This is a genomic window from Mycobacterium riyadhense (assembly GCF_963853645.1).
Lineage (GTDB): Bacteria > Actinomycetota > Actinomycetes > Mycobacteriales > Mycobacteriaceae > Mycobacterium > Mycobacterium riyadhense.
The window spans coordinates 2,014,545-2,069,623 of sequence record NZ_OY970456.1; the positions used below are offsets into that span (position 1 = coordinate 2,014,545).

The window sequence follows — 55,079 nt, forward strand, 5'->3', positions numbered from 1 at the left end:
TTCCTGCCGCAGGGGGCGACCACCAAGGCCGAGGGTGTTGCCATCGCCAAGGAACGCGGCGTCATCGCCACCGATGAATACCTGCTGTCACCCGAGCCGTACCCCACCCGCGATGCCTGGTGCCGCGAGCGGGTCGCGGCCACCCGCGCCCGACTCGAGGCGCTCGACTGGATGCAACCCACCGTACTGGTGAACCACTTTCCACTCGTGCGAGAACCCTGCGACGCCCTGTACTACCCGGAATTTTCGCTGTGGTGCGGCACCACCAAGACCGCCGACTGGCACACCCGCTACAACGCCGTCTGCTCGGTATACGGCCACCTCCACATTCCGCGGACCACCTGGTATGACGGCGTGCGCTTCGAGGAGGTGTCGGTCGGGTACCCCCGCGAGTGGCGGCGCCGCAAGCCCTACACCTGGCTGCGCCAGGTGTTGCCGGACCCGCAATACGCGCCCGGCTATCTCAATGACTTCGGCGGTCATTTCGTGATCACTCCCGAGATGCGCGCGCAGCACGCCAAGTTTCGGGAACGATTGCAGCAGCGGCAGTCCCGATGACAGCAGGCATGCTAGTGCCATCGGTGTTGCCCGGCACGGTGGTCGACGATCTGGCCTATGCCGAGTTGTATTCCGATCCGCCAGGTCTGGCGCCGCTGCCGGAAGAGGAGCCGTTGATCGCCAAGTCGGTCGCCAAGCGGCGCAACGAGTTCATCACCGTCCGGCACTGCGCCCGAATCGCGCTGCGAGAGCTGGGAGTGCCGCCGGTGCCGATCCTCAAGGGCGACAAGGGAGAACCGTGCTGGCCCGACGGTGTGGTGGGCAGTCTCACGCACTGCACCGGGTACCGCGGCGCGGTGGTCGGGCGCAATGCCGCGGTGCGTTCCGTGGGGATCGACGCCGAACCGCACGATGTGTTGCCGGACGGCGTGCTGGACGCGATCAGCCTGCCGGTGGAGCGCACTGAAATGCCTCGCACGATGCCGGCGGGGCTGCATTGGGACCGAATCTTGTTCTGCGCCAAGGAGGCAACGTACAAGGCGTGGTTCCCGCTGACCAACAGGTGGCTTGGGTTCGAAGACGCGCACATCATGTTCGAAGCCGACAGCTCGACGAGCGGCCGTTTTGTGTCCCGCATCCTGATCGACCCGTCCGCGGTGTCGGGTCCGCCGCTACGCGCGTTGGCAGGGCGATGGTCGGTCGAGCGCGGACTGGTGCTAACCGCCATCGTGCTATGAGCGCTCCTGGCCCCGGCATCGTCGTTGTCGACAAGCCTTCCGGGATGACCAGTCACGACGTGGTGGGGCGGTGTCGCCGAATCTTTGCCACCCGCAGGGTAGGCCACGCAGGCACGCTGGACCCGATGGCCACCGGCGTGCTCGTGATCGGCATCGACCGCGCCACGAAGATCCTCGGCCTGTTGACGGCGGCCTCCAAGTCGTATGTCGCCACCATCCGCCTGGGCCAGTCGACCTCCACCGAGGACGCCGAAGGTGAACTGCTGCAATCGGTCTCGGCTGAGCATGTCACAAATGAGGCGATCGCCGCTGCGGTCGACGGATTGCGTGGCGACATCCGACAGGTGCCGTCGGCGGTGAGCGCGATCAAGGTCGGCGGTCGCCGCGCCTACCAGCTGGCCCGCCAGGGCCACGCCGTCGAACTCGAATCCCGGCCGGTACATGTCGACCGGTTCGACGTGCTGGCCGCGCGCCGTGGAGCTGGCGTCATAGATCTCGATGTCGAAGTCGACTGCTCGTCGGGAACCTATATCCGCGCGCTGGCTCGCGATCTCGGCGACGCGCTTGGGGTGGGCGGTCACTTGACGTCGCTGCGGCGCACTCGCGTCGGCCGCTTCGATCTGGACCAGGCGGTGTCCCTCGGCCAGCTGGCCGAGCTGCCGCGGCTGAGCCTGAGCCTCGACGAAACCTGCCTGTTGATGTTTCCGCGCCGCGACCTGACTAGCGAGGAAGCCGACGCCGCCGCCAACGGCCGGTCCCTACCGCCGGCCGGGATCGACGGCGTCTACGCGGCTACCGATGCGGACAGCCGGGTGATCGCACTGTTGCGAGACGAGGGCCCGCGGACCAAATCGGTAGTGGTGATCCGCCCAGCCACGCTGTGAGGCAGACTGGGTGAGGGTCGCTCGCAAGGCATTCGAAAGGGGCAATGATGCCTAATAAGGTCTATGTCGTCGGCGTTGGGATGACGAAGTTCGAGAAGCCGGGCCGCCGCGAAGGCTGGGACTACCCGCAGATGGCCAAGGAGTCCGGCAGCAAAGCGCTCACGGACGCCGGGATCGACTACACCGAGATCGAACAGGGTTACGTCGGCTACGTCGCGGGCGATTCCACGTCCGGGCAGCGGGCCCTTTACGAACTCGGCATGACGGGCATCCCGATCGTCAACGTCAACAACAACTGCTCCACAGGCTCCACGGCGCTGTTCCTGGGTGCGCAGGCCATTCGCGGCGGACTGGCCGATTGCGTGCTGGCGCTGGGCTTCGAGAAGATGCAGCCTGGGGCCCTGCAGGGTGGCGCCACCGACCGGGAGTCTCCGATGGGCAAGCACGTCAAGGCGTTGGCCGAGATCGACGAATTTGCCTTTCCGGTGGCGCCGTGGATGTTCGGGGCGGCCGGTCGCGAGCACATGAAGAAATACGGCACCACCGCGGAGCATTTCGCGAAGATCGGGCTCAAGAACCACAAACACTCGGTCAACAACCCGTACGCGCAGTTCCAGGACGAGTACACCCTCGACGACATCCTGGCCGCGAAGATGATCTCCGACCCCCTCACCAAACTGCAGTGCTCGCCCACCTCCGACGGCTCGGCCGCGGTGGTGCTCGCCAGTGAGGACTACGTAGCCAACCACAACCTGGCCGGGCAGGCGGTGGAGATCGTCGGGCAGGCGATGACCACCGACTTCGCCTCCACGTTCGACGGCAGTGCCCGCAACATCATCGGATACGACATGAATGTGCAAGCCGCCCAACGAGTTTACGAACAGTCCGGGCTCGGCCCCGAGGACTTCCAAGTGATCGAGCTGCATGATTGCTTCTCCGCCAACGAGTTGCTGCTTTACGAGGCGCTGGGCCTGTGCGGGGAGGGCGAGGCGCCCAAGCTGATCGACGAGAACCAGACCACCTACGGCGGACGCTGGGTGGTGAACCCGTCCGGTGGTCTGATCTCCAAGGGACACCCGCTGGGCGCCACCGGTTTGGCGCAATGCTCCGAACTGACCTGGCAGCTGCGCGGTGCCGCCGACAAGCGCCAGGTCGACAACGTCACCGCGGCGCTGCAACACAACATCGGACTCGGTGGGGCCGCCGTCGTCACCGCCTACCAGCGCGCCGAACGCTGATGATCGAGTGGTCCGAAACCGACCTGATGGTGCGCGACACCGTGCGCCAGTTCATCGACAAAGAAATTCGGCCGTATCTGGACGAATTGGAAACTGGTGCACTGTCGCCATATCCGATCATGCGCAAGCTGTTCAGCCAGTTCGGTCTGGACGTGCTGATCGGCGAACAGGTCAAGACGATGCTGGACCGCGAGCGTGCCGAGCTAGCCGGGCAGACATCGGTCGAAAAGCTGGAAAACGCAAGCGGTTTCGGCATGGGTTCCCAAGCTTCGATGGCCGCGGTGCTGGTGTCCGAACTCGCCGGAGTCAGCATCGGGTTGCTGAGCACGGTCGCCGTCAGCCTCGGGCTGGGGGCGGCGACCATCATGAGCCGCGGCACGCTGGCCCAGAAGGAGCGCTGGCTGCCCCAGCTGGTGACGCTGGAAAAGATTGCGGCGTGGGCGATCACGGAGCCGGACTCCGGCTCGGATGCGTTCGGCGGCATGAAAACCTATGTCAGACGAGACGGTGCGGACTATATCCTCAACGGGCAGAAGACCTTCATCACCAATGGGCCCTACGCCGACCTGCTGGTGGTCTACGCCAAACTCGATGACGGAGACCCAACGGTGGACCGCCGCAACCGGCCGGTGCTCGTCTTCGTGCTCGATGCGGGCATGCCGGGTTTGACGCAGGGCAAGCCGTTCAAGAAGATGGGCATGATGTCGTCGCCGACCGGTGAATTGTTCTTCGACAACGTGCGGCTGACCCCGGACCGCCTGCTGGGCGAGGACGAACGGCACTCCGAGGGCGACGGCCGCGACAGCGCCCGCGGCAATTTCGCCGTCGAACGTCTCGGGGTGGCCTTGATGGCGTTGGGCATCATCAACGAATGTCACCGGCTATGTGTGGATTACGCAAAGTCGCGAACGTTGTGGGGCCGCAATATCGGGCAGTTCCAACTGATCCAGCTCAAGCTGGCCAAAATGGAAATCGCCCGGATCAACGTGCAGAACATGGTCTTTCAGACCATCGAGCGGCTCAAGGCCGGCAAGGAACCGACGTTGGCCGAGGCTTCGGCGATCAAGCTGTACTCCTCGGAGGCCGCTACCGACGTCGCAATGGAGGCCGTTCAATTGTTCGGCGGCAATGGCTATATGGCCGAGTACCGGGTCGAGCAGCTCGCGCGCGACGCAAAGTCGTTGATGATCTACGCCGGCAGCAACGAGGTACAGGTCACTCATATCGCTAAGGGGCTGTTGGCCGATCCAGCTTCGCGAGCGTAACGCCACTGCGAAAAACGTGGCGAGATTTCGCAGCCACGTTACGCTCGCGGCACCGTAACCGGGTTAGGCGACGACCCAGATCGCCCGCGCCGCCGGGCTGCCCAAGTCGACGGTCTCCGCGGCCCCGTTGTCGGATTCGATCGCAACCGAGATCATGCCGGCGAACTCGCGGCGCGCCAGGACCCGGAAGCGTGAGTCCAGGTTGATTCCGACGGTGTCGAAATACCGCAGCATTTCCGGGTCGGCATCGGAAATGCGGGCCACGGTCCCGGTGTCGCCGTCGGTGCAGGCCCACAGCTGACGCGCCGGCGGTGTCGGCACCTGCCCGTCGGAGGCCGGGATCGGGTCGCCGTGCGGATCACGTTGCGGGAACCCCAGCTTGGCGTCGATCCGGGCGATCAGACGATCGGAGACCGCGTGCTCGAGCACCTCGGCCTCGTCGTGCACCTCATCCCAGCCGTAGCCGAGTTCGTTGACCAGGAAGGTCTCCAACAGCCGATGCCGGCGCACCATCGCCAGCGCCGCTTGCCGTCCGGAGTCGGTCAACGTCACCGCCCCATACTTCTCGTGGTCAACCAAGCCCTGCTCGGCGAGTTTGCGGATGGACTCCGAGGCGGTACTGGCGGACACCCCGATCTTCTCGGCCAGCATCTTGGTGCTGACTTTGTCCCGCGACCATTCCTGTGCGGTCCAAATGACCTTGAGGTAGTCCTGGGCAACCGGGGTAAGACCGCCCCGCTCTTCGTCAGCCCTCACAAACAGAAAGTTTAGGCAACGCGGGTCCGGCACGCCGCACCGCGCCGTAGGCTTGCGGACGTGCAGCGGTGGCGTGGTCAGGACGAGATTCCTACCGACTGGGGCAGATGCGTGCTCACGGTTGGGGTCTTCGATGGCGTGCACCGCGGACATGCGGAGCTGATCGCCCACGCGGTCAAAGCCAGCCGCGCGCGAGACGTGCCGTCCGTGCTGATGACGTTCGACCCGCATCCAATGGAAGTGGTCTATCCCGGCAGTCATCCGGCGCAGTTGACCACGCTCACCCGCCGTGCCGAGCTGGTCGAAGAGCTGGGTATCGACGTGTTTCTGGTGATGCCGTTCACCACCGATTTCATGAAGCTCACGCCGGAGCGCTACATCCACGAGCTGCTGGTGGAGCACCTGCACGTGGTGGAGGTCGTGGTGGGTGCGAACTTCACCTTCGGCAAGAAGGCGGCGGGCAACGTCGATACCCTGCGCCAGGCCGGCGAACGGTTCGGGTTCGCGGTCGAGGGGATGTCGTTGGTGTCCGAGCACCACAGCAACGAGACCGTGACGTTCTCTTCCACCTACATCCGGTCGTGCGTGGACGCGGGCGACGTGATGGCCGCCACCGAAGCACTGGGCCGCCCGCATCGCGTCGAAGGCGTTGTGATCCGCGGTTATGGGCGAGGAGCCGAGTTGGGTTATCCCACCGCGAATGTGGCGCCGCCGATGTACTCGGCCATTCCTGCCGACGGCGTGTATGCGGCCTGGTTCACCGTGCTGGGGCACGCGCCGGTGCCCGGCACTATCGTCCCGGGTGAGCGCTACCAGGCCGCGGTGTCCGTCGGCACCAATCCAACCTTCTCCGGGCGCACCCGCACGGTCGAGGCGTTCGTGCTGGACAGCAACGCCGACCTATACGGCCAGCATGTGGCCCTGGATTTCGTGGCGCGTATCCGCGGGCAGAGAAAGTTCGACTCGGTCCGCGATCTGGTCACAGCGATCGGCACCGACATCGACCGGACCCGCGCCCTGCTGGCGTGATGTGTCTGACAAAGCGATGCGCTGCTAGACTGCCCGACGACATCGGCGCGTGCTGCGGTTCGCGGTGGCCGTGCCGTGAAATCTGATCGCGGACCAATTGATGGAGATGTTTCGTGGCGCTGACTGCCGAGCAGAAAAAGGAGATTCTGAACTCCTACGGCCTGCATGAGACCGACACCGGATCCCCGGAGGCGCAGATTGCGCTGCTGACCAAGCGGATCGCCGACCTAACCGAGCACCTCAAGGTGCACAAGCACGACCATCACTCACGGCGCGGGTTGCTGCTGCTGGTTGGGCGCCGCAAGCGGTTGGTCAAATACCTCACGCAGGTAGATGTGGAGCGGTACCGCTCGCTCATTGAGCGGCTGGGCCTGCGTCGCTGACCATCGGCGCGATGCGCGCCCTACTGCTGGCCATGGTTATGGCCTTCGTGGGATTGACCGGGTGCTCGACGGCGACCAACAGCACCAATGTCGTCGATTTCAAGGTGGGGGAATGTCTCAAGCTGGGTGGCACGCCGGACCGGCCGAAGGCCACCAAGGCGACGTGTGGTAGCCGGGCCTCGAACTTCAAGGTCGTCGCCGCGTTCCAGGGAACAGGCGACCGCGCACAATGCCCGACCGACGTCGACTCGTCCTATTCGATGCACAACGCGGTCAGCGGTGTCAACAACACGGTTTGCTTGGACATCGATTGGGTGATCGGCGGTTGCATGAGCGTCGACCCGCACCACACCACCGACCCGTTCCGGGTGGACTGCAACGACGGATCGGTGCCGCATCGACAGCGGGCCACCCAGATCCTGACCGACCTCGATCCTCCCGTCACCGTCGACCAGTGCGCCAGCGGCCTGGGCTATACCTACACCCAGCGGCGGTTCGTGGTGTGCGTCGAGAACGTCTCCGGCTAGTTCTCGCAAAACGGTGACGTAGCCCGTGTAGAGTGGGGACGTCCTGGGCCGGATCGGTCCAGCAAATGGTGCGGTGCGCGCAGATCCGCGCGTGGCGTTCCAGCGAGTCACTATGCACGTTCAAGGGTGCAGCCCAGCCTGTATCGGGCGGTCCTCGGTAGTGGCTGCCGGGCTCCCCGGATCCGGGTTAGGTCGGCCGCTTCGATCGATGGCCGTAGCCGCATTCAGGTTCGCTCGTAGGGAAGCTCTGGGTTTTCGAGTGACGATGCGAAACAGCCAAATAACCCAGAGAGGCGGCACGGACACCCATGTCTGCAGCTGAAATTGAAGAAGGCGTATTCGAATCGACCGCCACCATCGACAACGGGAGCTTCGGCACCCGCGTCGTCCGTTTCGAGACCGGCCGGTTGGCGTTGCAGGCGGCCGGTGCGGTGGTCGCCTACCTCGACGAAGAAAATATGCTGCTGTCGGCAACCACCGCCAGCAAGAGCCCCAAGGAACACTTCGACTTCTTCCCGCTGACGGTCGATGTCGAGGAGCGGATGTACGCCGCCGGCCGCATCCCCGGGTCGTTCTTCCGTCGTGAAGGCCGGCCGTCCACGGACGCGATCCTGACCTGCCGGCTCATCGACCGCCCGCTGCGCCCGTCGTTCGTTGACGGCCTGCGCAACGAGATCCAGATCGTGGTGACGATTCTGAGCCTGGACCCCAACGACCTCTATGACGTGCTGGCGATCAATGCCGCGTCGGCGTCCACCCAGCTGGGCGGGCTGCCGTTCTCCGGCCCCATCGGGGGTGTGCGGGTCGCGCTCATCGACGGCACCTGGGTTGCTTTCCCCACGGTCGAGCAAATCGAGCGCGCCGTGTTCGACATGGTGGTGGCGGGCCGGATTGTCGGCGATGCCGACAAAAAAGACGTCGCCATCATGATGGTTGAGGCCGAGGCCACCGAAAACGTCATCGAGCTCGTCGAAGGCGGTGCCCAGGCACCGACGGAAACCGTGGTGGCCCAGGGCCTCGAAGCGGCCAAGCCGTTCATCGCCGCGCTCTGCACCGCGCAGCAGGAGCTCGCGGACGCCGCCGCCAGGCCGGCCGGTGAGTACCCGACGTTCCCCGACTACGGCGAAGACGTGTACTACTCGGTCGCCTCGGTGGCCACCGACGAGCTAAGCGCCGCCCTGACCATCGGCGGCAAGGCCGAACGCGAACAGCGCACCGACGAGATCAAGACACAGGTTGTCGAGAGGCTCGCCGACAGCTACGAGGGTCGTGAGAAGGAGATCGGCGCCGCGTTCCGCTCGTTGACCAAGAAGCTGGTTCGGCAGCGCATCCTCACCGACCATTTCCGCATCGACGGCCGCGGCATCACCGACATCCGCGCATTGTCGGCCGAGGTCGCCGTAGTCCCACGCGCCCACGGCAGCGCGCTGTTCGAGCGCGGCGAAACCCAGATCCTCGGCGTGACCACCCTCGACATGGTGAAGATGGCCCAGCAGATCGACTCGCTCGGGCCGGAAACGTCGAAGCGGTACATGCACCACTACAACTTCCCGCCCTTCTCCACCGGAGAAACCGGCCGCGTCGGTTCGCCCAAGCGGCGTGAGATCGGCCACGGGGCGCTGGCCGAGCGGGCTCTGGTGCCGGTGCTGCCCAGCATCGAGGACTTCCCCTACGCGATCCGCCAGGTATCGGAGGCCCTGGGCTCCAACGGCTCGACATCGATGGGATCGGTGTGCGCGTCCACGTTGGCCCTGCTCAACGCCGGCGTGCCGATCAAGGCGCCGGTGGCCGGCATCGCAATGGGCCTGGTATCTGACGACGTCGAAACTGACGGTGGGACCGAGCGTCGCTTTGTGACCCTGACCGACATCCTGGGCGCCGAAGACGCGTTCGGCGACATGGACTTCAAGTGCGCCGGCACCAAGGACTTCGTCACCGCGTTGCAACTGGACACCAAGCTCGACGGGATCCCCTCAAAGGTGCTAGCCGGTGCTCTCGAACAAGCCCGAGATGCTCGACTGACCATCCTGGACGTCATGGCCGAGGCCATCGACTCACCCGACGAGATCAGCCCGTACGCGCCGCGGGTGACCACCATCAAGGTTCCGGTGGACAAGATCGGTGAGGTCATTGGACCCAAGGGCAAGGTCATCAACGCGATCACCGAAGAGACCGGCGCGCAAATCTCGATCGAAGACGACGGCACCGTGTTCGTCGGCGCCACCGACGGGCCGTCAGCGCAGGCCGCGATCGACAGGATCAACGCCATCGCCAACCCGCAGCTGCCTACGGTAGGGGAGCGGTTCCTCGGAACGGTAGTCAAGACAACCGATTTCGGCGCGTTCGTGTCATTGCTGCCCGGGCGCGACGGTCTGGTGCATATCTCCAAGCTCGGCAAGGGCAAGCGCATCGCAAAGGTCGAGGACGTCGTCAACGTTGGTGACAAGCTCCGGGTAGAGATCGCCGACATCGACAAGCGCGGCAAGATCTCGCTGGTCCTCGTGGATGACGAAGAGAACGCGGCTCCCGCAGCACCAGCCGATGCCGCGACGGTCAGCAGCTGACCCAGGGGCTGCTCCGGCAGTGCGTCGCACCACACTGCCCGGCGGCCTGCGGGTAGTCACCGAATACCTCCCAGCGGTGCGCTCGGCGTCAGTCGGTGTCTGGGTTGGGGTGGGATCGCGCGACGAGGGCGCCACGGTAGCCGGGGCCGCGCATTTCCTCGAACATTTGCTGTTCAAGTCCACGCCAACCCGCACTGCCGTGGACATCGCGCAAGCGATGGACGCCGTAGGCGGGGAGCTGAACGCATTCACCGCCAAGGAACACACCTGCTACTACGCCCATGTGCTCGACAGCGACCTCGAGCTGGCTGTCGACCTGGTTGCCGACGTGGTGCTCAACGGTCGCTGCGCCGTCGACGATGTCGAGCTGGAACGTGACGTTGTCCTTGAAGAGATTGCGATGCGCGACGACGACCCCGAGGACGCGCTCGCGGACATGTTCTTGACGGCGTTGTTTGGTGATCACCCGGTGGGCCGTCCGGTGATCGGCAGCGCGCAATCGGTGGCGGCGATGACACGAGCCCAATTGCACTCGTTTCACATGCGGCGCTACACACCGGAGCGGATGGTCGTGGCGGTGGCCGGCAATGTCGACCACGACGAGGTGGTCGCGTTGGTGCGCGAGCATTTCGGGCCCCGTTTGGTCCGCGGGCGCAAGCCCGCGGCACCGCGAAAGGGATCCGGACGGGTGAACGGCTATCCCGGGTTGACGGTAGGTAATCGGGACGCCGAGCAGACCCATGTATCGATGGGTGTCCGCACGCCCGGGCGCGGCTGGGAGCATCGCTGGGCGCTGTCGGTGCTGCATACCGCGCTGGGTGGCGGCCTGAGCTCGCGCTTGTTTCAAGAGGTCCGCGAGTCCCGCGGACTGGCCTACTCGGTCTACTCGGCGCTGGACATCTTCGCTGACAGCGGGGCACTCTCGATTTATGCCGCTTGCCTGCCCGAACGTTTCGCTGATGTCATGCGGGTTACCAGCGAGGTGTTGGAATCGGTGGCACGCGACGGCATAACCGAGGCGGAATGCCGGATTGCCAAGGGATCGCTACGGGGTGGGCTGGTGCTCGGGTTAGAGGATTCCAGCTCCCGGATGAGCCGGCTGGGCCGCAGCGAGTTGAACTATGGCGCGCACCGCACTATCGAGCACACCTTGCGGCAAATTGAGCGGGTTACCGTCGAGGAGGTCAACGCGGTGGCCAGCCGCCTGCTGAGCAAGCGGTACGGTGCCGCTGTCCTCGGTCCCTACAGCTCGAAACGTTCACTGCCGCAACAACTTCGAGCGATGGTAAGTTAAGCCGATGGTACTGGGCTTCTGGGATATCGCGGTGCCCATCGTCGGTGCCCCGATGGCTGGCGGCCCAAGCACCCCCGCGCTGGCTGCGGCGGTGTCGAACGCCGGCGGCCTGGGCTTCGTCGCCGGCGGCTACGTAACTGCGGAGCAGTTCGCCAAAGATATCGCCGCCGCGCGCGCCGCGACCACGGGCCCCATCGGAGCCAATCTGTTTGTGCCTCAACCCAGCGTCGCCGATTGGGTGCAGCTCGAGTACTACGCGGAAGAACTCGAAGAGGTCGCCGAGTTCTACCGTGTCGAGGTGGGCCATCCAACCCACGGTGACGACGATGAGTGGGAACGCAAGCTCGAAGTGGTGGCCGATGTGCGCCCGGAGGTGGTGTCCTTCACCTTCGGGGCACCACCGCCGGATGTCATTCGCCGGTTGAGCGCGCTGGGACTGTTGGTGTCGATCACCGTGACATCGGCCTACGAGGCCGGGGTGGCCATTGCGGCCGGCGCCGACAGCTTGGTGGTTCAAGGCCCGGCGGCGGGCGGGCACCGCGGCACCTTCGCGCCCGACATGGAGCCCGGCGAGGAGTCGCTGCACCAGCTGCTCGACCGCATCGGCAGCACGCACGACGTTCCGCTGATCGCGGCCGGCGGCCTGGGCACCGCGGAGGCCGTCGCCGCCGTGCTGCGCAGGGGTGCGGTGGCCGCGCAGGTTGGTACCGCACTGCTGCTTGCCGACGAAGCGGGCACCAACTTGCCCCACCGTCAAGCCTTGAAGAATCCCGAATTCGACTCCACCCTGGTTACCCGTGCCTTCTCCGGCCGGTATGCGCGCGGTCTAGCCAACAACTTCACTCGCCTGCTCGACCATGTGGCGCCGCTGGGCTATCCCGAGGTCAACCAGATGACGAAGCCGATACGGGCGGCGGCGATCCAGGCCGAGGACCCGCACGGAACCAACCTCTGGGCGGGAACCGCCTACCGCGAGGCCCGCCCCGGGCCGGCTGCCGACATCGTCGCGTCACTGACTCCCGACCCGCGTGCGCTGTAGCGCCTGCAGTTTCCCGTCGAAAGTGGTTGTCAGGCCAGCACGCACGCCGGGTCGGTGAACGGCAAGCCCAGGTCGGCGGCCACTCGTTCGGACAGCACCGCGCCTGCATGCGTTGAAAGGCCGCTAGCTAACGCGGGATCGGACCGGCAGGCCGCTTGCCAGCCTTGATCGGCGAGCTTGAGCACGTACGGCATCGTCGCGTTGGTCAGCGCAAAGGTCGATGTCTTGGGCACTGCGCTGGGCATATTCGCCACACAGTAGAAGAGGGTGTCGTGCACGGCGAATGTTGGGTCATCGTGCGTGGTAGGCCGCGAATCCTCGAAGCAACCGCCCTGGTCGATCGAGATATCCACCAGTACAGCACCTGGTTTCATTTGTGCGACAAGCGAATTCGGGATCAGCTTGGGAGCTTTGGCGCCGGGCACCAGGACGGCTCCGATCACCAGGTCGGCACGTTTGACGGCACCTTCGAGCTCGTACGCTGACGAGTAGCGGGTGCTGATGCGGCCGCCGAACTCCGCATCAAGTAGCCGAAGTTTGTTGATGTTGACGTCGAGAACCCGGACGGAGGACCCCATGCCGCTGGCGACCCGGGCAGCGTTGTAGCCCGCCGTGCCGCCGCCGATCACCACGACGTCGGCGGGCTTGACGCCGGGCACCCCGCCCATGAGGACACCGCGCCCACCGTGGGTCCGCATTAGGTGGTAGGCCCCGACCTGAGCGGAGAGCCGACCGGCAACCTCGCTCATCGGGGCCAGCAATGGCAATGCGCCGTCGTCGGTCTGGACGGTCTCGTAGGCGATTGACGTTGCGCCGGAAGCCAATAGCGCATCGGTGCAGGGTCGTGAAGCGGCCAGATGCAGGTAGGTGAATAGCGTCTGCCCGGCGTGCAAATAGCCGTACTCGGGCGGCATAGGTTCCTTGACCTTGAGCACCAGGTCGGCCTCGGACCACACCTGTTGGGCGGTACTGGCCAGTTGGGCGCCCGCCGCCTTGAACTTCGCATCGGTGATCGCCGAGCCTTCTCCCGCGCCGGCCTGGATCACCACCTCATGGCCGCGATGGGTCAACGCGGCGACGCCTGCCGGGGTGATGGCCACCCGGAACTCGTTGTTTTTGGTCTCGGTAGGAACGCCAATGTGCATGACCTCAAGTGTGAAGAACATTCGAAAATCTTGCAAACTAGGTGATGATCATTTCGATATAGTTGGGTATGCCTGATAATTCAACGGAAGCAACGGGGCGCTCCAGCGGCTCGCCGAAGGATGTTCGGCAGGTTGAGCTTGATGACGTGGATCGCACCATCTTGAGCGTGCTGCACGGCGATGCCCGGATCACCAACAACGCGCTCGCGCAGTCGGTCGGGATCGCGCCGTCAACGTGTCATGGCCGGGTCAAGCGGTTGGTCGACCTCGGTGTGATTCGCGGGTTCTACACCGACATCGACCCGGTCGCGGTGGGGTTGCGGCTGCAGGCGATGATTGCGGTCAATCTGCAGTCCAGCGCTCGCGGCAAGATTCGCAGCTTCATTCAGCAGATCCGGCGTAGGCGCCAGGTGATGGACGTGTATTTCCTCGCCGGTGCAAACGATTTCATCCTGCATGTGGCGGCCCGCGACACCGAGGACCTGCGTTCGTTTGTGGTCGACAATCTCAACGCTGACGCCGACGTCGCAGGCACTCAGACATCGCTGATTTTCGAGCATCTGCGCGGGGCCGCACCCATCTAAGTGCTGGCTATGATCAGCCAATGACCGAGCTTTCTGGGCCGTCTGTGACGGCAACGGTGCAGATCGACGCCAGTCCCGATTTCGTGTACGGGTTGATCACCGACCTGCCGACACTGGCAACGCTGGCCGAGGAGGCGGTGGCGATGGAGTTGCGCAAGGGTGACGCCGTTGCTCCGGGGGCCGTGTTCGTTGGCCATAACGAGAGCGGCAAGCGGCGCTGGACCACCAGGTGCACCGTCACCGACGCCGAGCCGGGTCGCGTCTTCGCGTTCGATGTGCGCCACACCGTCGTCCCGATCTCCCGCTGGCAATACGACATCACCGCGGCCGACGGCGGTTGCCGGGTCACCGAAAGCACGTGGGACCGGCGGCCCGGCTGGCTTCGCAAGGTTGCCAAGCTCGCCACCGGCGTCCCCGATCGCGCCGCCGCCAACGCCGAGCACATTCGGCTGACGTTGCAGCGCCTCAAGCAACGCGCCGAAACCGGATAGCGATTCCCGCAGGAGGCAAGGGGGCCCCGATGAGCACCGTCGACGACCGAGCGGTTGGTCCGCACTCGAACGAATCCAGCGCCGCCGACCACGAGCGTCTTGTCCTCGAGGCCCGTGATGTCGAGTTCGACTGGGCGAACCTGCCGTTTCACTATGTGCCCAACGAGCCGTTGGCCACCCACGTGCTCAACGTCTTGCACCTGCTGCTGCCAGCGGGCGAGGAGTTCTTTGTCGAGGTGTTCAAGAAGACGCTGCCGTTGATCAAGGATGATCAACTGCGCCTAGACGTGCAGGGATTCATCGGCCAGGAGGCAATGCATTCCCAGGCGCACTCGGGAGTGCTCGCCCATTTCGATGCCCAGGGTATCGACGTGACGCCGTTCACCGACCAGGCAAAGTGGCTCTTCGACAAACTGCTGGGGGAAAGGCCGCGGTGGAGCCTGCGACGGCAACACAGCTGGTTGCTTGAGCAGGTTTCGTTCATCGCCGCCATCGAGCACTACACCGCCGTGTTGGGCGAGTGGATCCTTAATTCCCCGCAGCTCGATGTGGTTGGCGCCGACCCGGTGATGCTGGACATGCTCCGGTGGCATGGAGCAGAAGAAGTCGAGCACAAGGCGGTGGCCTTCGACACCATGAAACATCTGCGCGCCGGGTACTGGCGCCAAGTACGCACTCAGTTGGCGGTCTCGCCGGTGATGTTGCTGTTGTGGATTCGCGGAGTGCGGTTCATGTACTCAGTGGATCCCTACCTGCCGCCGGGGGCCAAGCCGCGCTGGCGGGATTACTTCCGCGCAGCACGTCGGGGTCTCGTCCCCGGGCCGCTGCGATTGGCGCGGGTTGTCGGCGACTACTACAAGCCGGGCTTTCACCCGTCACAGCTGGGTGGGCTGGGATTGGCCGTCGACTACCTTGCCGTCTCACCGGCCGCCCGCGCTTCGCACTGACCTATGGATTGCGCTGTGCCGGACAGCATTTGGACGAGTAGGCCCGCGGACCTGTATGGCCGCCGCGAGCGGGACCGCTTCGCCACCGCATTGTGGGGTATCCGTGTGTTGTTCGGAGGCTTCGCCTCTGCCTCGCGGTGGAGGCCGTCACGGGTGGCGCCGGTGCGGCGGACGCACCGCGCCACGGTCATCGAACGCAACTTGGTGGCGCCGGACGTGGTGGCGCTGAGGTTGGCCGATCCAGACGGCGGACTGCTCCCTTCCTGGACGCCCGGCGGGCACATTGACGTGCAGCTGCCCTCGGGCCGGCGCCGGCAGTACTCGCTGTGCGGTGCGCCGGGCCGGCGCACCGACTACCGCATCGCCATCCGCCGCATTGACGACGGCGGCGGCGGCTCGAGAGAGATGCATGAGGCCTACGACGTAGGGGACACTCTCGCGTTCGAGGGACCGCGCAATGCGTTCTATCTGGGAGACGAGCAGGATGTGCTGTTCGTGATTGGCGGCATCGGGATCACGCCGGTGCTGCCGATGATCCAGGTGGCTGCGCAGCGCGGAATCGATTGGCGCGCAATCTATGCCGGCCGCAGCCGCGAATACATGCCGTTGCTGGACGAGCTGATTTCGGTAGCGCCCGATCGGGTCACGATATGGGCCGACGACGAGCATGGCCGGTTCGCCAGCATCGACGAGCTGCTGGCCGGTGCCGGGCCGGCGACTGCCGTTTATGTGTGCGGGCCGACGGCCATGCTGGAGGCGGTCCGGTTGGCCCGCGACAAACACGCCGGCGCGCCACTGCACTACGAGCGGTTCAGTCCGCCGCCGGTAAACGACGGCATTCCGTTCGAGCTGGAACTCGCGCGGTCGGGGCACGTTCTCAGGATTCCGGCGAACCGGTCGGCGCTTGGCGTCATGCTGGACCGGGATCCAACGACCGCCTACTCGTGCCAGCAGGGGTTCTGCGGGACGTGCAAGGTCAAAGTGCTTGCCGGGCAAGTCGATCGCCGTGGCCGCACCGTGGAGGGCGATGACGAGATGCTGGTCTGTGTGTCGCGGGCGAAGAGCGGCCGGGTGGTCATCGACGCTTAAGCCGGTAACCCACGTGGGGCACGCTCACACCGGGTAGTGGCTTCCAGGTGTAGGTTCTGCCGTCGAGCTCGAAGTGTTTCTTCTCGTAGAAGCTGCGCGCCTTGTGGTTCTTCTCCGCGCACCACAGGATCACGTCGTCCGACGGGTTCGAGTGCAGGGCTTTGTTGAGCAATCGGCCTCCGATGCCGTGCCGTTGGCTTTCCTCTGCGATGTACAGGGCATCGACTTGCACGTCACTTGGATTTGTGGTGTCCGGTCCGTACATGGTCATACCCAATGTGTGGCCGCGGCACTCGGCAATCCACATCTTCCAGCCGCGGCGGCTCAGCGTTTGCGGGTAGAACTCGGTGGCCCACCGATTCGGCTGAGCGAGCATGTCGAGTAGATGCGCCGCCAGGATTCCGGACCAGGACTGCCGCCAAACCGGGTAGTGCATCGCGACGACCTTTGGGAAATCGATCGGTTTGGCTTCACGGATCCGGATGTCGCGGGACTTCACATGGGCAAGCCTATGGGCCCGCCCGATCCTCGTCGTTGAAAAGGCGTTCCGGGTGGTGGTAGTCGTTGGTGCGCACTCCGCGGTCCAAGTGCGGGGGCGGTATCCACTTGGTGCGTTGCTCAGCAGTGCCGCTATCGAACTCATATTCGAATTGTATTGCGGTGGGATCCGACATCAACCACGAGCAAGACGCGTGCTGTGGATGAACGGCCCACTGTGGATATCTGCGACCGGGCTAGGCTTCCCCCATGCGGGTAGGCGTGCTGGGGGCCAAAGGCAAAGTGGGATCAACGATGGTGGCGGCGGTGCAGGCCGCCGCGGATCTGACCCTGTCCGCCGAGGTGGATGCCGGTGATCCGCTGAGCTTGCTCACCGATGGAGGCACTGAAGTTGTCATCGACTTCACCCACCCGGACGTGGTGATGGGCAATCTGGAGTTTTTGATAGTCAACGGAATTCATGCCGTGGTCGGCACCACTGGCTTCACCGCCGAACGTCTAGGCCAGCTGGAATCATGGCTCGCCGGCAACCCAAAGACCTCAGTGCTGATCGCGCCGAACTTCGCCATCGGCGCGGTGCTGTCCATGCATTTCGCCAAGCAGGCCGCTCCGTTCTTCGACTCGGCAGAGGTCATCGAGCTACATCACCCATACAAGGCAGACGCCCCCTCGGGCACGGCTGCGCGCACCGCAAGACTGATCGCTGACGCGCGAAAAGGATTGCCACCCAATCCCGATGCCACCAGCACCAGCCTGCCTGGGGCCCGCGGCGCCGACGTCGACGGCATCCCGGTGCACGCCGTGCGGCTGGCCGGGCTGGTCGCCCACCAGGAGGTGCTCTTCGGGACCGAGGGGGAGACGCTGACCATCCGCCACGACAGCCTGGACCGAACCTCCTTTGTGCCAGGTGTGCTGTTGGCCGTCCGCCGCATCCGCGAACGCCCCGGCCTGACCGTAGGTCTCGAGGCATTGCTCAACTTGCAATGACGACGACCGTGCGCATCCAGTTGCTAATCGCCTTCATGTGCGTCGCGCTGCTGGCGTACTTTGTGATGCTCGGTCGCCTCGCCGTCGCGATGATCGGCTCGGGCCGGGTCGCCGCCGTCGGGCTGGGGTTGGCGCTGCTGATCATGCCCTTCATCGGGTTGTGGGCCATGATCGCGACTCTGCGCGCCGGATTCGCGCACCAGAGGCTGGCGCGTCTCATCGCCGAAGACGGGATGGAACTCGATACCAGCGCGCTGCCGCGACGCCCGTCGGGGCGAATTCAGCAAGACGCTGCCGACTCGCTGTTCGACACGGTGCGCACCGAGTTGGAAGGTGACCCCGCCAACTGGCGTCGTTGGTACCGGTTGGCGCGAGCATACGACTACGCGGGGGACCGGCGCCGCGCGCGGGAAGCTATGAAGACCGCCCTCGAGCTATATGGGCGCTGCAGGCCCGCCAATGAGTAAGACGCTGCTCATTGTCCACCACACCCCGTCGCCGCACTGCCAGGAGATGTTCGAGGCGGTCGTGGCCGGGGCGACCGACCCCGAGATCGAGGGCGTGGAGGTCGTTCGGCGAGCGGCGCTGACGGTCTCGCCGGTCGAGATGCTGGAGGTCGACGGCTATGTGTTGGGCACCCCGGCGAACCTCGGATACATCAGCGGTGCCATGAAGCACGCGTTCGACTGCGCCTACTATCAGCTGCTCGACTCGACCCGTGGTCGACCGTTCGGCGTCTACCTCCACGGCAACGAGGGCACCGAGGGAGCCGAGCGCGCCATCGACGGCATCACCGCTGGGCTCGGCTGGGTGAGGGTTGCGGAGACGGTCGTGGCCATGGGCAAGCCGACCAAGGCCGACGTCGAGGCGTGCTGGAACCTCGGTGCGACGGTCGCAGCTCAGCTGATGGGGGGGTGATCGCTGGGTGAAAATTATGAAGACTAAATGAATCACCACGTCGACACGGTCTAGTCCTGGACCACGCCGCGGGCCGCCCCTACCGTCTGTGGGTGCACGGCAACAACGATGCGGTCGGCGCCATGGTTTCCAGGCTGGCGACAGGGTTGTCGCTGGGTAGGCTGCCCACGTGTTCGAGGTCGTCGGCGCCATCGACGCCACGGCGCGCGATTGCGCCCATGAGCTGGAAGCCCTGCTGGCGCCGACCCTGATGGAATAATGGACGCCTCAGACGGGGAACCGGCGGCCAATGCCCTCGACTAGAAACGGAACGCCGACGTGGACTTTGGGGCGCTGCCTCCGGAGATCAACTCCGCGCTGATGTACACCGGCGCGGGCGCGGCACCGATGCTGGCGGCCGCGGCCTCGTGGAACGGCTTAGCTACCGAGTTAAGCACTGTTGCCTCCTCGTTCGAATCGGTCATCACACGACTGAGCACCGAGCAGTGGATGGGCTCGGCGTCGTTGTCGATGGCGGCCGCGGCCCAGCCATTTGTGGCCTGGCTGACCTACACCGCTGAATCCTCGGCGCTCGCCGCGGCGCAGGCGATGGCGTCTGCGGCCGCGTTTGAGACCGCGTTAGCGATGACGGTGCCCCCGGCCGAGGTTGCAGCGAACAGGGCCCGGTTGGCGGCACTGGTAGCGACAAATATTTTTGGGCAAAACGTGACGGCCATCGCGGCTGCCGAGGCGCGCTACTGCGAAATGTGGGCCCAAGACGCTTCGGCCATGTATGGCTATGCGGCATCCTCCGCGGTAGCCGGCAGACTGAACCCGCTGACCAGGCCGTCGCACATCACCGATCCGACCGGGATCGCCAACCAAGCCGCCGCTGTTGGCCAGGCCGCATCCGGTGCCGCAAAGCAGGTCGGTCTTAATAACGTGATCAACAACGCGCCCAATGCCGTCCAGAGCCTCGCCTCCCCGGTCGCCGCGGCGACCGATGCGGCGGGGCTGGACGCAGTCGTCGAGGCCGATTTTTCCAGGTCGGTAGAATTCGCGTGGCACGGCCTCTCGGGCTGCATCGCGGACTTTTCCATGAACAGCGTTTCCAATAGCGTTTTCATTGACTCTGCCGGTGCCGCGAACACCATCAGCCAGGCCGTTCCGGGTGCTGCGTCGGCACACCCGATTACACCGAAGGTCATCGCCAGACCAGCTTTGTCGGCCGGTATGGGCGATGCGTCCGCCGTCGGTCGCCTGTCTGTGCCGGCAAGCTGGTCGAGCGCAGCACCGGCACCGACTAACGGCACGGCCGTGGATGGCACAGGTTGGGCAGTTCCCGAGGAGGACGAATCGATCGCAGCGGTGCTGCCTGCGCCTGGAATGGTCGTAAGCGCCGACGGCTCCGATGTCGTTGCAGGGCCGCGGTACGGGGTCAAGCCGATTGTCATGCCCACGCGCGGTCTCTTCTGATCGGGAACATTGACAGCCTTCAACGCTCGCAACACGTCACGGTGGTGACCAGCAGCCCACTGCCGTGCAACGCCGGCGGCAAACTCCTCGAGGGCAAGCTCCGCGAACAAATCTAATGGGGCCCGCCATTGCGCTCAGAAAAATTGTGGCCTATTTCTCTACGCCGGATAGCTCAAAATGACACGCTCAACATGCCGGCGTTAAGACCGTCGGCACCAGCGTAAACATGCCGTAAAAACTCATCATTTGCGCCTTCTGATTAGGACCGCGGGGGTGGGGATCGATAGCCTAATCTCAACACACAGGTTCTGCCCAGCTAATATGCAGAAACTAGCCAGCAAATACACAGGAAGCAAATACACAGCAAGCTGAGGAGCTACACATGTCATTCCTGACCACACAGCCGCAAGAGTTAACCGCTGCGGCGGCCAAGCTGGACACAGCTGGCTCAGCAATGGCTGCCCAGAACGCAGCCGCAGCACCGCCTATTACCACCGGCGTCATCCCCGCCGCCGCCGACGAGATATCGGCGCTGCAGGCGGCACTGTTCACCGCGTACGGCACCCTCTATCAGCAGGTCAACGCCGAAGCGCAAGCCATGTACGAGATGTTTGTGAACACCCTCGAAAGCAGCGCGAAAACGTATGCCGAGACCGAGGCGGCCAACTCGGCCGCGGCCGCATCGCCCTTGTCGGGCATCTCGGGCATTCTCGGTGCGGCGCCGAACCCGGTGCCACCTTGGGTGTCAGATATCGCCAACATACTGAACATCGGGGTAGGCAACTGGGGTTCCGCAGCATCGGATCTGATCGGGTTGGCAAGCGGCGCTCTTCTTCCGGCTGCCGAGCAGACAGAAATCGCCGACGCCGCCGCCGATGCTGCCGCCGGGGGATTGGCGGCCGCGGGCCTGGAACCCGCTGCCGCCGCCGCGGCAGCCTTGGGTGAGGCGCCGCTCGCGGCGGCATCCTCGATTGGCGCAGTCGCGGTGCCGCCCAGTTGGGCGGGCCCAGCCAGCCTCGTTTCAAGCGCAACCTTGCCGGGTGCGGGCTGGACCGCCACTGCGCCGCAAGCCGCGCCCGTCACCGCCATACCTGGGCTGCCGGGGGTGGGTACGGCCACCCGCAGCAGTGCCGGCTTCGGTGCGCCGCGCTACGGCGTCAAACCCATCGTCATGGCAAAGCCAGCTGTCGCGTAGTTCTCAAGGAATGGGATAACAATGGATTTCGGCGCTTTACCCCCTGAGATCAACTCCGCACGCATGTACGCGGGTGCGGGTTCGGCACCAATGATGGCCGCCGCGGCAGCGTGGCATAGCCTCGCCGTCGAGTTGGGCACGACAGCCACCACGGTGGAGTCGGTCATCACGCAGCTGACCACCGAGCAGTGGCTGGGCCCCGCCTCGCTGTCGATGGCGGCGGCGGCCCAGCCTTATCTCGCCTGGCTGACCTACACCGCCGAGTGCGCGCAGCATGCGGGCTCGCAGGCAACGGCCTCGGCGGCCGCCTTTGAGACAGCGTTTGCGATGACGGTGCCTCCGGCGGAGGTCGCGGCCAACCGTGCTCAGCTGGCCGCGCTGGTGGCGACGAATGTCCTGGGTCAAAACACACCGGCGATCATGGCCACCGAGGCCCAATACACCGAAATGTGGGCCCAGGACGCTCTGGCCATGTACGGTTACGCGGCTTCGTCGGCGGCCGCCGGGACGCTGAACCCCTTGACCACGCCGTCGCAAATCGCCAACCCGGCGGGGCTGGCCAGCCAGGCCGCCGCGGTCAGCCAAGCCGCCGCGTCCAGCACCGTCGCACAAGTGGGCCTGGGAGATCTGATCACCAACTTGCCCAATGCGGTAATGGGATTCGCCTCCCCCCTTACCTCCGCTGCGGGCGCGGCGGGGCTGGGTGGAATCATCCAGGACATCACGGACCTGTTGGGCATCCCGTTTGTGCAGAACGCCATCAATGGCGCAGTCAACACCGCGGCCTGGTTTGTCATGGCCGGCATCACCAGTTCGGTGTTCCTTGGCCACACCGTCGGCGCGCTGGGTCCGGCGGCCGAAGCCGCCACCGCAGCCGTCGGTGCCGTTCCGGCCGCGGCCGCGGGAACCGCCGGTTTGGCGCACAGCGTCACACCGTTGGCCGCGGGTATGGGAGAGGCGGCCTCGGTAGGCGGTTTGTCCGTGCCGGCCAGTTGGTCTACCGCCGCTCCGGCGCTGACCGCTGGCGCTTCGGTAGCCGACGGCAGTGGCTGGGCGGTCCCCGAGGAAGCCGGGGCGATCGCGGGGATGCCGGGGATGCCAGGGATCGCATCGGCGGCCAAGGGCGCCGGCGCGTATGCCGGGCCGCGCTACGGGTTCAAACCGGTTGTTATGCCCAAACTGGTAGTGGTCTGACTCGGGTGTGCATATCGACACTGCGGTCCGCCACCACCTTCGAGCTCGGCGATGTGATCGACCCCGCGCAGTCCCGGGCCTGGATCACCAGGCTGTCGGGAGCCCGAGAGTCCTGCAGACTAGCCGTGGCCGCCGCCGCAACCGACGCCCGGGATACAGCCTTGGCCGCCCGGCTCACCGTTCGGGCCCCAGAACTGGCCTCCGCTGCCGCAGCCGACCCCGGGGATGCAGCCTTGCCCGCCAGGACCGCCGTTGGGGCCGCTGTTGACGCCTCCGGAGCCGCAGTTGCCGTTGGCGTCGCAGCCGCCGCCGCCGGGTTCATTTGCGGGGAAGAAGTGAGTAATCGTCGTGGTGTTGATCCCCGGGCCAGCTGGAATGACATCAGCTGCGACCGTGGGTGCCGCAGCGATCGCTGTAGCGATAGCCCCGGCCACCACCAGTGGTTTCATGAGGTTTAATTTCGCTAACATTCTTTTCGCATACCACGTCTAAACATGTGCCAAACATGGCACAAGAGATCGGACGGCATGACCTCACTGGATCTGACCGGCCGCGCCGCGATTGTCACCGGCGCCTCCAGGGGAATCGGGTTGGCGATTGGGCAGCGCCTAGCCGAAGCGGGCGCGAACGTAGTGCTTACCGCCCGTAAGCAGGAGGCGGCCGATGCGGCCGCGGCCCAGATCGGGGAACGGGCCGTGGGCGTCGGCGCACACGCGGTCGACGAGGAGGCCGCCCGGCGCTGCGTGGACCTCACGCTGGAGCGGTTCGGCAGGGTGGACATCCTGATCAACAACGCGGGTACCAACCCGGCATACGGCCCGCTGATCGACCAGGACCACGCCCGCTTCGCCAAGATCTTCGACGTCAACCTGTGGGCCCCGTTGCTGTGGACGTCGCTCGTCGTCAAGTCATGGATGGGTGAGCACGGCGGTGCGATCGTCAACACCGCTTCCGTCGGCGGCATGCACCAATCGCCTGCCATGGGTATGTACAACGCCACCAAGGCGGCCCTGATCCACGTCACCAAGCAACTCGCGCTGGAACTTTCACCACGCATCCGGGTGAATGCGATCTGCCCAGGCGTGGTGCGAACCAGGCTCGCCGAGGCGCTGTGGAAGGACCACGAGGATCCGTTGGCGCGCTCGATTGCGCTCGGAAGGATCGGTGAGCCGGCCGATGTGGCCGGCGCCGTCGCCTTCCTGGTTTCCGATGCGGCGAGCTGGATTACCGGGGAGACGATGGTCATCGACGGGGGCCTGTTGCTCGGCCCCGCGCAGGGCTTCCAGGCCCAATGAGCACCGAAGCAGACCTGCAGACCACGGTGCGGACGCTGCTCGAAGAGCACGACCCGGCCACCACCGACCCGAAGGACTTCCTGGGCGCGCGGTTCGACGCGGGCCTGGCCTGGGTGCATTTTCCGCGGGGTAACGGCGGGCTCGATCTGCCGCCCAGGTGTCAGGCGCAGGTCGATGCCCAGCTGGCTGCGGCGGGCGCGCCCCCGGCAGGCGGCGGCAGAAACATCATCGGAATCGGCATGGCGGCGCCCACGATCGTGGCGTTCGGAACCGACGAGCAGAAGCGAAAGTTCCTGCGCCCGTTGTTTACTGGCGAACATCTGTACTGCCAGTTGTTCAGCGAACCGGGTGCCGGATCCGACCTTGCCGCCGCGGCAACCCGGGCCGTACGCGACGGGGACGACTGGGTTGTCAACGGCCAGAAGGTGTGGACCTCGATGGCGCAGCACGCGCAGATGGCGATCCTCGTCGCGCGCACCAACCCCGACGTGCCCAAACACGCTGGCCTGACGTACTTCCTGTGTGACATGAGGCAACCGGGTATCGACATCCGGCCGCTGCGCCAGATCACCGGTGAGGCGGAGTTCAACGAGGTGTTTCTCACCGACGTCCGAGTGCCCGACGCCAACCGGCTCGGCGACGAGGGCGGCGGTTGGCGGGTTGCGACCACCACGCTCAACAACGAGCGCGTCGCCATCGGCTCACGTAGCGGCGTCCCGCGCGAGGGCGGCCATATCGGCAAGGTCACCGAAGCCTGGCGGACCGATCCGGCACTGCGCAACCCGGCGATGCACGACCAGATGATGCGGCTGTGGGTCGAGGCAGAGGTGCTACGGCTCAGCGGTGAGCGGTTACGACAGCGGGCGGCCAGCGGTCAGCCAGGACCCGAGGGCGCCGGTATGAAGGTGGCCTTTGCCCGTCTCGCGCAACAGATTTCGGGCTTCGAAATCGAATTGCACCCCGAAACCGGTTTGCACTACGACGACTGGACCCTGCGCCGACCCGAAACCGTCGACCTGGTAGGCCGCGAGCCGGGCTATCGGTACCTGCGAGCGCGCGGCAACTCGATCGAGGGTGGTACCTCGGAGATCCTTCGCAACACCATCTCCGAGCGGATCTTGGGTTTGCCCGGCGAACACCGCGTCGACAAGACCGTCGCCTGGAAAGACTTGCCGCGGTGAGCGTCGGGGACCTGCTGTATTCCGACACCGAGGACGCATTGCGGGACAGCGTTCGGCAGTTGTTCATGGACCGGTGCCCACCGGAATCCGTTGCTAAGGCCTATGATTCGGTGCCGCAAGACTTTTCAGGCGTCTGGCGCACTCTCGCGGCCGAACTGGGGGTGGCGGGGCTGTTGGTGCCCGAGGCGCTCGGCGGGGCCGGCGCTACTGCCCGGGAGGCGGCCGTCGTCATGGAGGAGATCGGTCGAGCCGTCGCGCCGGTGCCTTTCCTGTCCAGCGCCGTGCTCGCCACGGTTGCGCTGTTGCGTGCCGGCGAGACCGAAACCCTGTCGCAGTTGGCTGCTGGTTCGGTCACGGCGGCGCTGGTGGTGCCGCTGTCCACGGCGCCAGGCGATGCGGTATCCGGGGTAGCCAATGGCGGCGTCGGCCTGACCGGCCTCGTCAGCAGCGTCGCCGGGGCTACCGAGGCAGACGTGTTGGTCGTCCCGGTTGCCGGCGCGGATGGGCTTGAGCTGCATACCATTCCGCGCGATGCGGCAGGTGTCGAGGTGTCGCCATTGTTGGCATTGGATATGACGAGACCCCTTGCCGACGTGCGATTCTCGGGTGCTTCCTCCACGCGCGTGGGCGCGGCCGACGTCGCAGTGGCGGATGCACTGCAGACGGGTGCGGCGCTGCTGGCCTCCGAGCAACTCGGACTGGCGCAGTGGTGTTTCGATACCACGCTGGATTACGCCAAGCAGCGCAAACAGTTCGGTCGCGCCATCGGTTCATATCAAGCGATCAAGCACCGGCTCGCGGACCTGTGGATAAAAATAAATTCGGCGACGGCGGCGGCCCGGTATGCCGCCGACGCCTGTGCCCGGAGTGATGGGGACGCGGCGGTCGCTGCGGCTCTGGCGCAGGCCTACTGCAGCGGTGTGGCCGTGCACGCGGCGGAGGAATGCGTACAACTGCATGGGGGCATCGGGATGACCTGGGAGTATCCCGCGCACCTGTACCTCAAGCGGGCCAAGAGTGACCAGTTGGCCCTCGGTACCGCCTACCTGCATCGGACCCAGTTAGCCAACTTGGTCGACCTGCCGGTCTCTTAACGGCGAGCAGACGCAAAAGCGCCCCATTTCGTGCCGAAATGGGGCGCTTTTGCGTCTGCTCGCGGGCGTTAGGTGAGACCCGCGCTGAAGGTTTCCGTCAGCGCGACCCAATGGCGCTGCGCGGCTGCCTCGTCGTATGGCGGGTTGTCAGGGACCGCGAACCCATGGGCCGCCGGGTACCACTCGATGCGGTGGTCTACACCCGCCGCCGTCAGGGCCTTGTCCAGCTGCTCGGCGTGGTCGGCGGTAAACGACTGGTCATGATGGGCGCCGCCGATGTACACCTTGGCGCTGATCCGGTCGGCCAGCAGGTGCGGGCTGTCCGGGTTGTCGGTCACCAGGCCGCCGCCGTGGAAGGACGCCGCGGCGGCGACCCGATCCGGAAGGCGGCCGGCCACCAGGACCGATATCCGTCCACCCATGCAATAGCCGCACACGCCGAAGCGCTCGCCGGTGACCTCGGGCCGGCTGGCCAGGTAGTCGAACAAGGCTGCGGCGTCGCGGGTGATCCGGTCCGGCGTGACGGTGCCGATCATGAACATGATCCGCGCGCGTTCTTTCGCGTCGCCGAACGCGGTTGCCATGTCGAACGGTGTCCAGTCACCCTCGCGGTAATACACGTCGGGAAGCAGCACCGCGTAGCCGAACCCGGCAAGCTTGGCCGCCATCTGGTCGAAGGTGTCTCGCACACCGCCCGCGTCGGGAAACATCACCACGCCGGGCCACGGGCCCGTGCCGTCGGGGGTGGAAAGGTGGACAGGGCAGCTGCCGTCGGGAGTGTTGACGGTATCGACGATGGTCGGCATGCCATCCGTTCTACTCCTGGCGATCGCCGCTAAGCTGGCCGCGTGCCGATTGCCACGCCCTACGAGGACCTGCTGCGCGTGGTGCTCGAGACGGGGGCGGCCAAATCCGACCGCACCGGTACCGGAACCCGCAGCCTGTTCGGCCGGCAACTGCGCTACGACCTGTCGGCCGGCTTCCCACTGCTCACTACCAAGAAGGTACATTTCAAGTCAGTCGTCTACGAGTTGCTGTGGTTCCTGCGCGGCGACTCCAACGTCGGCTGGCTACACGAACACGGAGTCACCATCTGGGACGAATGGGCCAGTGACACAGGAGATCTCGGCCCGATCTACGGTGTGCAATGGCGATCCTGGCCGACCCCGTCGGGCGAGCACATCGACCAGATCAGTGCGGCGCTGGATTTGCTGCGCACCGAGCCCGATTCTCGGCGGATCATCGTGTCGGCCTGGAATGTCGGAGAGATCCCGCAGATGGCCCTGCCGCCGTGCCACGCATTCTTCCAGTTCTATGTCGCCGACGGCCGGCTCAGCTGCCAGCTCTACCAGCGCAGCGCCGACCTGTTTCTCGGTGTGCCGTTCAACATCGCCAGCTACGCGCTGCTCACCCACATGATGGCCGCCCAGGCCGGCCTCTCGGTCGGCGAGTTCGTATGGACCGGCGGGGATTGCCATATCTACGACAACCACGTCGAGCAGGTAGGGCTCCAGCTCGCCCGCGAACCGCGTCCGTATCCAGAACTCATTCTCGCGCATAGGGATTCGATCTTCGACTACACCTACGACGATATCGTGGTCAAGAAGTACAACCCACACCCGGCGATCAAAGCCCCTGTAGCCGTATGACGACCGTGGGCCTGGTCTGGGCTCAGTCGACGTCCGGTGTCATTGGCCGCGCCGGCGGCATTCCCTGGCAACTGCCCGAAGACCAAGCCCGCTTCAAACAGCTCACATTGGGCCACACGGTAGTTATGGGCCGACTGACCTGGGAATCCTTGCCAGCTAGCGTTCGTCCGCTGCCGGGCCGCCGAAATGTCGTACTGACCCGCCAGACTGACTTCATGGCCGACGGAGCAGAGGTGGTTGGTGCACTCGAACAAGCCCTCACCGGGCCCGAGACGTGGGTGATCGGCGGAGCGCAGATCTATCGGTTGGCGCTGCCGTTGGCCAGCCGGTGCGAGGTCACCGAAGTCGACATCGACCTGCCGCGCGTTGACGACGACGCGCTGGCTCCGGTGCTCGACGAAACCTGGGTGGCCGAGACGGGGGAGTGGCTGGTCAGTCGGTCTGGATTGCGTTACCGGTTCCACGGCTACCGGCGATCATGAGCGCCTTGACCGCAGCTCAGGCCCGTCGGGTCGCGGTCGCGGCACAGGGCTTCACCGAGTCCAAACCGGCCGGCGCCGTCACCCGTGCCCACCTTAAGCGGCTGATCTCGCGCATCCAGGTGCTGCAGTTGGATTCGGTGTCGGTGGCGGTGCGTGCCCACTACGCGCCGGTGTTCAGTCGGCTCGGGTCGTATGACCGTGAGGTGCTGGACAGGGCCGCGTGGGGCTCGTCAAGGACGCGGCTGTTGGTCGAGTACTGGGCGCACGAGGCCGCGTTGATGGCCGTGGACGACTGGCCACTGCTGCGCTGGCGGATGCGCGAGTACCGGCACGGCCGCTGGGGCACCCATATCGTCAAGGCCAATCCGCAGCTGGCCGACGACATCGTCGCCGCCGTCGCCGAACTCGGGCCAAGCACCGCCGGGCAGATTGAGGCCCGTCTCGAGGCCGAGCCACGCGGCGCAAAGGGTCCCTGGTGGGGGCGCAGCGACACCAAGTGGGTCGCCGAGGCGCTGTTTGCCTCCGGGGTGCTCACCACCGCCACCCGCGTCGGCTTCGCGAGACACTACGACCTGGTGGAAAGGGTGCTGCCGGCCGAAGTCCTGGCTCGGCAGGTCGACGACAACGAAGCCGTCCGCGAGCTCGCACTGCGCGCCGCCACCGCGCTGGGTGTGGGTACCGAGGCCGACCTCCGTGACTACTTTCGGCTGTCGGCCAAGCAGATCAAACCGGCCATCGCCGACCTCCTGGCTAAGGGCGAGATCGAGAGGGTGAACGTCGAAGGCTGGTCGGCGCCGGCGTATCTGCGGGCCGGCCGGACCGTGCCACGGCTGGATCGCGGCACCGCGTTGTTGTGTCCGTTTGACCCGTTGATTTTCTTCCGGCCCCGGGTAGAGCGGCTGTTCGGCTTTCAATACCGCATCGAGATCTATACCCCGGCGGCCAAACGCCGGTACGGCTACTACGTGTGGCCGCTGCTGCTGGACGGACAACTAGTGGCGCGGGTGGATCTCAAGGCCGACCGCGCCGCGAACACGCTGCGCGTGCTGGGCGCGTTCGGCGAGCCCGATGCACCGCGGGCCCGGGTGGCCGACGCGCTCACCGGGGAGCTGGAGGCGATGGCTTCCTGGCTGGAATTGGGTGGGGTCAGCGTATCCACTCGGGGTGATCTGGCCGGAGAGTTGCATGCGGCAGCTAAGCGGGCCGGCTGATGAGCGGTGCCGAGAAGGTAAGGCTGAGTGATCATCTCGATTTTTCCAACGGAAGTACGTCGCCACTGCGAGGGCACAACGGCCGCTTTCCGGTCTATGGCGCCAATGGCGTTATCGGGTATGCGACCGAACACAATGCGCGCGGTCCGCTAATAATAGTCGGCCGCGTTGGTTCGTATTGCGGTAGTCTCCGCTATTGCAGCAGCGATGCGTGGGTTACGGATAACGCGCTCGTCTGCCGCGCAAAGAATCCTGAAGAATCGCGATATTGGTACTATGCGCTGCAGACCTGTGGGCTTAATCGATATCGCAGCGGATCGGGACAGCCCCTGATTACTCACAGCGTCCTTCGAAATGCCTCGACCTGGGCTGTCGCCGCGTCCGAGCGTCGAAGTGTCGGCGAGATTCTTGGTGCACTGGACGACAAGATAGCCGCTAACAACCGGGTCATCGAGGCCGCGGAGAGGCTCATGCTCGCCGTCGTAGAGCGCGTCGCTGATCGCACTCCTTTGTCCAGCTTTGCGAGAAGGTCAACCGTTTATCTTCCCCCTCGGGAATTCGACGATACCGTCGCGCATTTCAGCTTTCCGGCATTCGATGGCGGTGCTCAGCCAAAACTTGTTGAGGGCAGCTCCATCAAGAGCAACAAGTTGGTTCTATCGGAGCCGTGTGTATTGTTCCCCAAGCTGAATCCAAGGATCCCTCGTGTTTGGAATGTCACGAGCCTCCCATCCGAAATGGCACTGGCAAGTACAGAGTTCGTTGTACTGCGGCCGGTTGGTGTCGACGCTTCGGCCGTCTGGTCTGCCGTACGACAGCCCGATGTTCTCGCGGTACTCCAGCAGCGGGTCGCGGGCATGACGGGTAGCCGCCAAAGGATCCAACCCGACGACCTACTTGGCGTGCCGGTGCGCGATATACGCCGTTTGGCTACCGGACCGGCGCAGGCCTTGGCGAGCCTGGGGGCTCTGTGTCAGAGCCGACGGACGGAATCCGCACGTATGGCAAGGTTTCGCGACGCATTGCTGCCGGATTTGACGTCCGGCAGGCTCCGGCTGAAAGGCGTCACGGCGATGGCGGTATCTGCAGGGTCAGATCGTCTACCCACCAAAGGGTACCCTTCTACCATGAGCTTGAATATCAAGAATCAACGGGCAGTTGAGCTGATTCGCGAGCTGGCTGCGCGTACCGGCACCAACCAGACCGCCGCGGTCGAGGACGCGGTCGTGCGCCGCCTCTCGGAATTGGACCGCGAGGAGACTGCGCGTGCCGAGTCCAGGCGCGCTGCGGCGGAAAAGACTCTGCGGGAACTCGACAAACTCCTCACCGACGACGACAAGCGCGCGATTCAGCAGAACGAAGTCGACCTCTACGACGACAACGGTTTGCCACGGTGATTGTCGACACATCGGCCATCGTTGCCATCGTGCGCGGTGAGACGGACGCGCCGGAGCTAAAAGAGGCGCTGGTGAATTCGCCGAACTCCCGAATCTCCGCGCCCACCTACGTCGAATTATGTGCCGTCCTGCAACGGCCGGGCCGACCGGAGATCAGTCGGATGGTGGATCGTTTGCTGGACGACTACGGAATTCGCATCGAAGCCTTCGATGCTGACCAAGCACGCGCAGCGGCACAGGCTTTTCGAGACTACGGTCGCGGCAGCGGGCACTCGGCACGGCTCAACCTTGGGGATAGCTACAGCTACGCTCTCGCTCATGTCACCGGGGAGCCCTTGCTTTTCCGGGGAGACGATTTCTCCCACACCGATATTCGCCCGGCTTGCATCTGACCCGCCCCAGCGACAGCGCCGGCCGCCGGGCCGTCCGGAGAATCGGATGCCACGTCCGTAAACGAGGCAGCCGAGGCGGCACGCGATTGACCAAGGCGTTGATCGACGGGGTCGCTGCGGGCACTCTAACGCTCGACGCACAACCCGCTACGCCCGTCTTTGTCGCCGGGCACCGATAGGAAGGCCCCGGGCATGCTTCCGAGGAAAAAGCAGCAGCCGCAGGCACCGTCGACGATGAAGGAGCTCAAGGACACGCTCTGGAAGGCGGCCGACAAGCTGCGCGGGTCGCTGTCGGCCAGTCAATACAAGGACGTGATCCTTGGCTTGGTGTTTCTCAAGTACGTCTCCGATGCGTACGACGAACGTCGCGAGGCGATTCGTGCGGAGCCTGCGGCCGATGGGATGCACGGGGTATTCGTGGTGCCGCCAAACGCGCGCTGGAAGTTCTTGGCGGACAACGCAAAAGGTAGACCTGCGGCTGGTGGTGAGCTGGCGAAGAACATCGGTCAGCTCATCAACGAGGCCATGGACTCAGTGATGAAGTCCAATCCGACACTCGGCGGAACGTTGCCGCGGCTGTACAACAAGGACAACATTGACCAACGCCGACTCGGTGACCTGATCGACCTGTTCAACAGCGCCCGCTTCAGTCGGCAGGGTGAGCACAGCGCGCGGGACCTGATGGGGGAGGTCTACGAGTACTTCCTCGGCAATTTCGCACGCGCGGAAGGAAAGCGGGGCGGCGAGTTCTTCACACCGCCCAGTGTGGTCAAGGTGCTCGTGGAGGTTTTGGAGCCGTCACGCGGCCGGGTGTATGACCCGTGCTGCGGCTCGGGCGGCATGTTTGTCCAGACCGAGAAGTTCATCCACGAGCACGACGGGGACCCGAAGGACATCTCCATCTATGGCCAGGAGAGCATCGAGGAGACCTGGCGGATGGCGAAGATGAACCTGGCCATCCACGGCATCGACAACAAGGGACTGGGCGATCGCTGGGGTGACACATTCGCACGCGACGAGCATCCGGACGTGCAGATGGACTTCGTGATGGCCAATCCGCCGTTCAACATCAAAGACTGGGCCCGTAACGAGGAAGACCCACGGTGGCGCTTTGGTGTGCCGCCCGCCAACAACGCGAACTATGCATGGATTCAGCACATTCTGTCCAAGCTTGCGCCGGGAGGCGCGGCGGGTGTCGTGATGGCGAATGGTTCAATGTCGTCGAAGTCGAACGGCGAGGGCGCTATTCGCGCCCAGATCGTCGAGGCTGATCTGGTGTCATGCATGGTTGCGCTGCCCACCCAGCTGTTTCGCAGCACCGGAATCCCGGTGTGCCTGTGGTTTATTGCCAAAGACAAGGCGGCTGGAAAGCAGGGATCCAGCGACCGGTCGGGGCAGGTGCTCTTCATCGACGCCCGTGAGCTTGGCTATATGGTGGACCGCGCTCAGCGTGGGCTGAGTAACGACGAGATTGTCCGCATTGGCGATACATATCATGCATGGCGTGGCTCAAAGTCGGCTGCTGCCAAAGGGATCACTTACAACGACATTCCGGGGTTTTGTAAATCGGCGGTGCTTGCGGAGATCAGGGCTGCCGACTACGCGCTGACGCCGGGGCGCTATGTCCGGGTACCCGAGGTTGAGGATGACGGGGAGCCAATCGATGAGAAGATCTCGCGGCTGACCGAGGAGCTGCTGAAGGCGTTCGACGAATCCGCTCGGCTCGAAAAGGTTGTGCGGGAGCAGCTCGAGCGGCTCGATGGATGACCTCGGCGGCCTTGCGTCGCCGCCCGCACCGCACCCACACACCGAGGGCTTGCCGCTAAGGATGCTCGGCTGGCAACCTTGACTACGGCGGGGCGACCTCTCATTGTCGACCTCCGGGTCTGACTTAACATCAGCGCCGACGAGCGCCGTGAGGCGCGCCGCCCCCAAATGATGACGAAGTCAGCAGACTCGCAGCAGTCCTGCCAGCCTGCGTTGAGCGCGCTCGATCTGGCTCGGGACTCGCGCTGTGTGCAGTCTCGACGCCACCGATACAGACTCGGCCCGATAAGGTGCGCGCCGTGGCTGAGACCGCGCCGCCGCGCGTGCGACTGAACCTAGTGCGCCAGCGTGCCTTTTCCGAACGGATCGGCGATCTGATGCGGCGTTACACCGACCCGCAACTTGCCTCGGCCGAGGTCATTGCCGAACTGATCGAGATGGCGAAAGAGGTTGCTGCTGAAGGAAACCGGGGCAAGCTTTTCAGCCGCCGCTATCCCAGAACGAATTGGCATTTTGCGATGCGGTGGCCGCCCACGAATCAGCCGTTGAACTACAGGGCGAGGACGTGCTCGCTCAGATTGCGCGTGAACTCGTCGTAGTTATGCAGCGAGACACGAAAACGGACAGGACAGTATGCGACGACGTACGAGCCAGGCTCCGTTCGTCGATCAAACGCCTGCTGGTCAAGTACAAGTACCCGCCGCACAAACAGCGGGAAGCGGCCCTCTAACCACCTGCTGATGGCACACGAATCACACGATGCATGCGGGGGCGGCCGTGGTGGCTGGCGGGCGAGTGGCGAGCCTGACTACACTTCCGCCGATGCAGCAGCCACTGCGAGTCGACACCGCCGGTTTGCAGGCGATGGTCGCCCGGTGGGCCGCTTCGGTGGGCGAATTGAGCGGAACGGCGGCTCCTGCGGGGCTGGGTTCGTCGTGTCAGGCTAGTGCAGCCGCAATCGACGCCGCTCACGCCGACGTCACAGCTTTCACAGCCGCGCTGACGGCACGGGTGGGCGCCCGCGCCACACGCGTCGCCGAAGCCGACACCCGCTACATAGGCAACGAGACCCACTCCGCGAACGTGCTGGCCGCTATTGCCCATCCGGTGATTGGCTTATAGCGATGTTAGTGGTCGCAGCGTTTCCTAACCTCTCGCAGCTGTTGGCCTGGCCGACTGAACATTTGACGGAGGCGGCCGACTATTTGGAGGGTCATCGGCGAGCGCAGCTACGGGGTGGCCAACCAGGTCTGGCGGGACTCGCTATCGGTGGATTGGCAAGGCGAGGCCGCCGACGCGCTGCGCAGCGCGACGCACGCCGACATGCTTACAGCCAGCGCGGTGGCCGATCAGTTGCACGAGGCGGCCAAAGTTGCTCGGAGTGGGGCTTCAGATTTGTATGCGGCGCGCTCACGTGTCCGCTACGCGGTCGAGGATGCCCGCGCGGCGGGATTCGATGTGGGTGAAGACCTTTCGGTCACCGACCGCTCCAGCGGTGGGTCAGTCGCGCAGCGGGCCGCCCGGGCTGCCCAAGCACAAGCCTTCGCCGGTGATATCCGCCAGCGCGCCGCCCAACTCGTCGGGCTCGATCAGCAAGTCGCCGGCAAGGTCACCGTTGCGGTGGCCGGAATCCGCACCACTTTCCCGCCAAGCCCCACACCCGACACCCCGCCCAACGACGGCCGGGTGCGCGCCGTCGACCACCACTGGAAACAAGACCCACCACCACCTGGTTCGGGCACCGATTCGCCGTGGGACAACCGGCCGGCGCCACGGACAATTGACGATGTCCGAGATGCGTTGCGGCAATTGCGGCGAGGCAAGAATGACCCGCATCGGGAGTTGGACACACCTGATGAGATCCGAAAGTTCTATAAATGGCTCACCAAGGGCGCCGTCGGAGATTTGCCCGCCTCGGGAGGGTTTCCCCGCGCCACCGGGCGCCTCATGGTGGCCTGAGATCGGCCACGACCTCGGCGAGGCAGGCAAGAAGACATTCGCATGGTTGGTGATCGGGGGAGTTCTCGTGGGCGGACTTTTGGGATCGGTGGGCAAGGCGGGCAGGCGCCGGCCCCATGACCACGTCGCCTCCGCCGTCGCAAGGGCATCCTTTGGCAGCGTCGTCACTCGCGGATTTGCTCATCGAAGATGAATACGTCGAGGATGCGGGCGCAATTGCTGGTGTCCACGTGCCGGAATGGCTGCAGCGATTGGGCGTCCCGCAGGGCTGGATGCTGGTCGAGATTGCCGACAACTCACGGGTGCCATTGGCGCGCATAGCGGTGTGCGGGCCGCGGGATGACGATGGCTGGGAAGCTACCGAGACCATCAGTGTATTCGGCTACACGGGACGGCTCATGTTCGGAGACGTGTTCAGTAACGCCTCTGGCACGCTACGCGCTCTGGACGCCACCGACATCACAACCAAGGTGTTGCCCATCCCGCCGACGCAACACGCGGCGGCGCTGCGCAGCAGCGGCATCGCCGTCATTGGTGACCGACGTGTATGGGTGCAGCAAAGCAACTACTTGGCTGGGTCCTATCAGCGGCACGCGGGCCGGCTCTATGTGCACAGCATCTTCGTCGACTCCCAATGCCTCACTCGGCTGGCTGAAGACATCGCCCGAATGAGTGACGCGGTATATCTGGTGTTTGTCACCACGCTCGGCAACGAGCACCGCGCTGGCTAGTCGTCGCTGGCCACCACCAAGGCCACACTGCCGGTGTGGCGGTCGATCAACACGAACTCATGAAAGCCGGTGTCTGAGCCTACCGACGAGCCCCAGTCGTGTTCGGCGGTGTCGCGCAAGTCGGCCAATTGGTAGCGGCTGGTTGCGTTGCGGATCCGCGGATATAACTCGTGCTCCATTTCTTGCCGGCGGGCATCGGTCATCGGCGCGTCATAGTCGGCCCAGGTTCGTATCAATGCTTCGGCGTCGGCAGCTGACACCGTGTCAAACACCTCCGGGGTGATGGCGTTCAACCGGTATGGGCCGTGAATGGTTTCCACGTCCTTGTCACCGGTGCCGGCATAGCTGTCGCGGTAGCGCACATGGTGTGTCAACAACGCCAACACCGTGTGGTCGTCGGTGTTGGCCGGCAACGCGAACAACTTGATCGACACCCATTGCCGGCTGGTCCGGAAGTTGATGAACACCTCACCCTCGTAGACCAGTTGGTCCTCCACTGGTGTGGCACCGGCCTCAAGACGGCCTGCCTCACTCACCGTGTCCACCTCCTTATGCACTCTCGCTCAAAGACATTGCGCACTTTGTGCGAGTCTGCCGGAAGGGCGCTCCCCAAGCTCGTCGCGGCGCTTACCCCTGTGCATCGTAAGGTGAGCGCCGTGGCAAAGACAGCGCCGCTGCGCGTGCAACTGATCGCCAAGACCGACTTCTTGGCGCCCCCGGACGTGCCTTGGACCACCGACGCCGACGGCGGTGCAGCGCTTGTCGAGTTCGCCGGCCGGGCCTGCTATCAGAGCTGGTCCAAACCCAATCCGAAGACCGCGTCCAACGCCGGCTACATCAAGCACATCATCGACGTTGGACACTTCTCGGTGCTTGAACATGCCAGTGTCTCCTTCTACGTCACCGGCATCTCGCGATCGTGCACTCATGAGCTGATCCGGCACCGGCATTTCTCGTATTCGCAGCTGTCGCAGCGGTACGTACCCGAGAAAGACTCGCAGGTCGTGATACCGCCCGGTATGGAGGACGACCCCCACCTGCGACAAATCCTGACCGAGGCCGCCGACGCCAGCCGAGCCGCCTACACCGACCTGCTGGCCAAGCTGGAAGCCAAATTCTCCGATCAGCCCAACGCCGTATTGCGCCGCAAGCAGGCCCGCCAGGCCGCTCGTGCCGTGCTACCCAATGCCACCGAAACCCGCATCGTCGTGACCGGCAATTACCGAGCCTGGCGGCACTTCATCGCCATGCGCGCCAGCGAACACGCCGACGTCGAAATCCGGCGGCTGGCCATCGAGTGCCTGCGCCAGCTCGTCGACGTCGCGCCCGCGGTGTTCGCCGACTTCGAGGTTTCCACCCTCGCCGACGGGACCGAGGTCGCGACCAGCCCTTTGGCGACCGAGGCCTGACCCGCCGCGACCGTGCGCAGATGTACAGCCCGAGCGGCGTGTCGCTGGACAAACACGCACTCTCGCGACGGGGATAAAGCGCCAGGTAACCTTGGGAACCGTGAGCACCGTCGGATTCGACGCCCCGGCACGCCTGGGAACCCTGCTGACCGCGATGGTGACCCCGTTCGGTGCCGACGGGTCCGTCGACACCGCCGCCGCGGCACGATTGGCGAATCACCTGGTGGACCAGGGGTGCGACGGCCTGGTCGTCTCGGGCACCACGGGCGAGTCACCGACTACTACCGATGACGAGAAACTGGAGCTGTTACGCGCCGTCCTGGCGGCGGTAGGTGACCGGGCACGGGTGATCGCCGGCGCCGGCACCTACGACACCGCCCACAGCGTCCGGCTGGCCAAGGCCTGCGCGGCCGAAGGCGCGCACGGGCTCCTGGTGGTCACCCCGTACTATTCGAGGCCGCCCCAGTCCGGGCTGTTGGCGCATTTCACCGCGGTCGCCGACGCGACCGAGCTGCCGGTGCTGCTCTACGACATCCCGGGGCGGTCAGTCGTGCCGATCGAGACCGACACGTTACGCAAGCTGGCATCGCATCCCAACATCGTCGGCGTCAAGGACGCTAAAGCCGACCTGCCAAGTGGCGCACAGATCATCGCCGACACCGGGCTGGCCTATTACTCCGGCGACGATGCGCTCAACCTGCCCTGGCTGGCGATGGGCGCCACCGGCTTCATCAGCGTGATCTCTCACGTGGCGGCCGGTCAGCTGCGAGAGTTGTTGTCCGCCTTCCAATCTGGGGATATTGCCACCGCACGCAAGATCAGCGTCGCGGTCAGCCCGCTCTACAACGCGATGAGCCGGCTGGGTGGAGTCACGCTTTCCAAGGCGGGCCTACTGCTGCAGGGGTTCGACGTCGGCGTACCCCGGTTGCCTCAGGTGGCCGCAACACCCAAGCAGCTGGACGCGCTGGCCGAGGACATGCGCGCCGCTTCGGTGCTCCGGTGAGCCAGAAGTGAACGAGGAGCTGGCGCCACCGGGTCCTCTGACTGCGGGCGGGTTGCGGGTTACCGCGCTGGGTGGTATCAGCGAAATCGGCCGTAACATGACGGTTTTCGAGCATCTGGGTCGACTGTTGATCATCGACTGCGGGGTCATGTTCCCCACGCACGACGAGCCCGGCGTCGACCTGATCCTGCCGGACATGCGCCATATCGAAGACCGGCTCGACGACATCGAGGCGCTGGTACTGACCCATGCGCACGAGGACCACATCGGGGCCATCCCGTACCTGCTCAAGCTTCGGCCCGACATCCCAATCGTCGGTTCGAAGTTCACCCTGGCGCTGGTCGCCACGAAATGCCGGGAACATCGCATCAAACCGGTGTTAGTCCAAGTCGCGGAGGGGCAAAGCACCAGGCACGGCGTGTTCGAGTGCGAGTATTTCGCCGTCAACCACTCCGTCCCGGATGCGTTGGCCATCGCGGTCTACACCGGCGCGGGCACGGTCTTGTTCACCGGCGATATCAAGCTCGATCAGCTACCGCTGGACGGTCGCCCCACCGATCTGCCCGGCATGTCCAGGCTCGGTGACGCCGGTGTGGATTTGTTCCTGTGCGACTCGACCAACGCCGAGCATCCCGGTGTCGGGCCATCGGAAAGCGAAGTCGGCCCGACGTTGCACCGGCTGATCCGGGGCGCCGACGGGCGGGTCATCATTGCGTGTTTCGCCTCCAATGTGGACCGGGTACAGCAGATCATCGATGCCGCAGTCGCATTGGGCCGTCGGGTGTCGTTCGTCGGCCGATCGATGGTGCGCAACATGGGAATTGCTCGCCAGCTAGGTTTTCTGCGAGTGGCCGATTCCGACCTCATCGACATCGCCGCGGCCGAGATGATGCCGCCCGAAAAGGTCGTGCTGGTCACCACCGGCACCCAGGGCGAGCCGATGTCGGCGTTGTCACGGATGTCGCGCGGCGAGCATCGCAGCATCACCCTGACAGCGGGTGATCTCATCGTGTTGTCGTCGTCACTGATTCCCGGCAACGAGGAAGCGGTCTACGGAGTCATCGACTCGCTGTCCAAGATCGGGGCCCGGGTTGTCACCAATGCCCAAGCGCGGGTGCATGTTTCGGGCCACGCGTACGCCGGAGAGTTGCTGTTCCTGTACAACGGGGTACGGCCGCGCCATGTCATGCCGGTGCACGGGACGTGGCGGCATCTACGGGCCAACGCCAAGCTGGCGGCCAGCACCGGGGTATCGGAGGAGTCGATTCTGTTGGCCGAGAACGGTGTCAGCGTCGACCTGGTGGCTGGCAAGGCCCGCATTAGCGGGGCGGTGCCGGTCGGCAAGATGTTTGTCGACGGCTTGATCACCGGCGACGTCGGCGACATCACCCTGGGTGAGCGCCTTATCTTGTCGGAGGGTTTCGTCGCGGTGACGGTGGTGGTCAAGCGCGGTACCGGGCGTCCGGTGGCTGCGCCACACCTACATTCGCGTGGCTTCTCCGAGGATCCCAAGGCGTTGGAGCCGGCCGTCCGCAAGGTCGAGGCCGAGATGGAACAGCTGATGGCCGCCAACGTCACCGATCCGATCCGGATCGCGCAAGGGGTGCGCCGAACCGTCGGCAAGTGGGTGGGCGAGACGTTCCGGCGTCAGCCGATGATCGTGCCCACGGTCATCGAGGTCTAGCGTTTCTCCGCGTACGCGGACCATTCAATCTGCGAAGCCTTGAGTTTGCGCCCGGTGGGCTCGACATAGCGCTCGACGAGCTCGTCGGGCCCAGCCTGTTCCACCAGGCGCCAACCGTACTCGGCGACAAACTCCGCAACATCTTCGGGCGCTAACCCGAAGTGCCACAGCTGCCTTCGCTGCCGGACGGAGCGGTACAGCGTCCGGGTGCCATACCGATTCGTCCCGTCGATGAAGTCCTTGCGGACGTAGGTGAACACGATGCGACTGCCCGGCGCCGCCGCGCGCAGACCCTCCAGGGTTCGCCGGACGGCCTGCTCGGTGAGGTACTGCGTCACGCCCTCACAGATGAAGAAGACCCGGTATTCGGTTTGGTAGCCGTGCTCGGCCAGTGCGGTAAGCAGGTCGTCGTGCTCGAAATCGACCGCTACCAGTCGAACCGACAGCGGCAGCTCGCCCAGTACCCGTCGCACCGTCTTGGCCTTGCGAGCGATGTTGACCGGCAGATCTACCTCGAAGACCGGGACGCGGATCTGGCGAGTCAGCCGGTAGGCGCGGGTGTCCAACCCGGCACCGAGGATGACGACGGCGTCGATGTCGTCGAGCGCTTCGGCGAGCTTGTCACCGATAAAGCGCTTGCGGCAGACTAGATTCGCCCACAGCCCGGGGCCGGACCACTCCAGCGAGCTGATGAAAAGGCGCCTGAGCGCCGCAGGCCGGGTGGCGCTGACGAGCCAGCGCAGTGGCCTGGGCAAGAACAGGTCGGCCATATCGTCATCCACCAGCCGCCGGTCCGGCGGCTCATTCTGTTCGACGGCCGCCAACACCATCGGGCCAAAGGCGGTCTGAGCAACGGGATTTCGGGCCATCAGCTACCGCTTATTCACGAAGCCCGCATCGACCGGCAAGGTGATGCCGGTAATATAGCGGGCCTGGTCGGATACCAGCCATGCCACCGCATTGGCGATGTCGTCGGGTTGCAGAATCTCTACCGGCAGCGCGTTGCCCATGTCCGGCGGCGAACCGGACTCTGTGACCAGGGTGGCAAGCCATTGCCGGGTGAACTCGTTGTTGATCATCGGCGTGTCGACACCAGCCGGATGTATCGAATTGACCCGGATGTTGTGCTGTGCAAGCAGATTGGCGTACACGCGCATCAATCCGACCAGCCCGTGCTTGGCGGCGGTGTAGCCGATGGAGCCGGCATCGGCGCTGCCGATGCCGGCCAGTCCCGCGGCCGAACTGATCAGCACAATCGACCCGCCGGTACCCTGGTCGACCATCGTCGATATGGCGACCTCAACGGTGTGGTACACGCCGGTGAGGTTGACGTCGATGACGTCGCGCCAGCCGTCGTCGCCGGACTGCATGGGCGCGATACCCGCGTTGGCCACGACAATGTCGAGCCGGCCGAACTCATCAAGCCCCGCCTGCACAGCGGCCGACAGCGAAGCGCGGTCACGGACGTCGGCCTGTCTTGCCACGATGCGGGCGCCGGTATCCTCGACCAGCTTCACGGTTTCCGCCAGATCGTCAGCGGTGCCCAAGGGATAGGGCACGCTGGCGATCTGCTCGCACACGTCGACCGCGATCACGTTTGCGCCGTCGGCTGCGAGCCGCACCGCGTGGGCGCGGCCCTGGCCGCGCGCGGCGCCGGTAATGAAGGCAACTCGGCCTTCCAGTGGCCGAACCATCAAACGCGAAGCCGTCCTTTGCTGGAGTCGCCGGCGGGAATCGGCTGCAGCATCTTGATGTCGGGTTGTCCGGCTAGGTGCTCGCGGGCCGCGGTAAACATCTTGGCGACCGCGGGGGCGGTGCTATGCACCTTCAGCGCTTCCTCATCGGCCCATTGCTCGACGAAGACGAAGGTTTCGCCGTTTTGGTGCAGCGAGTACAGCTCGCAGCCAGGTTCGCCGTGCACCTCTTCGACCGCGCTGGTCAGGATGTCGCGGACGGTATCGACCGACTCCGGCTTGACGGTCAGGGTGGCGACAACGACGACGGGCATGCAGGGCCTCCTGGGTATGCCGGGGTGATTTTTTCACCCTACTCACGCTTCGGCGGTGACGAGACGCGCGTACCTTCGTTACCAGTGTGGCGGGTGGTGCAGATGATGTACTTGCGACTAGGCTTGCGGGCATGGCTAGTAAGACCGTCGCGCGCTCTGGAACCCGAACGAGCAGGTCAAAGGCCAGTTCGCGGGGTGCATCGCGAAGTGGACGATCAAGTGCACCCCGAAAGCGCGCGAGCCAGCCCGTCAAACGCCCCAGCAGGCCCGCTCGGCGCCGCAATCGATCCGTGCTGGTCGCCGCCGGACTGACCTGCGGCCGGGCCATGCGCGCGACCTGGATGATGGCGGCCAAGGGTACCGGCAGCGCGGCGCGGTCAATCGGGCGAGCCCGCGACATCGAGCCCGGACACCGCCGCGACGGAATCGCGCTGGTGCTGCTGGGAGTTGCCGTCGTTGTCGCGGCGAGTTCGTGGCTCGATGCTGCCCGGCCCGTCGGCGCGTGGGTTGACATGGTGCTGCGCACGTTCGTCGGCTCGGTTGTCGTCTTGCTCCCGCTGGTTGCCGCCGGCGTGGCTGTCGCATTGATGCGAACCCCGCCCAATCCTGACGCGCGGCCACGGCTGATCCTTGGCGCCAGCCTGATCACCCTGTCGGTTCTCGGCCTGCGCCATTTGTGGGCCGGCTCACCCGAAGCCCCTGAGTTGCGCCGCAGCGCAGCGGGTTTCGTTGGCTTCGCTATCGGTGGGCCGCTCTCCGACGGGTTGACCGCATGGATCGCCGCGCCACTGTTGTTCATCGGCGCACTGTTCGGGTTGTTACTGCTGACCGGGATCACCATCCGCGAGGTGCCGGATGCCCTCCGCGGCATGTTCGGCACCCGGATATTCCAGCGCGACGACGACGAGTACGACGGGTACCAGGACTTTGAGGGTGACGACGCGGACACCGTAGAAGTGGCGCGTGAAGACTTTTCCGACGGCTACTACGACGAGGCCATCAATGATGCGCCACCGGCCTGGCCGTCGGCGCAGTCCGCTCCGGGCGTGGACGATGCACCGACCATTCCCGAACCCGCCGTCGCGCGCGCTCGCCGCCGCTCTCGCAAGGAGACCGAGGTCCTGGATCGGGTCGTCGAAGGTCCCTACACGCTGCCGTCGCTGGACCTGCTCATAGCCGGCGACCCACCCAAGAAGCGCAGCGCCGCCAATAACCACATGGCCGGCGCCATTGGGGAGGTGCTCACCCAGTTCAAGGTCGACGCCGCCGTCACCGGCTGCACCCGCGGGCCTACCGTCACCCGCTACGAGGTCGAACTGGGGCCCGGGGTCAAGGTGGAGAAGATCACCGCGCTGCAGAAGAACATCGCCTACGCGGTCGCAACCGAGAGCGTTCGCATGCTCGCCCCGATTCCCGGCAAGTCGGCCGTCGGCATCGAGGTACCCAACACCGACCGGGAAATGGTGCGGTTGGCCGACGTGCTCACCGCACCGAGCACCCGCCGCGACCACCATCCCCTGGTGATCGGGCTGGGCAAGGACATCGAAGGCGACTTCATCTCGGCCAACCTGGCCAAGATGCCGCACCTGCTGGTCGCCGGGTCCACCGGATCGGGCAAGTCCAGCTTCGTCAACTCCATGCTGATTTCGCTGTTGACCCGGGCCACCCCGGAAGAGGTCAGGATGATTCTGATCGACCCCAAGATGGTGGAACTGACGCCGTACGAAGGCATTCCGCATCTGATCACGCCGATCATCACCCAGCCGAAGAAGGCGGCGGCCGCACTGGCCTGGCTGGTCGACGAGATGGAGCAGCGCTACCAGGACATGCAGGCGTCCCGGGTGCGCCATATCGACGACTTCAACGAGAAGGTGCGATCCGGTGCCATCACCGCGCCATTGGGCAGCCAGCGCGAGTACCGGCCCTATCCGTACGTCGTCGCGATCGTCGACGAATTGGCCGATCTCATGATGACCGCGCCGCGCGACGTCGAGGACGCCATCGTGCGGATCACCCAAAAGGCTCGCGCCGCCGGCATCCATTTGGTGCTGGCCACCCAGCGCCCGTCGGTGGACGTGGTGACCGGGCTCATCAAGACCAACGTGCCGTCCCGGCTGGCGTTTGCGACGTCGTCGCTCACCGATAGCCGGGTCATCCTGGATCAGGCGGGCGCGGAAAAGCTGATCGGGATGGGTGACGGGCTGTTCCTGCCGATGGGTGCCAGCAAACCGATCCGGCTGCAGGGCGCCTACATCACCGACGACGAGATTCACGCCGTCGTCACCGCCTGCAAGGACCAGGCCGAACCCGAGTACACCGAGGGCGTCACCACCGCCAAGCCCACCGGGGAACGCACCGACGTCGACCCGGACATCGGCGACGACATGGACGTCTTCCTGCAGGCCGTGGAACTGGTGGTGTCCAGTCAGTTCGGCTCCACTTCGATGCTGCAGCGCAAGCTTCGGGTGGGTTTCGCCAAAGCGGGCCGTCTGATGGATCTGATGGAGACCCGCGGCATCGTGGGGCCGTCGGAGGGGTCCAAGGCGCGCGAGGTTTTGATCAAGCCCGACGAGCTGGCAGGAACGCTGGCGTTGATCCGCGGCGGTGCCGGCAGCTCGGGGGACGAGCCCGAGTAACGCCGAGCAGACACAAAAGCCCCCAATTTCGTGCCGAAATGGGGGCTTTTGTGTCTGCTCGCGGGGTCAAAGCACCAGCAGCATCCGGGAGTTGCCCAGGATGTTCGGCTTGACGTAGCTCAAATCCAGGAATTCGGCGACTCCGATGTCATACGAGCGGCACATCTCCTCGAACACCTCCGCGGTGACCGGGGTGCCCTCGATCTCGGTGAACCCGTGCCGACTGAAGAATTCGGTTTCGAAGGTCAGCACAAACAGCCGCTCTAGCTGCAACTCGCGGGCGACGTCGAGCAGCCTTCTGACGATCGCGTGGCCAATACCGTGGCCGGTCATCGCGGGGTCGACCGCCACGGTGCGGATTTCGCCGAGGTCGGACCACAACACGTGCAGTGCTCCACAACCGACCACTTTGCCGTCGTGTTCGGCGACCCAGAATTCCTGGACGGCTTCATAGAGCGTCACGAGATTCTTTTCCAACAGGATCTTTCCCGCATAGGTGTCGACGAGTTGTTTGATCGCGGGCACATCAGATGTTCGCGCGCGCCGGACCATCGGCCGGTAATCCCGAGGACTTTCGCTCACGTGTGAACAGTATCGACGTCAAGGGGTCGCATGAGCTGGTCAACCCGTTATTCTGTTGCCGTGTCGGGGCAGACTGAAACAGGTCAATTGACAAGCCGCGCCCGTATCGCCAACCTCGCCAATATCCTGACGCTGTTGCGGCTGCTGATGGTTCCGCTTTTTCTGCTCGCCTTGTTCTACGGGGGCGGTCACCACTCCACGGCCCGCATTGTGGCGTGGGCGATATTTGCGGCTGCCTGCATTACCGATCGATTCGACGGCCTGCTGGCCCGCAACTATGGAATGGCGACCGAATTCGGTGCGTTTATCGATCCGATCGCGGACAAGACGCTGATCGGGTCGGCATTGATCGGGTTGTCGATGCTGGGTGACTTGCCCTGGTGGGTCACTGTGCTGATCATGAGCCGCGAACTCGGGGTGACCGTGTTGCGGTTGGCCGTTATCCGCCGGGGCGTAATTCCCGCCAGTTGGGGCGGCAAACTCAAAACCGTGATCCAGGCGGTGGCGATAGGGTTGTTCGTGTTGCCGCTTTCGGGTCCGCTGCACGTGTCGGCAGAGGTAGTGATGGTTGCCGCGATCGTGCTGACCGTGGTCACCGGGGTCGACTATGTTGCATCGACCGTCAGGGAAGTTCGCTGGTCTAGTCGAGGATCTTGATCGAGCGGGAACCAACCCACCGGTGCCGGCGTTGATCTAAGACGTTGGGGTGCCGAACAGGTATGACCGGACGAAGGAGACCACGATGGCGTCATTGGTGCGCGAGGTCATCGGCGACGTGCTGCGCGGAGCCAGGACTTCGCAGGGCCGGACGCTGCGCGAGGTGTCGGATTCAGCGCGGGTGAGCCTCGGTTATCTGTCGGAGGTCGAGCGTGGCCGCAAGGAGCCCTCCAGCGAGCTGCTCAATGCGATTTGCGACGCATTACAGGTCCCGTTGTCACAGATGCTCACCGATGCAGCAGAACGGATGGCGCGTTCGGAGCGCGTGGCCGGTACCACTATTGATGCCAGCACTAAGGTCGTCATCCCCCCGGTCGCATCTCTGGCGGTGGCCTGAGCGTCCCGTCTCGACCAGATAAGCACCATGGGTGGGGAGAATCGCGCTGAACCGTTAAATTGAGCGACAGGGTCATGTGTCCATCCAGCACAAAGAAGCGAAGGCGGAGCTAACTGATGGCCAATCCGTTCGTTAAGGCGTGGAAGTACCTCATGGCGCTGTTCAGCTCCAAGATTGACGAGCACGCCGACCCCAAAGTGCAGATTCAGCAGGCCATTGAGGAAGCGCAGCGCACCCATCAGGCGCTGACCCAACAGGCGGCGCAGGTGATCGGCAACCAGCGGCAGCTGGAGATGCGGCTCAATCGGCAGCTGGCTGACATCGAAAAGCTACAGGTTAACGTCCGTCAGGCGCTGACGTTGGTCGACCAAGCCACCGCCGCCGGAGACACCGCCAAGGCGACGGAGTACAACAACGCCGCCGAAGCGTTCGCCGCCCAGCTAGTGACCGCCGAACAGAGCGTCGAAGACCTCAAGGCGCTGCATGACCAGGCCCTGCAGGCGGCGGCCCAGGCCAAGAAGGCCGTCGAACAGAACGCCATGGTGCTGCAGCAGAAGATCGCGGAGCGCACCAAGCTGCTCAGCCAACTCGAGCAGGCAAAGATGCAAGAGCAGGTCAGCGCCTCGCTGCGGTCGATGAGTGAGCTTGCGGCGCCGGGCAATACCCCAACCCTCGACGAGGTGCGCGACAAGATCGAACGTCGCTACGCCAACGCGTTGGGACAGGCCGAACTCGCACAAAGCTCGGTCCAAGGCCGCATGCTCGAGGTCCAGCAGGCCGGCGTGCAGATGGCCGGGCATTCTCGGCTGGAGCAGATCCGGGCGTCGATGCGCGGCGAAGCGCTGCCAGCCGGCGGCGCTGCCGCTCCCGGAGGCAGCCCGGCCACGCCGGCGCCGGCCACCGAGACCGGTGGGGCTGCCGAGAAGCCGTTCGGTCAGTAGGTCATATGGCGGTGAAGTCATATCAGCGCGGGCAGTGGCGTTCGCTACTGCAGCGTGGATTTGACAGCGCCGCCGACCTGTCCGACTTAGTTGCCCAGAAGATCAGCGCCGCGACCGATCCGCGGGCGCGACAGCTCCGTCGCCGCCGGCGCGCGCTGCGGTGGGCATGGATATTCACCGCGGGGGTCGCGTTCTGGGCGTTGGTGACGGCGGGCCTGGCGGCCTGGGGCTGGTTTGCCTTGCTGCTGCAGATCACCGGTGCCGTCGCGGTCGCCATGGTGATTCCCGCGACCTTGCTGTTCTTCCGCTATTACTGGCTGAAATCAGAACCGCTGCCTGCGCAGCGGCCGACCACTACCCGCCGGCTGCCACCACCGGGTTCGGCCGCGCGACCCGCGATGTACGCGTTGGGCGCTTCCGAACGAGGGTTTTTCTCGTTGCTGGGCGTCATCGAGCGCAGCGCCATGTTGCCCGCCGACGAAATCCGTGACCTGACGGACGCGGCCAAGCGGTCGTCGGCGGCCATGGCGGCCACCGCGACCGAAGTGGTGTCGATGGAACGGGCCGCGCACCACACCGAATCATCGCGTGAGTATCTGGTGCCGACTATCAACGCCTACACCGCCCAATTGGGGGCAGGCGTCCGTCAGTACAACGAAATGGTTACCGCCGCAGCGCAATTGGTGTCGTCGGCCAACGGCGACGGTTTGGCGGGCGCCGCGCAACAGCGCTACCGCGAGGAGCTGGTCGGCGCGACCGATCGGTTGATGGGTTGGGCGCAGGCGTTCGACGACCTCGGCGGGTTACCGAGGGCCATCTAGGGAAGGCCCGATAGTGACGCGCCGCCCGACGTCCCGCGCTACTGGCCGTCCTGGCCGCTCGAGCCGAGCAGCAGCCCGCCGGCGCCACCGGCGCCGACGGCGCCACGCGTCCCACCATTAAAGGCGGTCCCGGCGTTACCGCCGTTACCGCCGCTGCCGATCACCCAGGCGCTGCCGCCGTTACCGCCCCTACCGCTGGTAGCGCCGGCACCGCCCAGCGTTTGACCGCCGTTGCCGCCGTTACCGGCATCGCCGATGAGCCCGGCCTTGCCGCCGGCCCCGCCGTCGCCGCCGTCCTCCCCGAGGCCACCCCCTCCGGCACCGCCGGCACCGCCGTTACCGTAGAACGGTCCGGCGGTCCCGCCGGCCCCGCCGGCCCCGCCTTTCGAACCGCCCCCGCCGTTGCCGCCGGCGCCGCCAGAGCCGGCCAGCCCGCCGGTGCCCCCGTCGCCGCCCTGACCGGCGGTGCCGTTGCGGGACGTGCCTCCTGCACCGCCGCCGCCCCCGTCGCCGTAGAACAAGCCGGCGTTGCCGCCGTTGCCACCGGCGCCGCCATCGCCGGTCGTGTCGTTGCCGCCGCCGGCGCCGCCGGCGCCGCCGGAGCCAAAGAGCGTGCCCCCGTTGCCGCCGATTCCACCGGTGCCGCCGACACCACCGGTGCCGCCGGTGCCGCCGCCTCCGCCGGCCCCGCCGACACCGAACTGCCCGCCGGCGCCGCCAGCGCCGCCGGCGCCGCCCTTGCCCACCGCGGAGCCGGCGGTGGCGTCGCCGCCGTCGCCACCGTGGCCGCCGCCGGGGCCGAACAGCCCGCCGGCGCCGCCGGCCCCGCCTGCGCCGCCAGTGCCATTGAAACCAGGCCCGCCACCGTCGCCGCCGGCTCCACCGGCGCCGCCGGCGGCGAACAGCCCGCCGGCTCCGCCGGCTCCGCCGGCTCCACCGGTGCCGCCGTTGAAGGCCCGGCCGCCGGTGCCGCCGGCTCCTCCGGCGGCGAACAGCCCGCCGGCTCCGCCGGCTCCGCCGGGTGCGGCGGTGATGTTGTTGGCGCCGAGGAAGCTGAAACCGCCATCGCCGCCTGCGCCGGCGGCGCCGAACAACAGGCCGCCGGCCCCGCCGTTTCCGCCGGCCCCGGGAGCGATCGCACGGTTCGCGCCAGCGCCGCCGGTGCCGCCGTTGCCCCACAGCCCGGCCGCCCCGCCGTTACCGCCCCTGCCGCTGGTGTTGGTGCCGCCGGATCCGCCGTTGCCGCCATTGCCCCACAGGATCCCGCCGGCCCCGCCGTCCGCCCCGGTCCCCGCAGCCCCGTTGGCGCCGTTGCCGATCAGCGGGCGTCCCAACGCCGCCAGGAAGGGCGCGTTGATCAGGTCGAAAAGTGGCTGCAGCGGCGACGCGGCGGCGGCCTCGGCGGCCGCATACGAGTTCGTGCCTGCGGTCAAGGCCTGCACAAACTGCTGGTGAAACGCCGCCGCCTGCGTGCTGAGGACCTGATATGCCTGGCCGTGCGCCCCGAACAAGGACGCCACGGCCGCCGACACCTCATCGGCACCCGCGGCCAGGAGCGTGACGGTGGGGGCTGACGCGGCGGCATTGGCCGCGCTCACTGTCGAACCGAGTCTTGCCAAATCCGTTGCCGCCGCAGCCAACAACTCCGGAGTCACGATTACGACTGACATCAGAGACCTCCGAGTACGCCATGTCCACTAGGTCATGCACGTCCAGAGGCCGTGAGCTCAGCTTCGAGACGCGGCAAAACCATCGTAAGACGATCCCGGCACCAAGTACTCGGGTTTACCTCAACAGGTCAGCTGTCAGACGTCACTGCCCCGCACCGGCGTCGAGTCGGGTCGCGGGCCATAGCGATCGATGTACGCCTGGTGGATATGGGCGTCTCGTTGCCGAGTGCGTTCGTCGACGAGCTCGGGGTCGAGGCCGTGCACGCGCAGCATGTGCCGGCGCCAGATCTTGTTGAGCGCGTGCGAGAAGTACACGAATGGAATGAGAATCGGCAGCGTCATGCTCAGGTGGACGTCCAGCGTGGTCGGAATCAGCCAGAACGGAGCGACCACCAGCACGGCCGGAACGAAGACCCGCCTCATCATCCGGAAGGTCGCACCCTTGCCCGCCAGGTCGTTGCGCACCCAGTCCCGCATCGAGTCGGGCAGCCGCCCGCCGCAGCAATAGCGGATGAACTGCGGCGCGTTCGGCTTCGTGCGTGCCTCGCTCATCTACAGCGTCGCCCGCAGTGACGGAATAACAATCCCGACGAGGCCGCGCACCAACCCCTTGAGCATGTCGTAGGCATCCACGTAGTCCCGCCACAGGGTGATCCGCCCGTTGTGCACCTCGAAGATGCCGCACGCCCAGAACTGAATCCGCAGCGGTCCGAGGATCAGCGCGTCGGTGCGCTCGGTGAGTACCGCGGCGCCGTCGGCGGCCACCCGGTGGATCTTCACCTCGAACCCGATGCGGCCCTGCATCTGTCGCAGCAGCCTCGCCGTTCGGCGGCCGCCGCGGATCCTGGACAGTCCCACGTTCTCGTAGACGAGGTTGTCATCGAGTGCCGCGTCTACGGTTTCAAAATCCTCATCCTGCAGGGCGTTCAGGAAACCCTCGACCGTGCGGATGTTGTCAGTGCTGGTCTCGGTCAGCTCGGTCATGGTTGCCAGCCTACGGCCGGGGCGCTGTGGCAGGGTAAGGCGGATGCGCGTCGCCGTGGTCGCCGGGCCGGATCCCGGGCATTCGTTTCCCGCGATCGCGCTGTGCCAACGCTTCCGCGAGGCGGGCGACACGCCCACCCTGTTCACCGGGGTGAAATGGTTGGGGGCCGCCCGCGCGGCCGGGATCGACGCCGTCGAACTGGCCGGGCTGGCGGCCATCGACGACGACGTGGACGCCGGGGCCAGGATCCATCGGCGGGCCGCAGGGATGGCCGTGCTCAATGTGCCGGCGCTGCGCGACCTCGCCCCCGATCTCGTGGTGTCCGACGTCATCACCGCGTGCGGCGGCATGGCCGCCGAATTGCTGGGGATTCCCTGGATTGAACTCAACCCGCATCCGCTGTACCTGCCGTCGAAAGGGCTGCCGCCGATCGGCAGCGGGTTGGCGCCGGGCACCGGTATCCGTGGTCGGGTGAGGGATGCCGCGATGCGGGCGCTTACGGCGCGGTCCTGGCGTGCGGGCCTGCGGCAGCGCGCGGCCGTGCGGGTCGAGATCGGACTGCCGGCCCGCGACCCGGGGCCGCTGCGACGGCTCATCGCCACGTTGCCCGCGTTGGAGGTTCCGCGCCCGGACTGGCCGGCCGAGGCCGTTGTGGTGGGCCCCTTGCACTTCGAGCCGACGGATCAGGTGCTGGACATTCCGCCAGGCTCCGGACCGGTGGTTGTCGTCGCGCCGTCTACCGCACTGACCGGGACCGTCGGTTTGGTCGAACTCACGTTGCAATGTCTGAGGCCGGGCGAGACCCTGCCATCGGGATCGCGGTTGGTGGTTTCGCGGCTGGAGGGGCCGGACCTGGAGCTGCCGCCGTGGGCGGCGGCGGGGCTGGGACGTCAAGACGACTTGCTGACCCATGCCGATTTGGTGATCTGCGGCGGTGGTCATGGGATGGTTGCCAAGACGCTGCTGGCGGGGGTGCCCTTGGTGGTGGTGCCCGGCGGCGGGGATCAGTGGGAGATGGCCAATCGGGTAGCACGTCAGGGCAGTGCGCGGCTGATCCGGCCCGTGACTGCCGACGCGTTGGTGGCTGCGGTTAACGAGGTGCTGTCGTCGCCGCGATACCGAGAGGCCGCGATAACAGCCGCCTCCAGCGTCGGCGGGGTCGCCGATCCGGTGCGGGTGTGTCACGAAGGGTTGGCGTTGGCGGGTTAGCTTGCTGGGTATGTTGGCTGGCGTGCGGCTGACGGAGTTCCACGAGCGGGTCACCCTGCGATTTGGCGCGGCTTATGGCGCGTCGGTGTTGGTCGATCACGTGTTGACGGGCTTCGACGGTCGTACCGCCGCGCAAGCGATAGAGGACGGTGTCGAGCCCCGCGACGTCTGGCGGGCGCTATGCGCCGACTTCGAGGTCCCTCGCGACCAGTGGTGAGCGGCAAAGTTGCGCACTCACCGCAGACTCGGTGGATCAGAGCGGGCAGTCGCCGCATTTGCCGCCGCCAGGGATGCGGTAGAAAAGGCAGCAGCTGCGGCGCTTGAAGTCCAACCCGTCGCTGGTGAGCACACCCGACCCGGCAAGGCAGCCGGTCCCCAGCAGGTCGTTGGTGATCTCGACGATCGGCCGACGCAAGTCCGGCCGCGCCGCAAGCAGGGCGTGTGACGCTCCGACGAGGGCGGAGGCGATGTTGCCGTACAGCAGGCCGGGCGCCGGGTCGATGCGCAGGCCGGCCGCAAAGGGTTCCATATGGTCCTGCACGACTACGCGATACAACAGCTCGGGGGAAGGGGAGACGGGTTCGCCGACGGGCTCGGGCAGTCGGAGCCGCGCTCCGTCATCGGCGCGCTGCAGGTCAGACAGGTCGGGAACGACGCCGCGGCCCAGGACGCAGGCCAGAACGGGTGACCAGAGCCGGGCGGCATGGCCGAGGTGCACCAGGGAGGCGCCGACCCGCAATTCCGTAGTGCGGTACCGCTTGACCGTGGCGTCGATCAGATCCTCATACCCGTCGGCGTAGGACTGGACGACCGGATGCCATCCTGCCGCGTCTCCACCCACGGTGAGCGCGAAAAACCCTCCATAGGAGGAAATTTCGGTCAGTACCGCGGAGATGTCCATGCGCTTTCTGTCAGCTGATATCGAGCGATATTGCCACATGCGGCGTGTCCGACTTGAATCGAACAGGTGTTCGGCTACTGTGGTGATCATTCGGGGATCCGATTTGTCGGTGGCCATCTCTAGTGTCACGGCTAACCGACCGAACCGGTCAACCGAACACCGACTACAGGAGAGGCACCATGACGCAAGCCCCCGACCGTGAGAAGGCTCTCGAGCTGGCGATGGCCCAGATCGAGAAGAGTTACGGCAAAGGATCGGTGATGCGCCTCGGCGACGAGGTACGTCAGCCGATCTCGGTCATTCCGACCGGGTCCATCGCGCTGGACGTCGCCCTGGGCATCGGCGGCCTGCCCCGTGGCCGGGTCGTGGAGATATACGGCCCGGAGTCCTCGGGTAAGACCACCGTGGCGCTGCACGCGGTGGCCAATGCCCAGGCCGCCGGCGGTGTCGCGGCGTTCATCGACGCCGAGCACGCGCTGGATCCGGAGTACGCCAAGAAACTCGGTGTCGACACCGATTCGCTGCTGGTCAGCCAGCCGGACACCGGTGAACAGGCACTCGAGATCGCCGACATGCTGATCCGCTCCGGCGCTCTTGACATCGTGGTCATCGACTCCGTGGCGGCGCTGGTGCCGCGGGCGGAACTCGAAGGCGAGATGGGGGACAGCCACGTGGGCTTGCAAGCCCGGCTGATGAGCCAGGCGCTGCGGAAAATGACTGGCGCGCTGAACAATTCGGGGACCACGGCTATCTTCATCAACCAGCTTCGCGACAAGATCGGCGTGATGTTCGGATGTGGTTCCTGGTACACGAATGTCACGCTGGCCGACGGATCGACTGAAAAGCTTGGCAAGATTGTGAACCAGAAGATGGACGTCGAGGTCTTGTCATACGACTTCGAATCCGGGCAAATCGTGCCGCGCAGGGTGACCAATTGGTTTAACAACGGAAAAACGGAAGAGTTCCTGCACTTCAAAGTCGATCGAGCAGGCAGCGGGACGGGACGTGGTCACGCCAGCTTGGCGATGACTCGTAACCATCTCATCCGAACCCCGGCTGGGTGGCGTGAAGCTGAAGACATAGGTGTCGGCGACCGAGTGATGTTGGCACAGCCACGCCTGCTCAGTGATCAGCAATGGGAAGTCGTTCTGGGTTCGTTGATGGGTGATGGGTGTCTGTCCCTGCCAGTTCGACAGGATTCCGAGAGTGCGCGGCTCCGCATAGGGCACGGAGCCCAGCAGTCGGCATATCTTGATTGGAAAGTCTCTCTGCTAGAGAACATTCCGCACAGTCGCACGGTTAACAGCAAGGGTGCAGTGTTCGCCGACTTCTCCCCGCTTGCGGAACTCCATGAGTTGCGAAGCGCAGTGTATTTGGGTGGTGGAAAAAAGTTTCTCTCGGAGGAGTACCTCAAGGGGCTTACCCCACTCTCCTTAGCGATCTGGTACATGGACGACGGTTCATTCAGCCTCCGCTCCAAAGGCCTGCAGCAGCGCACACAAGGCGGAAGCGGACGAATCGAGATCTGTGTTGAGGCGATGAGTGAGGGTTCGCAAGTGCGCCTCCGTGACTACCTGCGTGACACTCACGGCCTCGATGTAAGACTTCGGAAAGCTGGTGTAGCCGCCAAGACCGTGTTGGTGTTCTCTACAGCAGCCACCGCGAAGTTTCAGGAACTAGTGGCGCCCTACATGGCGCCATGCATGGAGTACAAGCTGTTGCCGCGGTTCCGTGGGCACAGCATAGTGACGCCACAGTTCATCGAACCAACTATGGAGCTGATGCCAGCACGTGTAACCGAGATCGAATCAAAGACTGATTACCCCATCATGAGTCGCTTCGATATCGAGGTTGAGGGTTCGCACAATTATTTCGCCGACGGTGTGATGGTGCATAACTCACCCGAAACGACAACGGGCGGAAAGGCTTTGAAGTTCTACGCATCGGTGCGCATGGACGTGCGGCGGATCGAGACGCTCAAGGACGGTACCAATGCGGTCGGCAACCGCACCCGCGTCAAGATCGTCAAGAACAAGGTGTCGCCGCCGTTCAAGCAGGCCGAGTTCGACATCCTCTACGGCAAGGGCATCAGCAGGGAAGGCTCGCTGATCGACATGGGTGTGGACCAGGGCTTTATCCGCAAGTCCGGGGCCTGGTTCACCTACGAGGGCGAGCAGCTCGGCCAGGGCAAGGAGAATGCCCGCAACTTCTTGACGGAGAACGCCGACATCGCTAACGAGATCGAGAAGAAGATCAAGGAAAAGCTTGGCATTGGTGCAGTGGTGACCGATGACGACGTCC

At 65.3% G+C, this 55,079-nt stretch carries 59 protein-coding genes and 3 pseudogenes (3 of these 62 running past the window's edge); 47 read left to right on the forward strand and 15 right to left on the reverse strand.

What is annotated here, in order from left to right:
* The 5 genes in view from AADZ78_RS09050 to AADZ78_RS09070 are tightly spaced (at most 44 nt apart) and all read left to right on the forward strand, a layout consistent with a single transcriptional unit that may run on beyond the window.
* Positions 1-558: the 3' portion of a metallophosphoesterase family protein gene (locus AADZ78_RS09050; protein ID WP_085248556.1), read on the forward strand. Its footprint begins 405 nt before the window's first position; 558 of the gene's 963 nt are visible here — the last part of the coding sequence; the start codon falls outside the window, past its left edge; it ends in the stop codon at positions 556-558.
* Entirely contained in the window at positions 555-1,235 is a 681-nt protein-coding gene (locus AADZ78_RS09055; RefSeq protein ID WP_085248558.1) for a 4'-phosphopantetheinyl transferase family protein, read from the forward strand. The genes AADZ78_RS09050 and AADZ78_RS09055 overlap by 4 nt, the downstream gene beginning before the upstream one ends.
* Positions 1,232-2,119: a tRNA pseudouridine(55) synthase TruB gene (truB, locus tag AADZ78_RS09060; protein ID WP_085248560.1), complete on the forward strand. Its 888-nt coding sequence runs from the start codon at positions 1,232-1,234 to the stop codon at positions 2,117-2,119. The genes AADZ78_RS09055 and truB overlap by 4 nt, the downstream gene beginning before the upstream one ends.
* Positions 2,120-2,163: 44 nt before the next feature.
* A complete protein-coding gene (locus AADZ78_RS09065) occupies positions 2,164-3,357 on the forward strand; it encodes a lipid-transfer protein (protein ID WP_139828475.1) in 1,194 nt (397 codons plus the stop codon).
* Positions 3,357-4,622 (forward strand): acyl-CoA dehydrogenase family protein, encoded by a 1,266-nt coding sequence (locus tag AADZ78_RS09070; protein WP_085248562.1) that lies wholly within the window; start codon positions 3,357-3,359, stop codon positions 4,620-4,622. The genes AADZ78_RS09065 and AADZ78_RS09070 overlap by 1 nt, the downstream gene beginning before the upstream one ends.
* A 63-nt stretch (positions 4,623-4,685) precedes the next feature.
* Here AADZ78_RS09070 and mntR read toward each other — a convergent pair whose 3' ends face one another.
* Positions 4,686-5,378 carry a manganese-binding transcriptional regulator MntR gene (mntR, locus tag AADZ78_RS09075; RefSeq protein WP_085248564.1) on the reverse strand — a complete coding sequence of 231 codons (693 nt, stop codon included), beginning with the start codon at positions 5,376-5,378 and terminating at the stop codon, positions 4,686-4,688.
* A 60-nt stretch (positions 5,379-5,438) separates the two neighbouring features.
* On the opposite strand from mntR, the gene AADZ78_RS09080 reads away from it, so the two are divergent.
* From AADZ78_RS09080 to AADZ78_RS09105, 6 genes are all read left to right on the forward strand, one after another.
* The gene (locus AADZ78_RS09080; protein ID WP_085248566.1) at positions 5,439-6,407 is read left to right on the forward strand and encodes a bifunctional riboflavin kinase/FAD synthetase; all 969 of its coding nucleotides are present in this window, start codon (positions 5,439-5,441) and stop codon (positions 6,405-6,407) included.
* Between the two features lie 113 nt (positions 6,408-6,520).
* Positions 6,521-6,790: a 30S ribosomal protein S15 gene (gene rpsO / locus AADZ78_RS09085; protein ID WP_065161293.1), complete on the forward strand. Its 270-nt coding sequence runs from the start codon at positions 6,521-6,523 to the stop codon at positions 6,788-6,790.
* A gap of 11 nt (positions 6,791-6,801) precedes the next feature.
* On the forward strand, positions 6,802-7,317 hold the full coding sequence (lppU, locus tag AADZ78_RS09090; RefSeq protein ID WP_085248568.1) for an LppU family putative lipoprotein: 516 nt from the start codon (positions 6,802-6,804) through the stop codon (positions 7,315-7,317).
* 308 nt (positions 7,318-7,625) lie between these two features.
* Positions 7,626-9,881: a polyribonucleotide nucleotidyltransferase gene (locus tag AADZ78_RS09095; RefSeq protein WP_085248570.1), complete on the forward strand. Its 2,256-nt coding sequence runs from the start codon at positions 7,626-7,628 to the stop codon at positions 9,879-9,881.
* Entirely contained in the window at positions 9,859-11,175 is a 1,317-nt protein-coding gene (locus AADZ78_RS09100; RefSeq protein ID WP_085248880.1) for a M16 family metallopeptidase, read from the forward strand. The genes AADZ78_RS09095 and AADZ78_RS09100 overlap by 23 nt, the downstream gene beginning before the upstream one ends.
* 4 nt (positions 11,176-11,179) lie before the next feature.
* Complete coding sequence (locus AADZ78_RS09105) at positions 11,180-12,214, forward strand: nitronate monooxygenase (RefSeq protein ID WP_085248572.1); 1,035 nt, start codon at positions 11,180-11,182, stop codon at positions 12,212-12,214.
* A 29-nt stretch (positions 12,215-12,243) separates the two neighbouring features.
* Here AADZ78_RS09105 and ald read toward each other — a convergent pair whose 3' ends face one another.
* Entirely contained in the window at positions 12,244-13,359 is a 1,116-nt protein-coding gene (ald, locus tag AADZ78_RS09110) for an alanine dehydrogenase (RefSeq protein WP_085248881.1), read from the reverse strand.
* 68 nt (positions 13,360-13,427) lie between these two features.
* On the opposite strand from ald, the gene AADZ78_RS09115 reads away from it, so the two are divergent.
* Genes AADZ78_RS09115 through AADZ78_RS09130 form a run of 4 tightly spaced genes read left to right on the forward strand, consistent with a single transcriptional unit; the run spans position 13,428 to position 16,470 of the window.
* Positions 13,428-13,943 (forward strand): Lrp/AsnC family transcriptional regulator, encoded by a 516-nt coding sequence (locus tag AADZ78_RS09115; RefSeq protein WP_085248573.1) that lies wholly within the window; start codon positions 13,428-13,430, stop codon positions 13,941-13,943.
* A gap of 20 nt (positions 13,944-13,963) precedes the next feature.
* Complete coding sequence (locus AADZ78_RS09120; protein ID WP_085248575.1) at positions 13,964-14,434, forward strand: SRPBCC family protein; 471 nt, start codon at positions 13,964-13,966, stop codon at positions 14,432-14,434.
* A 29-nt stretch (positions 14,435-14,463) separates the two neighbouring features.
* Complete coding sequence (locus AADZ78_RS09125; RefSeq protein ID WP_085248577.1) at positions 14,464-15,381, forward strand: metal-dependent hydrolase; 918 nt, start codon at positions 14,464-14,466, stop codon at positions 15,379-15,381.
* Between the two features lie 3 nt (positions 15,382-15,384).
* The gene (locus AADZ78_RS09130; protein ID WP_085248579.1) at positions 15,385-16,470 is read left to right on the forward strand and encodes a PDR/VanB family oxidoreductase; all 1,086 of its coding nucleotides are present in this window, start codon (positions 15,385-15,387) and stop codon (positions 16,468-16,470) included.
* Here AADZ78_RS09130 and AADZ78_RS09135 read toward each other — a convergent pair.
* Entirely contained in the window at positions 16,457-16,969 is a 513-nt protein-coding gene (locus tag AADZ78_RS09135; protein WP_239656766.1) for a GNAT family N-acetyltransferase, read from the reverse strand. The genes AADZ78_RS09130 and AADZ78_RS09135 overlap by 14 nt on opposite strands.
* 10 nt (positions 16,970-16,979) lie before the next feature.
* On the reverse strand, positions 16,980-17,144 hold the full coding sequence (locus AADZ78_RS09140) for a hypothetical protein (RefSeq protein WP_169726202.1): 165 nt from the start codon (positions 17,142-17,144) through the stop codon (positions 16,980-16,982).
* Between the two features lie 73 nt (positions 17,145-17,217).
* Here AADZ78_RS09140 and dapB point away from each other — a divergent pair, with 73 nt between their 5' ends.
* The 6 genes from dapB to AADZ78_RS09175 all read left to right on the forward strand — a co-directional run bounded on the left by dapB (position 17,218) and on the right by AADZ78_RS09175 (position 22,717).
* A complete protein-coding gene (gene dapB / locus AADZ78_RS09145; protein WP_085248581.1) occupies positions 17,218-17,955 on the forward strand; it encodes a 4-hydroxy-tetrahydrodipicolinate reductase in 738 nt (245 codons plus the stop codon).
* Complete coding sequence (locus AADZ78_RS09150; RefSeq protein ID WP_085248582.1) at positions 17,952-18,422, forward strand: tetratricopeptide repeat protein; 471 nt, start codon at positions 17,952-17,954, stop codon at positions 18,420-18,422. The genes dapB and AADZ78_RS09150 overlap by 4 nt, the downstream gene beginning before the upstream one ends.
* Positions 18,415-18,873, forward strand: a complete 459-nt coding sequence (locus tag AADZ78_RS09155) for a flavodoxin family protein (RefSeq protein ID WP_085248584.1) — start codon at positions 18,415-18,417, stop codon at positions 18,871-18,873. The genes AADZ78_RS09150 and AADZ78_RS09155 overlap by 8 nt, the downstream gene beginning before the upstream one ends.
* A 318-nt stretch (positions 18,874-19,191) precedes the next feature.
* Positions 19,192-20,328, forward strand: a complete 1,137-nt coding sequence (locus tag AADZ78_RS09165) for a PPE family protein (RefSeq protein ID WP_085248586.1) — start codon at positions 19,192-19,194, stop codon at positions 20,326-20,328.
* 382 nt (positions 20,329-20,710) lie between these two features.
* Complete coding sequence (locus AADZ78_RS09170) at positions 20,711-21,523, forward strand: PPE family protein, SVP subgroup (RefSeq protein ID WP_085248588.1); 813 nt, start codon at positions 20,711-20,713, stop codon at positions 21,521-21,523.
* A gap of 21 nt (positions 21,524-21,544) precedes the next feature.
* Entirely contained in the window at positions 21,545-22,717 is a 1,173-nt protein-coding gene (locus AADZ78_RS09175; protein ID WP_085248590.1) for a PPE family protein, read from the forward strand.
* A gap of 119 nt (positions 22,718-22,836) precedes the next feature.
* Here AADZ78_RS09175 and AADZ78_RS09180 read toward each other — a convergent pair whose 3' ends face one another.
* Positions 22,837-23,166, reverse strand: coding sequence for a PE-PGRS family protein (locus tag AADZ78_RS09180; RefSeq protein WP_085248592.1), 330 nt, complete (start codon positions 23,164-23,166; stop codon positions 22,837-22,839).
* Positions 23,167-23,244: 78 nt separating this feature from the next.
* On the opposite strand from AADZ78_RS09180, the gene AADZ78_RS09185 reads away from it, so the two are divergent.
* From AADZ78_RS09185 to AADZ78_RS09195, 3 genes are read left to right on the forward strand one after another with little or no spacing between them, the layout of a single operon-like run.
* On the forward strand, positions 23,245-24,012 hold the full coding sequence (locus AADZ78_RS09185) for an SDR family oxidoreductase (protein WP_085248594.1): 768 nt from the start codon (positions 23,245-23,247) through the stop codon (positions 24,010-24,012).
* Positions 24,009-25,193 (forward strand): acyl-CoA dehydrogenase family protein, encoded by a 1,185-nt coding sequence (locus AADZ78_RS09190; protein ID WP_085248596.1) that lies wholly within the window; start codon positions 24,009-24,011, stop codon positions 25,191-25,193. Before AADZ78_RS09185 ends, AADZ78_RS09190 begins: the two co-directional genes overlap by 4 nt.
* Entirely contained in the window at positions 25,190-26,287 is a 1,098-nt protein-coding gene (locus AADZ78_RS09195) for an acyl-CoA dehydrogenase family protein (RefSeq protein ID WP_085248598.1), read from the forward strand. Before AADZ78_RS09190 ends, AADZ78_RS09195 begins: the two co-directional genes overlap by 4 nt.
* 68 nt (positions 26,288-26,355) lie before the next feature.
* Here the strand turns inward: AADZ78_RS09195 and AADZ78_RS09200 are convergent, their stop codons facing one another.
* Positions 26,356-27,093 carry a dienelactone hydrolase family protein gene (locus tag AADZ78_RS09200; protein ID WP_085248601.1) on the reverse strand — a complete coding sequence of 246 codons (738 nt, stop codon included), beginning with the start codon at positions 27,091-27,093 and terminating at the stop codon, positions 26,356-26,358.
* 42 nt (positions 27,094-27,135) lie between these two features.
* Between AADZ78_RS09200 and AADZ78_RS09205 the strand changes: the two genes are divergently transcribed.
* The 11 genes and pseudogenes from AADZ78_RS09205 to AADZ78_RS09255 all read left to right on the forward strand — a co-directional run bounded on the left by AADZ78_RS09205 (position 27,136) and on the right by AADZ78_RS09255 (position 35,875).
* A complete protein-coding gene (locus AADZ78_RS09205) occupies positions 27,136-27,936 on the forward strand; it encodes a thymidylate synthase (RefSeq protein WP_085248603.1) in 801 nt (266 codons plus the stop codon).
* On the forward strand, positions 27,933-28,418 hold the full coding sequence (locus AADZ78_RS09210; protein ID WP_085248605.1) for a dihydrofolate reductase: 486 nt from the start codon (positions 27,933-27,935) through the stop codon (positions 28,416-28,418). Before AADZ78_RS09205 ends, AADZ78_RS09210 begins: the two co-directional genes overlap by 4 nt.
* Positions 28,415-29,629: a winged helix-turn-helix domain-containing protein gene (locus AADZ78_RS09215; protein WP_085248607.1), complete on the forward strand. Its 1,215-nt coding sequence runs from the start codon at positions 28,415-28,417 to the stop codon at positions 29,627-29,629. The genes AADZ78_RS09210 and AADZ78_RS09215 overlap by 4 nt, the downstream gene beginning before the upstream one ends.
* Positions 29,629-30,675, forward strand: a pseudogene (locus tag AADZ78_RS09220) (restriction endonuclease subunit S); the annotation flags it as partial. The gene AADZ78_RS09215 and the pseudogene AADZ78_RS09220, both read left to right, overlap by 1 nt.
* Before the next feature lie 81 nt (positions 30,676-30,756).
* Positions 30,757-31,026 (forward strand): type II toxin-antitoxin system VapB family antitoxin, encoded by a 270-nt coding sequence (locus AADZ78_RS09225; RefSeq protein WP_085248883.1) that lies wholly within the window; start codon positions 30,757-30,759, stop codon positions 31,024-31,026.
* Positions 31,023-31,418 carry a type II toxin-antitoxin system VapC family toxin gene (locus tag AADZ78_RS09230; RefSeq protein WP_085248609.1) on the forward strand — a complete coding sequence of 132 codons (396 nt, stop codon included), beginning with the start codon at positions 31,023-31,025 and terminating at the stop codon, positions 31,416-31,418. Before AADZ78_RS09225 ends, AADZ78_RS09230 begins: the two co-directional genes overlap by 4 nt.
* Before the next feature lie 192 nt (positions 31,419-31,610).
* The gene (locus AADZ78_RS09235; RefSeq protein ID WP_085248611.1) at positions 31,611-33,185 is read left to right on the forward strand and encodes a type I restriction-modification system subunit M; all 1,575 of its coding nucleotides are present in this window, start codon (positions 31,611-31,613) and stop codon (positions 33,183-33,185) included.
* Positions 33,186-33,517: 332 nt separating this feature from the next.
* Positions 33,518-33,915 (forward strand): annotated as a pseudogene (locus AADZ78_RS09240) (type I restriction enzyme endonuclease domain-containing protein); the annotation flags it as partial.
* Positions 33,916-34,007: 92 nt separating this feature from the next.
* Complete coding sequence (locus tag AADZ78_RS09245) at positions 34,008-34,307, forward strand: hypothetical protein (protein ID WP_085248613.1); 300 nt, start codon at positions 34,008-34,010, stop codon at positions 34,305-34,307.
* Positions 34,308-34,309: 2 nt separating this feature from the next.
* Positions 34,310-34,919, forward strand: a pseudogene (locus AADZ78_RS09250) (hypothetical protein); the annotation flags it as partial.
* A gap of 341 nt (positions 34,920-35,260) precedes the next feature.
* Positions 35,261-35,875 carry a hypothetical protein gene (locus tag AADZ78_RS09255; RefSeq protein ID WP_085248615.1) on the forward strand — a complete coding sequence of 205 codons (615 nt, stop codon included), beginning with the start codon at positions 35,261-35,263 and terminating at the stop codon, positions 35,873-35,875.
* Here the strand turns inward: AADZ78_RS09255 and AADZ78_RS09260 are convergent.
* Complete coding sequence (locus tag AADZ78_RS09260; RefSeq protein ID WP_139828476.1) at positions 35,872-36,411, reverse strand: hypothetical protein; 540 nt, start codon at positions 36,409-36,411, stop codon at positions 35,872-35,874. The two genes, AADZ78_RS09255 and AADZ78_RS09260, sit on opposite strands and share 4 nt — an antisense overlap.
* 120 nt (positions 36,412-36,531) lie before the next feature.
* On the opposite strand from AADZ78_RS09260, the gene thyX reads away from it, so the two are divergent.
* The 3 genes from thyX (at position 36,532) to AADZ78_RS09275 (ending at position 39,971) form a co-directional block, all read left to right on the forward strand.
* Positions 36,532-37,284 carry an FAD-dependent thymidylate synthase gene (gene thyX / locus AADZ78_RS09265; protein ID WP_085248884.1) on the forward strand — a complete coding sequence of 251 codons (753 nt, stop codon included), beginning with the start codon at positions 36,532-36,534 and terminating at the stop codon, positions 37,282-37,284.
* Positions 37,285-37,384: 100 nt separating this feature from the next.
* Complete coding sequence (gene dapA, locus AADZ78_RS09270) at positions 37,385-38,287, forward strand: 4-hydroxy-tetrahydrodipicolinate synthase (protein ID WP_085248619.1); 903 nt, start codon at positions 37,385-37,387, stop codon at positions 38,285-38,287.
* A gap of 7 nt (positions 38,288-38,294) precedes the next feature.
* Entirely contained in the window at positions 38,295-39,971 is a 1,677-nt protein-coding gene (locus tag AADZ78_RS09275) for a ribonuclease J (protein WP_085248621.1), read from the forward strand.
* Here the strand turns inward: AADZ78_RS09275 and AADZ78_RS09280 are convergent.
* From AADZ78_RS09280 to AADZ78_RS09290, 3 genes are read right to left on the reverse strand one after another with little or no spacing between them, the layout of a single operon-like run.
* Entirely contained in the window at positions 39,968-40,840 is an 873-nt protein-coding gene (locus tag AADZ78_RS09280) for a class I SAM-dependent methyltransferase (protein ID WP_085248623.1), read from the reverse strand. The two genes, AADZ78_RS09275 and AADZ78_RS09280, sit on opposite strands and share 4 nt — an antisense overlap.
* Before the next feature lie 3 nt (positions 40,841-40,843).
* Positions 40,844-41,668, reverse strand: coding sequence for a mycofactocin-coupled SDR family oxidoreductase (locus AADZ78_RS09285; RefSeq protein WP_139828477.1), 825 nt, complete (start codon positions 41,666-41,668; stop codon positions 40,844-40,846).
* Positions 41,665-41,979, reverse strand: a complete 315-nt coding sequence (locus AADZ78_RS09290) for a putative quinol monooxygenase (protein WP_085248627.1) — start codon at positions 41,977-41,979, stop codon at positions 41,665-41,667. The genes AADZ78_RS09285 and AADZ78_RS09290 overlap by 4 nt, the downstream gene beginning before the upstream one ends.
* Positions 41,980-42,110: 131 nt before the next feature.
* Here AADZ78_RS09290 and AADZ78_RS09295 point away from each other — a divergent pair, with 131 nt between their 5' ends.
* Positions 42,111-44,615, forward strand: coding sequence for an FtsK/SpoIIIE family DNA translocase (locus AADZ78_RS09295; RefSeq protein ID WP_085248629.1), 2,505 nt, complete (start codon positions 42,111-42,113; stop codon positions 44,613-44,615).
* Between the two features lie 66 nt (positions 44,616-44,681).
* Here the strand turns inward: AADZ78_RS09295 and AADZ78_RS09300 are convergent, their stop codons facing one another.
* Entirely contained in the window at positions 44,682-45,197 is a 516-nt protein-coding gene (locus AADZ78_RS09300) for an amino-acid N-acetyltransferase (protein ID WP_139828479.1), read from the reverse strand.
* Positions 45,198-45,257: 60 nt separating this feature from the next.
* On the opposite strand from AADZ78_RS09300, the gene pgsA reads away from it, so the two are divergent.
* The 4 genes from pgsA to pspM all read left to right on the forward strand — a co-directional run bounded on the left by pgsA (position 45,258) and on the right by pspM (position 48,013).
* Positions 45,258-45,854: a CDP-diacylglycerol--glycerol-3-phosphate 3-phosphatidyltransferase gene (pgsA, locus tag AADZ78_RS09305; RefSeq protein WP_204080642.1), complete on the forward strand. Its 597-nt coding sequence runs from the start codon at positions 45,258-45,260 to the stop codon at positions 45,852-45,854.
* Between the two features lie 85 nt (positions 45,855-45,939).
* On the forward strand, positions 45,940-46,251 hold the full coding sequence (gene clgR / locus AADZ78_RS09310) for a transcriptional regulator ClgR (protein WP_085248885.1): 312 nt from the start codon (positions 45,940-45,942) through the stop codon (positions 46,249-46,251).
* Between the two features lie 116 nt (positions 46,252-46,367).
* A complete protein-coding gene (pspA, locus tag AADZ78_RS09315; RefSeq protein ID WP_085248635.1) occupies positions 46,368-47,192 on the forward strand; it encodes a phage shock protein PspA in 825 nt (274 codons plus the stop codon).
* Positions 47,193-47,197: 5 nt separating this feature from the next.
* The gene (gene pspM, locus AADZ78_RS09320; protein WP_085248637.1) at positions 47,198-48,013 is read left to right on the forward strand and encodes a phage shock envelope stress response protein PspM; all 816 of its coding nucleotides are present in this window, start codon (positions 47,198-47,200) and stop codon (positions 48,011-48,013) included.
* A 38-nt stretch (positions 48,014-48,051) separates the two neighbouring features.
* On the opposite strand, the gene AADZ78_RS09325 is transcribed toward pspM, so the two are convergent.
* From AADZ78_RS09325 to AADZ78_RS09335, 3 genes are all read right to left on the reverse strand, one after another.
* Entirely contained in the window at positions 48,052-49,683 is a 1,632-nt protein-coding gene (locus AADZ78_RS09325) for a PE family protein (protein WP_085248639.1), read from the reverse strand.
* Between the two features lie 135 nt (positions 49,684-49,818).
* Entirely contained in the window at positions 49,819-50,235 is a 417-nt protein-coding gene (locus tag AADZ78_RS09330) for a DUF5313 domain-containing protein (RefSeq protein WP_085248641.1), read from the reverse strand.
* Positions 50,236-50,667 carry a limonene-1,2-epoxide hydrolase family protein gene (locus tag AADZ78_RS09335; RefSeq protein ID WP_085248643.1) on the reverse strand — a complete coding sequence of 144 codons (432 nt, stop codon included), beginning with the start codon at positions 50,665-50,667 and terminating at the stop codon, positions 50,236-50,238.
* Between the two features lie 43 nt (positions 50,668-50,710).
* Between AADZ78_RS09335 and AADZ78_RS09340 the strand changes: the two genes are divergently transcribed.
* Together AADZ78_RS09340 and AADZ78_RS09345 are read left to right on the forward strand one after the other, a co-directional pair.
* Positions 50,711-51,877 (forward strand): glycosyltransferase, encoded by a 1,167-nt coding sequence (locus tag AADZ78_RS09340; RefSeq protein ID WP_085248645.1) that lies wholly within the window; start codon positions 50,711-50,713, stop codon positions 51,875-51,877.
* Positions 51,878-51,899: 22 nt separating this feature from the next.
* Positions 51,900-52,094: a DUF3046 domain-containing protein gene (locus tag AADZ78_RS09345; protein ID WP_420847862.1), complete on the forward strand. Its 195-nt coding sequence runs from the start codon at positions 51,900-51,902 to the stop codon at positions 52,092-52,094.
* A 36-nt stretch (positions 52,095-52,130) separates the two neighbouring features.
* Here the strand turns inward: AADZ78_RS09345 and AADZ78_RS09350 are convergent, their stop codons facing one another.
* Positions 52,131-52,778: a (2Fe-2S)-binding protein gene (locus AADZ78_RS09350; RefSeq protein WP_085248887.1), complete on the reverse strand. Its 648-nt coding sequence runs from the start codon at positions 52,776-52,778 to the stop codon at positions 52,131-52,133.
* Positions 52,779-52,957: 179 nt separating this feature from the next.
* On the opposite strand from AADZ78_RS09350, the gene recA reads away from it, so the two are divergent.
* A protein-coding gene (gene recA / locus AADZ78_RS09355) for an intein-containing recombinase RecA (protein ID WP_085248886.1) crosses the window boundary here: on the forward strand, positions 52,958-55,079 show its 5' portion. The gene runs 23 nt beyond the window's last position; 2,122 of the gene's 2,145 nt are visible here — the first part of the coding sequence; it begins with the start codon at positions 52,958-52,960; its stop codon lies off the right edge, out of view.
* Positions 55,068-55,079, forward strand: the 5' end (the start) of a protein-coding gene (recX, locus tag AADZ78_RS09360; protein WP_085248648.1) for a recombination regulator RecX. The gene runs 507 nt beyond the window's last position; the window shows 12 of its 519 coding nt (coding positions 1-12); the start codon lies at positions 55,068-55,070; its stop codon lies off the right edge, out of view. Before recA ends, recX begins: the two co-directional genes overlap by 35 nt.

Excerpts from the sequence above, each read along its gene's own strand:
- AADZ78_RS09125 (WP_085248577.1), top strand. The coding sequence starts at position 14,464 with ATGAGCACCGTCGACGACCGAGCGGTTGGTCCGCACTCGAACGAATCC.
- clgR (WP_085248885.1), top strand. The coding sequence starts at position 45,940 with ATGGCGTCATTGGTGCGCGAGGTCATCGGCGACGTGCTGCGCGGAGCC.
- AADZ78_RS09070 (WP_085248562.1), top strand. The coding sequence starts at position 3,357 with ATGATCGAGTGGTCCGAAACCGACCTGATGGTGCGCGACACCGTGCGC.
- AADZ78_RS09225 (WP_085248883.1), top strand. The coding sequence starts at position 30,757 with ATGAGCTTGAATATCAAGAATCAACGGGCAGTTGAGCTGATTCGCGAG.
- AADZ78_RS09115 (WP_085248573.1), top strand. The coding sequence starts at position 13,428 with ATGCCTGATAATTCAACGGAAGCAACGGGGCGCTCCAGCGGCTCGCCG.
- AADZ78_RS09140 (WP_169726202.1), bottom strand. The coding sequence starts at position 17,144 with ATGTCGGATCCCACCGCAATACAATTCGAATATGAGTTCGATAGCGGC.
- AADZ78_RS09095 (WP_085248570.1), top strand. The coding sequence starts at position 7,626 with ATGTCTGCAGCTGAAATTGAAGAAGGCGTATTCGAATCGACCGCCACC.
- AADZ78_RS09055 (WP_085248558.1), top strand. The coding sequence starts at position 555 with ATGACAGCAGGCATGCTAGTGCCATCGGTGTTGCCCGGCACGGTGGTC.
- AADZ78_RS09150 (WP_085248582.1), top strand. The coding sequence starts at position 17,952 with ATGACGACGACCGTGCGCATCCAGTTGCTAATCGCCTTCATGTGCGTC.
- ald (WP_085248881.1), bottom strand. The coding sequence starts at position 13,359 with ATGCACATTGGCGTTCCTACCGAGACCAAAAACAACGAGTTCCGGGTG.
- AADZ78_RS09100 (WP_085248880.1), top strand. The coding sequence starts at position 9,859 with ATGCCGCGACGGTCAGCAGCTGACCCAGGGGCTGCTCCGGCAGTGCGT.
- AADZ78_RS09325 (WP_085248639.1), bottom strand. The coding sequence starts at position 49,683 with ATGTCAGTCGTAATCGTGACTCCGGAGTTGTTGGCTGCGGCGGCAACG.
- AADZ78_RS09255 (WP_085248615.1), top strand. The coding sequence starts at position 35,261 with ATGACCACGTCGCCTCCGCCGTCGCAAGGGCATCCTTTGGCAGCGTCG.
- AADZ78_RS09155 (WP_085248584.1), top strand. The coding sequence starts at position 18,415 with ATGAGTAAGACGCTGCTCATTGTCCACCACACCCCGTCGCCGCACTGC.
- lppU (WP_085248568.1), top strand. The coding sequence starts at position 6,802 with ATGCGCGCCCTACTGCTGGCCATGGTTATGGCCTTCGTGGGATTGACC.
- AADZ78_RS09210 (WP_085248605.1), top strand. The coding sequence starts at position 27,933 with ATGACGACCGTGGGCCTGGTCTGGGCTCAGTCGACGTCCGGTGTCATT.
- AADZ78_RS09235 (WP_085248611.1), top strand. The coding sequence starts at position 31,611 with ATGCTTCCGAGGAAAAAGCAGCAGCCGCAGGCACCGTCGACGATGAAG.
- AADZ78_RS09120 (WP_085248575.1), top strand. The coding sequence starts at position 13,964 with ATGACCGAGCTTTCTGGGCCGTCTGTGACGGCAACGGTGCAGATCGAC.
- AADZ78_RS09175 (WP_085248590.1), top strand. The coding sequence starts at position 21,545 with ATGGATTTCGGCGCTTTACCCCCTGAGATCAACTCCGCACGCATGTAC.
- AADZ78_RS09330 (WP_085248641.1), bottom strand. The coding sequence starts at position 50,235 with ATGAGCGAGGCACGCACGAAGCCGAACGCGCCGCAGTTCATCCGCTAT.
- AADZ78_RS09215 (WP_085248607.1), top strand. The coding sequence starts at position 28,415 with ATGAGCGCCTTGACCGCAGCTCAGGCCCGTCGGGTCGCGGTCGCGGCA.
- AADZ78_RS09180 (WP_085248592.1), bottom strand. The coding sequence starts at position 23,166 with ATGAAACCACTGGTGGTGGCCGGGGCTATCGCTACAGCGATCGCTGCG.
- AADZ78_RS09290 (WP_085248627.1), bottom strand. The coding sequence starts at position 41,979 with ATGCCCGTCGTCGTTGTCGCCACCCTGACCGTCAAGCCGGAGTCGGTC.
- AADZ78_RS09130 (WP_085248579.1), top strand. The coding sequence starts at position 15,385 with ATGGATTGCGCTGTGCCGGACAGCATTTGGACGAGTAGGCCCGCGGAC.
- AADZ78_RS09280 (WP_085248623.1), bottom strand. The coding sequence starts at position 40,840 with ATGGCCCGAAATCCCGTTGCTCAGACCGCCTTTGGCCCGATGGTGTTG.
- AADZ78_RS09350 (WP_085248887.1), bottom strand. The coding sequence starts at position 52,778 with ATGGACATCTCCGCGGTACTGACCGAAATTTCCTCCTATGGAGGGTTT.
- AADZ78_RS09185 (WP_085248594.1), top strand. The coding sequence starts at position 23,245 with ATGACCTCACTGGATCTGACCGGCCGCGCCGCGATTGTCACCGGCGCC.
- AADZ78_RS09245 (WP_085248613.1), top strand. The coding sequence starts at position 34,008 with ATGCAGCAGCCACTGCGAGTCGACACCGCCGGTTTGCAGGCGATGGTC.
- pspM (WP_085248637.1), top strand. The coding sequence starts at position 47,198 with ATGGCGGTGAAGTCATATCAGCGCGGGCAGTGGCGTTCGCTACTGCAG.
- AADZ78_RS09340 (WP_085248645.1), top strand. The coding sequence starts at position 50,711 with ATGCGCGTCGCCGTGGTCGCCGGGCCGGATCCCGGGCATTCGTTTCCC.
- AADZ78_RS09065 (WP_139828475.1), top strand. The coding sequence starts at position 2,164 with ATGATGCCTAATAAGGTCTATGTCGTCGGCGTTGGGATGACGAAGTTC.
- AADZ78_RS09295 (WP_085248629.1), top strand. The coding sequence starts at position 42,111 with ATGGCTAGTAAGACCGTCGCGCGCTCTGGAACCCGAACGAGCAGGTCA.
- AADZ78_RS09190 (WP_085248596.1), top strand. The coding sequence starts at position 24,009 with ATGAGCACCGAAGCAGACCTGCAGACCACGGTGCGGACGCTGCTCGAA.
- AADZ78_RS09200 (WP_085248601.1), bottom strand. The coding sequence starts at position 27,093 with ATGCCGACCATCGTCGATACCGTCAACACTCCCGACGGCAGCTGCCCT.
- dapB (WP_085248581.1), top strand. The coding sequence starts at position 17,218 with ATGCGGGTAGGCGTGCTGGGGGCCAAAGGCAAAGTGGGATCAACGATG.
- pspA (WP_085248635.1), top strand. The coding sequence starts at position 46,368 with ATGGCCAATCCGTTCGTTAAGGCGTGGAAGTACCTCATGGCGCTGTTC.
- AADZ78_RS09170 (WP_085248588.1), top strand. The coding sequence starts at position 20,711 with ATGTCATTCCTGACCACACAGCCGCAAGAGTTAACCGCTGCGGCGGCC.
- truB (WP_085248560.1), top strand. The coding sequence starts at position 1,232 with ATGAGCGCTCCTGGCCCCGGCATCGTCGTTGTCGACAAGCCTTCCGGG.
- AADZ78_RS09335 (WP_085248643.1), bottom strand. The coding sequence starts at position 50,667 with ATGACCGAGCTGACCGAGACCAGCACTGACAACATCCGCACGGTCGAG.
- AADZ78_RS09105 (WP_085248572.1), top strand. The coding sequence starts at position 11,180 with ATGGTACTGGGCTTCTGGGATATCGCGGTGCCCATCGTCGGTGCCCCG.